The sequence below is a fragment of the Ruegeria sp. Alg231-54 genome (assembly GCF_900143525.1).
Lineage (GTDB): Bacteria > Pseudomonadota > Alphaproteobacteria > Rhodobacterales > Rhodobacteraceae > Ruegeria.
In genome coordinates this window covers 1-57414 of record NZ_FREZ01000005.1, presented here as the reverse complement: position 1 = coordinate 57414, position 57414 = coordinate 1, and the positions used below count along the sequence as shown (strand labels likewise).

The 57414-nt window shown below is 58.7% G+C and carries 54 protein-coding genes and 1 pseudogene (1 of these 55 only partly in view); 37 read left to right on the top strand and 18 right to left on the bottom strand.

Annotated features, from left to right (window positions below):
* From cbiE to mdoH, 13 genes are all read left to right on the top strand, one after another.
* On the top strand, positions 1–1013 hold the 3' portion of the coding sequence (gene cbiE, locus DHN12_RS10905) for a precorrin-6y C5,15-methyltransferase (decarboxylating) subunit CbiE (RefSeq protein WP_108860230.1). Its footprint begins 187 nt before the window's first position; the window shows 1013 of its 1200 coding nt (coding positions 188–1200); its start codon lies off the left edge, out of view; the stop codon is at positions 1011–1013.
* On the top strand, positions 1010–1378 hold the full coding sequence (locus tag DHN12_RS10900) for a cobalamin biosynthesis protein (RefSeq protein ID WP_058274181.1): 369 nt from the start codon (positions 1010–1012) through the stop codon (positions 1376–1378). Before cbiE ends, DHN12_RS10900 begins: the two co-directional genes overlap by 4 nt.
* The gene (gene cobM, locus DHN12_RS10895) at positions 1375–2169 is read left to right on the top strand and encodes a precorrin-4 C(11)-methyltransferase (RefSeq protein WP_108860229.1); all 795 of its coding nucleotides are present in this window, start codon (positions 1375–1377) and stop codon (positions 2167–2169) included. The genes DHN12_RS10900 and cobM overlap by 4 nt, the downstream gene beginning before the upstream one ends.
* Positions 2162–3490: a cobyrinate a,c-diamide synthase gene (locus DHN12_RS10890; protein ID WP_108860228.1), complete on the top strand. Its 1329-nt coding sequence runs from the start codon at positions 2162–2164 to the stop codon at positions 3488–3490. Before cobM ends, DHN12_RS10890 begins: the two co-directional genes overlap by 8 nt.
* Positions 3487–4215, top strand: coding sequence for a uroporphyrinogen-III C-methyltransferase (cobA, locus tag DHN12_RS10885; RefSeq protein ID WP_108860227.1), 729 nt, complete (start codon positions 3487–3489; stop codon positions 4213–4215). Before DHN12_RS10890 ends, cobA begins: the two co-directional genes overlap by 4 nt.
* Positions 4208–4951, top strand: coding sequence for a precorrin-6A synthase (deacetylating) (gene cobF, locus DHN12_RS10880; RefSeq protein WP_108860226.1), 744 nt, complete (start codon positions 4208–4210; stop codon positions 4949–4951). Before cobA ends, cobF begins: the two co-directional genes overlap by 8 nt.
* Before the next feature lie 100 nt (positions 4952–5051).
* A complete protein-coding gene (locus DHN12_RS10875; protein ID WP_108860225.1) occupies positions 5052–5510 on the top strand; it encodes a DUF302 domain-containing protein in 459 nt (152 codons plus the stop codon).
* Positions 5511–5588: 78 nt separating this feature from the next.
* Positions 5589–7208 (top strand): thiamine pyrophosphate-binding protein, encoded by a 1620-nt coding sequence (locus tag DHN12_RS10870; protein WP_108860224.1) that lies wholly within the window; start codon positions 5589–5591, stop codon positions 7206–7208.
* Positions 7195–8379: a CaiB/BaiF CoA-transferase family protein gene (locus tag DHN12_RS10865; protein WP_108860425.1), complete on the top strand. Its 1185-nt coding sequence runs from the start codon at positions 7195–7197 to the stop codon at positions 8377–8379. The genes DHN12_RS10870 and DHN12_RS10865 overlap by 14 nt, the downstream gene beginning before the upstream one ends.
* Positions 8380–8560: 181 nt before the next feature.
* Positions 8561–9931 carry a tetratricopeptide repeat protein gene (locus DHN12_RS10860; RefSeq protein WP_108860223.1) on the top strand — a complete coding sequence of 457 codons (1371 nt, stop codon included), beginning with the start codon at positions 8561–8563 and terminating at the stop codon, positions 9929–9931.
* Between the two features lie 31 nt (positions 9932–9962).
* Positions 9963–11180, top strand: a complete 1218-nt coding sequence (locus tag DHN12_RS10855; protein WP_108860222.1) for an OpgC family protein — start codon at positions 9963–9965, stop codon at positions 11178–11180.
* Entirely contained in the window at positions 11177–12676 is a 1500-nt protein-coding gene (locus tag DHN12_RS10850) for a glucan biosynthesis protein (RefSeq protein ID WP_108860221.1), read from the top strand. The genes DHN12_RS10855 and DHN12_RS10850 overlap by 4 nt, the downstream gene beginning before the upstream one ends.
* The gene (gene mdoH / locus DHN12_RS10845) at positions 12673–14541 is read left to right on the top strand and encodes a glucans biosynthesis glucosyltransferase MdoH (RefSeq protein ID WP_108860220.1); all 1869 of its coding nucleotides are present in this window, start codon (positions 12673–12675) and stop codon (positions 14539–14541) included. The genes DHN12_RS10850 and mdoH overlap by 4 nt, the downstream gene beginning before the upstream one ends.
* On the opposite strand, the gene DHN12_RS10840 is transcribed toward mdoH, so the two are convergent.
* Both DHN12_RS10840 and DHN12_RS10835 read right to left on the bottom strand, forming a co-directional pair.
* Positions 14542–15357, bottom strand: a complete 816-nt coding sequence (locus tag DHN12_RS10840) for a PHB depolymerase family esterase (RefSeq protein ID WP_108860219.1) — start codon at positions 15355–15357, stop codon at positions 14542–14544. It lies immediately after the preceding gene.
* Positions 15354–15827, bottom strand: a complete 474-nt coding sequence (locus DHN12_RS10835; protein WP_108860218.1) for a rhodanese-like domain-containing protein — start codon at positions 15825–15827, stop codon at positions 15354–15356. The genes DHN12_RS10840 and DHN12_RS10835 overlap by 4 nt, the downstream gene beginning before the upstream one ends.
* A 218-nt stretch (positions 15828–16045) precedes the next feature.
* On the opposite strand from DHN12_RS10835, the gene DHN12_RS10830 reads away from it, so the two are divergent.
* Genes DHN12_RS10830 through selD form a run of 7 tightly spaced genes read left to right on the top strand, consistent with a single transcriptional unit; the run spans position 16046 to position 24138 of the window.
* Positions 16046–18916, top strand: a complete 2871-nt coding sequence (locus DHN12_RS10830) for a monovalent cation/H+ antiporter subunit A (protein ID WP_108860217.1) — start codon at positions 16046–16048, stop codon at positions 18914–18916.
* Positions 18916–19275, top strand: a complete 360-nt coding sequence (locus DHN12_RS10825) for a Na+/H+ antiporter subunit C (RefSeq protein ID WP_108860216.1) — start codon at positions 18916–18918, stop codon at positions 19273–19275. Before DHN12_RS10830 ends, DHN12_RS10825 begins: the two co-directional genes overlap by 1 nt.
* Positions 19272–20816 carry a monovalent cation/H+ antiporter subunit D gene (locus tag DHN12_RS10820; RefSeq protein ID WP_108860215.1) on the top strand — a complete coding sequence of 515 codons (1545 nt, stop codon included), beginning with the start codon at positions 19272–19274 and terminating at the stop codon, positions 20814–20816. The genes DHN12_RS10825 and DHN12_RS10820 overlap by 4 nt, the downstream gene beginning before the upstream one ends.
* Positions 20813–21313: a Na+/H+ antiporter subunit E gene (locus DHN12_RS10815; RefSeq protein WP_370247519.1), complete on the top strand. Its 501-nt coding sequence runs from the start codon at positions 20813–20815 to the stop codon at positions 21311–21313. Before DHN12_RS10820 ends, DHN12_RS10815 begins: the two co-directional genes overlap by 4 nt.
* Positions 21310–21579 (top strand): K+/H+ antiporter subunit F, encoded by a 270-nt coding sequence (locus DHN12_RS10810; RefSeq protein WP_058274196.1) that lies wholly within the window; start codon positions 21310–21312, stop codon positions 21577–21579. The genes DHN12_RS10815 and DHN12_RS10810 overlap by 4 nt, the downstream gene beginning before the upstream one ends.
* A gap of 7 nt (positions 21580–21586) precedes the next feature.
* Positions 21587–21973 (top strand): Na+/H+ antiporter subunit G, encoded by a 387-nt coding sequence (locus DHN12_RS10805; protein ID WP_108860214.1) that lies wholly within the window; start codon positions 21587–21589, stop codon positions 21971–21973.
* Between the two features lie 5 nt (positions 21974–21978).
* Positions 21979–24138, top strand: a complete 2160-nt coding sequence (gene selD / locus DHN12_RS10800; RefSeq protein WP_108860213.1) for a selenide, water dikinase SelD — start codon at positions 21979–21981, stop codon at positions 24136–24138.
* Here the strand turns inward: selD and mnmH are convergent.
* The 3 genes from mnmH to DHN12_RS10785 form a co-directional block, all read right to left on the bottom strand.
* Complete coding sequence (gene mnmH, locus DHN12_RS10795; RefSeq protein WP_108860212.1) at positions 24129–25181, bottom strand: tRNA 2-selenouridine(34) synthase MnmH; 1053 nt, start codon at positions 25179–25181, stop codon at positions 24129–24131. The two genes, selD and mnmH, sit on opposite strands and share 10 nt — an antisense overlap.
* A gap of 42 nt (positions 25182–25223) precedes the next feature.
* The gene (locus tag DHN12_RS10790; protein ID WP_108860211.1) at positions 25224–25889 is read right to left on the bottom strand and encodes an SOS response-associated peptidase; all 666 of its coding nucleotides are present in this window, start codon (positions 25887–25889) and stop codon (positions 25224–25226) included.
* A gap of 140 nt (positions 25890–26029) precedes the next feature.
* Complete coding sequence (locus tag DHN12_RS10785) at positions 26030–27607, bottom strand: bifunctional UDP-sugar hydrolase/5'-nucleotidase (protein WP_108860210.1); 1578 nt, start codon at positions 27605–27607, stop codon at positions 26030–26032.
* 108 nt (positions 27608–27715) lie between these two features.
* Here DHN12_RS10785 and DHN12_RS10780 point away from each other — a divergent pair, with 108 nt between their 5' ends.
* Genes DHN12_RS10780 through arsC form a run of 4 tightly spaced genes read left to right on the top strand, consistent with a single transcriptional unit; the run spans position 27716 to position 29875 of the window.
* A complete protein-coding gene (locus DHN12_RS10780; protein WP_108860424.1) occupies positions 27716–28054 on the top strand; it encodes a DUF952 domain-containing protein in 339 nt (112 codons plus the stop codon).
* Positions 28051–28482, top strand: coding sequence for a DUF1330 domain-containing protein (locus tag DHN12_RS10775; protein ID WP_108860209.1), 432 nt, complete (start codon positions 28051–28053; stop codon positions 28480–28482). Before DHN12_RS10780 ends, DHN12_RS10775 begins: the two co-directional genes overlap by 4 nt.
* Entirely contained in the window at positions 28479–29537 is a 1059-nt protein-coding gene (locus DHN12_RS10770) for a quinone-dependent dihydroorotate dehydrogenase (protein ID WP_108860208.1), read from the top strand. The genes DHN12_RS10775 and DHN12_RS10770 overlap by 4 nt, the downstream gene beginning before the upstream one ends.
* Positions 29534–29875, top strand: a complete 342-nt coding sequence (gene arsC, locus DHN12_RS10765) for an arsenate reductase (glutaredoxin) (protein WP_108860207.1) — start codon at positions 29534–29536, stop codon at positions 29873–29875. Before DHN12_RS10770 ends, arsC begins: the two co-directional genes overlap by 4 nt.
* Here the strand turns inward: arsC and DHN12_RS10760 are convergent.
* Genes DHN12_RS10760 through DHN12_RS10750 form a run of 3 tightly spaced genes read right to left on the bottom strand, consistent with a single transcriptional unit; the run spans position 29872 to position 32132 of the window.
* Entirely contained in the window at positions 29872–31188 is a 1317-nt protein-coding gene (locus DHN12_RS10760; protein ID WP_108860206.1) for an MATE family efflux transporter, read from the bottom strand. The genes arsC and DHN12_RS10760 overlap by 4 nt on opposite strands.
* A 6-nt stretch (positions 31189–31194) precedes the next feature.
* Positions 31195–31713, bottom strand: a complete 519-nt coding sequence (locus tag DHN12_RS10755; protein ID WP_108860205.1) for a PaaI family thioesterase — start codon at positions 31711–31713, stop codon at positions 31195–31197.
* Positions 31713–32132, bottom strand: coding sequence for a PaaI family thioesterase (locus DHN12_RS10750; protein WP_108860423.1), 420 nt, complete (start codon positions 32130–32132; stop codon positions 31713–31715). The genes DHN12_RS10755 and DHN12_RS10750 overlap by 1 nt, the downstream gene beginning before the upstream one ends.
* Before the next feature lie 117 nt (positions 32133–32249).
* Here DHN12_RS10750 and DHN12_RS10745 point away from each other — a divergent pair, with 117 nt between their 5' ends.
* The 8 genes from DHN12_RS10745 (at position 32250) to DHN12_RS10710 (ending at position 40080) form a co-directional block, all read left to right on the top strand.
* Positions 32250–32618 carry a MerR family DNA-binding transcriptional regulator gene (locus DHN12_RS10745; RefSeq protein ID WP_058275812.1) on the top strand — a complete coding sequence of 123 codons (369 nt, stop codon included), beginning with the start codon at positions 32250–32252 and terminating at the stop codon, positions 32616–32618.
* A 283-nt stretch (positions 32619–32901) separates the two neighbouring features.
* Positions 32902–33303, top strand: a complete 402-nt coding sequence (locus DHN12_RS10740) for a MerR family DNA-binding transcriptional regulator (RefSeq protein ID WP_058274210.1) — start codon at positions 32902–32904, stop codon at positions 33301–33303.
* A gap of 49 nt (positions 33304–33352) precedes the next feature.
* Positions 33353–35134 carry an acyl-CoA dehydrogenase C-terminal domain-containing protein gene (locus DHN12_RS10735; RefSeq protein ID WP_108860204.1) on the top strand — a complete coding sequence of 594 codons (1782 nt, stop codon included), beginning with the start codon at positions 33353–33355 and terminating at the stop codon, positions 35132–35134.
* A 54-nt stretch (positions 35135–35188) separates the two neighbouring features.
* Complete coding sequence (locus tag DHN12_RS10730; protein WP_058274212.1) at positions 35189–35401, top strand: hypothetical protein; 213 nt, start codon at positions 35189–35191, stop codon at positions 35399–35401.
* 135 nt (positions 35402–35536) lie between these two features.
* Positions 35537–36175 carry a glutathione S-transferase family protein gene (locus DHN12_RS10725; protein ID WP_108860203.1) on the top strand — a complete coding sequence of 213 codons (639 nt, stop codon included), beginning with the start codon at positions 35537–35539 and terminating at the stop codon, positions 36173–36175.
* Between the two features lie 11 nt (positions 36176–36186).
* Positions 36187–37398: an acetyl-CoA C-acetyltransferase gene (locus DHN12_RS10720; RefSeq protein ID WP_108860202.1), complete on the top strand. Its 1212-nt coding sequence runs from the start codon at positions 36187–36189 to the stop codon at positions 37396–37398.
* Complete coding sequence (locus DHN12_RS10715; RefSeq protein WP_108860201.1) at positions 37398–37886, top strand: cupin domain-containing protein; 489 nt, start codon at positions 37398–37400, stop codon at positions 37884–37886. Before DHN12_RS10720 ends, DHN12_RS10715 begins: the two co-directional genes overlap by 1 nt.
* A complete protein-coding gene (locus tag DHN12_RS10710) occupies positions 37879–40080 on the top strand; it encodes a 3-hydroxyacyl-CoA dehydrogenase NAD-binding domain-containing protein (protein WP_108860200.1) in 2202 nt (733 codons plus the stop codon). The genes DHN12_RS10715 and DHN12_RS10710 overlap by 8 nt, the downstream gene beginning before the upstream one ends.
* A gap of 64 nt (positions 40081–40144) precedes the next feature.
* Here the strand turns inward: DHN12_RS10710 and DHN12_RS10705 are convergent, their stop codons facing one another.
* Positions 40145–40903 carry a Hint domain-containing protein gene (locus tag DHN12_RS10705; RefSeq protein ID WP_234416623.1) on the bottom strand — a complete coding sequence of 253 codons (759 nt, stop codon included), beginning with the start codon at positions 40901–40903 and terminating at the stop codon, positions 40145–40147.
* 322 nt (positions 40904–41225) lie between these two features.
* The gene (locus tag DHN12_RS10700) at positions 41226–42161 is read right to left on the bottom strand and encodes a DMT family transporter (protein ID WP_108860422.1); all 936 of its coding nucleotides are present in this window, start codon (positions 42159–42161) and stop codon (positions 41226–41228) included.
* A gap of 153 nt (positions 42162–42314) precedes the next feature.
* Between DHN12_RS10700 and DHN12_RS10695 the strand changes: the two genes are divergently transcribed.
* On the top strand, positions 42315–43328 hold the full coding sequence (locus tag DHN12_RS10695; RefSeq protein WP_108860198.1) for a hypothetical protein: 1014 nt from the start codon (positions 42315–42317) through the stop codon (positions 43326–43328).
* A gap of 5 nt (positions 43329–43333) precedes the next feature.
* Here DHN12_RS10695 and upp read toward each other — a convergent pair whose 3' ends face one another.
* From upp to DHN12_RS10660, 7 genes are all read right to left on the bottom strand, one after another.
* Positions 43334–43966, bottom strand: coding sequence for a uracil phosphoribosyltransferase (gene upp, locus DHN12_RS10690; RefSeq protein WP_058274218.1), 633 nt, complete (start codon positions 43964–43966; stop codon positions 43334–43336).
* Entirely contained in the window at positions 43963–44949 is a 987-nt protein-coding gene (locus tag DHN12_RS10685; protein WP_108860197.1) for an adenosine deaminase, read from the bottom strand. The genes upp and DHN12_RS10685 overlap by 4 nt, the downstream gene beginning before the upstream one ends.
* Positions 44946–46157, bottom strand: a complete 1212-nt coding sequence (locus DHN12_RS10680; RefSeq protein WP_108860196.1) for a phosphopentomutase — start codon at positions 46155–46157, stop codon at positions 44946–44948. Before DHN12_RS10680 ends, DHN12_RS10685 begins: the two co-directional genes overlap by 4 nt.
* Positions 46154–47461 (bottom strand): thymidine phosphorylase, encoded by a 1308-nt coding sequence (locus DHN12_RS10675; RefSeq protein WP_108860195.1) that lies wholly within the window; start codon positions 47459–47461, stop codon positions 46154–46156. Before DHN12_RS10675 ends, DHN12_RS10680 begins: the two co-directional genes overlap by 4 nt.
* 4 nt (positions 47462–47465) lie before the next feature.
* Entirely contained in the window at positions 47466–47858 is a 393-nt protein-coding gene (locus DHN12_RS10670) for a cytidine deaminase (RefSeq protein ID WP_108860194.1), read from the bottom strand.
* A 103-nt stretch (positions 47859–47961) separates the two neighbouring features.
* Positions 47962–49065, bottom strand: a complete 1104-nt coding sequence (locus tag DHN12_RS10665; protein WP_108860193.1) for a cupin domain-containing protein — start codon at positions 49063–49065, stop codon at positions 47962–47964.
* Positions 49028–49732, bottom strand: coding sequence for a hypothetical protein (locus DHN12_RS10660; protein WP_108860192.1), 705 nt, complete (start codon positions 49730–49732; stop codon positions 49028–49030). Before DHN12_RS10660 ends, DHN12_RS10665 begins: the two co-directional genes overlap by 38 nt.
* Positions 49733–49917: 185 nt before the next feature.
* Here DHN12_RS10660 and DHN12_RS10655 point away from each other — a divergent pair, with 185 nt between their 5' ends.
* The 3 genes from DHN12_RS10655 to DHN12_RS10645 all read left to right on the top strand — a co-directional run bounded on the left by DHN12_RS10655 (position 49918) and on the right by DHN12_RS10645 (position 55880).
* On the top strand, positions 49918–52191 hold the full coding sequence (locus DHN12_RS10655) for an NADP-dependent malic enzyme (protein WP_058274225.1): 2274 nt from the start codon (positions 49918–49920) through the stop codon (positions 52189–52191).
* A gap of 274 nt (positions 52192–52465) precedes the next feature.
* On the top strand, positions 52466–54355 hold the full coding sequence (prpE, locus tag DHN12_RS10650) for a propionate-CoA ligase PrpE (protein ID WP_108860191.1): 1890 nt from the start codon (positions 52466–52468) through the stop codon (positions 54353–54355).
* Positions 54356–54446: 91 nt separating this feature from the next.
* Complete coding sequence (locus DHN12_RS10645; RefSeq protein WP_108860190.1) at positions 54447–55880, top strand: amidase family protein; 1434 nt, start codon at positions 54447–54449, stop codon at positions 55878–55880.
* A 258-nt stretch (positions 55881–56138) separates the two neighbouring features.
* On the opposite strand, the gene DHN12_RS10640 is transcribed toward DHN12_RS10645, so the two are convergent.
* Positions 56139–56900, bottom strand: coding sequence for an NAD kinase (locus tag DHN12_RS10640; RefSeq protein ID WP_058274290.1), 762 nt, complete (start codon positions 56898–56900; stop codon positions 56139–56141).
* A 168-nt stretch (positions 56901–57068) separates the two neighbouring features.
* On the opposite strand from DHN12_RS10640, the pseudogene glyA reads away from it, so the two are divergent.
* A pseudogene (gene glyA / locus DHN12_RS10635) lies at positions 57069–57414 on the top strand (serine hydroxymethyltransferase); the annotation flags it as partial.

The following is a 57414-nucleotide window of genomic DNA, read 5'->3' as shown; positions in this document are numbered from 1 at the left end:
CGATCCTGACCGGGTTTCGCGGACGCCCAACGGTTGTTCTGGCCTCGGGCGATCCGTTCTGGTTCGGCGCGGGTTCGGTAATCGCGCGCAATTTCGACGCCGGAGAATGGACAGCCCATCCGGGTCAGTCCACGTTCTCGCTCGCCGCCGCGCGTCTGGGCTGGCCGTTGGAAAGCACGCAGACATTTGGTCTGCACGCCGCCCCGCTGACCCGTCTGCGCCCGCATCTTTCGCCTGGATTGCGCGCCATCCTGCTGCTGCGCAACGGCGCTGCGGTGGCCGAGCTTGCGACATATCTGAACGAAACTGGGTTTGCCGATACGCAATTGCATGTCATGGAAGCCCTTGGCGGCCCCCGCGAACGGTCGCGCAGCGTGTCGCTGACCGAAGCCCTGCTGGGCGGGTTCGACCATCCGGTCTGCGTTGGGCTTGAAGTTGCGGGTGAAGGACAGGCGCTGCCCAAGGCCTCGGGTAAGCCGGATGATATCTTCGAGAATGATGGCCAGATCACCAAACGCCCCGTGCGGGCGCTGACCCTGTCGGCGCTGGCCCCCAAGCGCGGCGAGCATCTGTGGGATATCGGCGGCGGCACCGGCTCGATCAGCATCGAGTGGCTGATGTGCGACCCGACTCTGACCGCAACCACGATCGAACCCCGCGAGGATCGCGCGGACCGCATTCGCCGAAATGCCGACACGTTAGGGCAAGACCGGCTGCAAGTTGTGCATGGCACAGCGCCAACCGCACTGGACGGCCTTGGGTTTCCGGATGTGGTATTCATCGGCGGCGGCCTGAGTACCGAATTGCTGAATTGGTTGCACACCGCCCTGCCCGCCGGCACCAGGTTGGTCGCCAATGCTGTGACGCTGGAAAGCGAAGCCTTACTGGCGCAATGGCACGAAAAACTAGGCGGAGAACTTTTGCGCATCGAACTGGCGCAGGCTTCGGCACTGGGACCTCGGCGCGGCTGGAAATCTGCATATCCGGTGGTGCAGTGGAGCGTAATCCTATGATCATCGCAGGTTTGGGGTTTTCATCAACTGCGACTGTGGACAGCCTGCGCGCTGTATTTGAGCGGGCCAGCGTTGGGCAAAACGTCGACGCGCTGGCCACTGTTGCCGACAAGGAAGGTCACGCCGCGCTGTCGGAGTTTGCTGCAGAGACCGCCCTGCCCTTGCATTTCATCGCTGCTGCCGATCTGGCGGGACAGCGCACTCTCACCTGCTCGAACCGCAGTCGAGCCATCTATGGCACCGGCAGCGTAGCTGAAGCATCCGCCCTTGCCGCCGCCGGAACAGGCGCGCGGCTGACCTCACCCAGACAGATTTCGGACGACCGGCTTGCAACCTGCGCCGTCGCCATCGGAGGACAAACATGACCGTTCATTTCATCGGCGCCGGACCCGGCGCTGCCGACCTTCTGACCCTGCGGGGGCGTGATATCATCGCGTCGTGCCCGGTGTGCCTGTATGCAGGATCGCTGGTGCCCGAAGAGATTCTGGTCCACTGCCCCGAGGGCGCAAAGATCATCAACACCGCGCCAATGGATCTGGATCAGATCATGGCCGAGATTGAGGCAGTGCATAAGGCTGGCCATGACATTGCACGTCTGCATTCCGGCGACCTGTCGGTTTGGTCGGCGATGGGCGAACAGATCCGGCGATTGAAAGAGATGGGCATTCCGGTCAGCGTGACCCCCGGTGTACCGTCGTTCGCCGCAGCGGCTGCTTCGCTGGGAACGGAACTGACCTTGCCCGGATTGGCGCAATCTGTGGTCCTGACCCGGACGCCCGGCCGCGCATCTTCAATGCCCGAAGGCGAAACTCTTGAGAACTTTGCCCGCACCGGCGCAACTCTGGCCATTCACCTGTCGATCGGAAATCTGGACAGTGTGATCGCGGACCTTACCCCGGCCTATGGAGCTGACTGCCCGGTGGCAGTGGTATATCGCGCCAGCTGGCCGGACGAACGGATCATTCGCGCCACGTTGGCGACCCTGAAAGACGCGCTGGGCGAGAGTATCTCTCGCACCGCTCTGATCATGGTTGGCCCAGCACTTGCGGGCGAAGGCTTTGACGAAAGCTGTCTCTATTCAAAAGATTACGACCGCAGGTATCGCCCGCAAAGCGCGGACAGCCCGTGGTCAAGCTGGAGCCCCGAGAATGAATGACGGGATGACCAACCCTCCGGGACTACTGATTTCTGCGCCGTCTTCCGGGACGGGCAAAACCACCGTCATGCTAGGTCTTCTGCGTGCGCTTGCCGAGGATGGCCTGACGGTGCAACCGTTCAAGAGCGGACCGGACTATATCGATCCAGCCTTTCACCGTGCGGCAGCGGGGCGGGCTTCGTTCAACCTGGACAGCTGGGCGATGGCCGATCCGTTGCTGAACGCGATTTCAGCGCAAGCCGAGGGCGCGGATATCGTCGTGGCCGAAGGGTCGATGGGCCTTTTCGACGGTGTTGCCAAGCCCGGAGAGATTGGGCATGGATCTAGCGCCGAAACCGCACAGCGTATGGGATGGCCTGTGGTCCTGGTGCTGGATGTGGGCGGTCAGGCCCAATCTGCGGCGGCCACTGCGCTGGGATTTCGGATGTACAATCCCGACCTGCCCTTTGCCGGTGTGATCCTGAACCGCTGCGCCAGCCCGCGTCACGAGCGCCTGACCCGTTTGGGAATGGAGCGCGCGGGCCTGCCGGTACTGGGCGTGTTGCCTCGGCGTGGAGATCTGACCCTGCCCGAGCGGCATCTTGGGTTGATTCAGGCGGTTGAGCACCCGGATCTGGAAAGCGCGATTGCCGGATACGCCACATTCTTGCGCGAGCATGTGGATCTTGAGGCGATCAAGGCGGCGGCTTCCTCAGGCCCCAATGGGCCATCGTCAGCCGCGCTGCCGCGCCCCCCGGCACAGCGGATCGCGCTGGCACGAGATGCGGCGTTTTCGTTCACCTACCCGCATTTGCTGGAAGGCTGGCGCGCAGCAGGGGCGGAAATTCTGCCGTTTTCACCGCTGGCCAACGAATCCCCGGCTACGGATGCCGATATGGTCTGGTTGCCCGGTGGCTATCCTGAATTGCACGCGGGCACTTTGGCTGCTGCCGACACATTCCTGAGCGGTCTGCGCAAACATGCAGAGACAAAACCCGTTCATGGTGAGTGCGGTGGGTATATGGCCTTAGGCGAAGCTCTGGTTGACAAGGAAGGGGTCCGACATCAAATGGCGGGTCTGCTTGGGCTCGTGACCTCCTATGAGAAGCGAAAGTTCAATCTTGGTTATCGCAAGGCGCAATTGTTGGCCCCAATGGCAGGTTTTGCCGCCGAAGCTACATTGCGTGGCCATGAGTTTCACTATTCTTCGATCCTCGAGCAACCCGACGCACCTTTGGCACGGGTGTTCGATGCTGAAGGTGTTGAGGGACCACAAACCGGATCAATTCGCGGCAACGTGACCGGAACATTCTTTCATCTGATCGCTGAGGCCCAGGCATGAGCGGTTTCGTTTCGTTCATTGGCTCTGGTCCCGGGGATCCGGAACTGCTGACGCTTAAAGCCGTGGATCGGATGCAAAAGGCAGACGCGGTGCTGTTCGATGACCTCAGCAGTGGCCCAATCCTGAGCCATGCGCATCAGGACGCAGACCTTGTTGGGGTCGGCAAACGCGCCGGTCGCCCGTCACCGAAACAAGACCACGTCAGCCGCCTGTTGGTGGACTACGCCAATAACGGTGCCCGCGTCGTGCGACTGAAATCAGGCGATGGCGGTCTGTTTGGACGTCTGGAAGAAGAACTGGTGGCGCTGCGCGAAGCAGGGATCGAATACGAGATTATCCCCGGCATCCCTTCGGCGGTTGCCGCAGCGGCGGCGGCTGGCATTCCCCTGACACGGCGGCTCACGGCGCGCCGCGTACAATTCGTCACCGGCCACGATGTCAGTGGCAAGCTGCCCGATGATCTGAATCTGACCGCCCTTGCCGACCCAGATGCCACAACCGTTGTATTCATGGGCAAGCGCACATTTCCTTTACTGGTCAAGGCACTGAATGAACATGGCTTGCCGCTGGAGACACCGGCGCTGATGGCCGAATCCGTTTCGACCCCGGATCAGGTGCTACACCGATCCACGGTTGGTGAGTTGGCGGACAAGCTGGGCGCTGAGATCGGCACGGCCCCTGCCCTGATCCTCTATGGCCCTCTGGCAGAGACCGACAATGTTTGACTTAACTCTGATCGGTATTGGCACCGGCAATCCGGACCACCTGACGTTTCAAGGCGCTAGTGCCATTCGGGACGCAGACCTGATCCTGATCCCGCGCAAGGGCGAGAACAAGGCCGATCTTGCCGGGCTGCGGGAAGAGATTATCGCTCAGGTTAGCGATACCCCTCCACAGATCGCATATTTTGATATTCCCAAACGACGCGCCGATGATGGGTATCTGCGTGGCGTGGATGAATGGCACGATGCAATCGCACTGCGGTGGCAGGAGGCAATCGCGGCACATCCTGATGCTAAACGGGTTGCTCTGTTGATCTGGGGTGATCCGTCGCTTTATGACAGTTCGCTGCGCATCGCCTCGCGGCTGCAACCCCAACCGGAGACGCGTGTAATCCCTGGTATCACCGCGCTTCAGGCACTGACCGCGGCGCATGCGATACCAATCAACGATCTGGGCGCCCCGTATGTCGTGACCACCGGTCGGCGCATTCGGGATGAAGGCTGGCCGCCTAACGCCTCGAAAGTGGCTGTTATGCTGGACGGCGAATGTTCGTTCCAAAGCCTTAAGATGGCAGGCTATGATATCTGGTGGGGCGCTTATGTGGGGATGAAGGAAGAAATCCTGATCCACGGTCCTTTGGCTGATATGGCGCCGCAGATAGTCGAAACGCGCGCAAAAGCGCGGGCGGATCACGGCTGGATCATGGACATCTATCTCCTGAAAAGGCGCGTGGAGTGATCCGAAGGCAACTTCTGCGGCTGCTACCCACGGGATTGTGACTGCGCGAAATACGAGTTTCTGGCATCAATTTCGTACCCATACCCATGAGGACAGCACGATGAAGGCTATTTCGACCGTACTGTATTTGCTGGCCCTTCCCGCGCTGGCGCAAGAACCGCTGTCGGGCTGGGCCGTTCATTCCACCGACAAAAGCTATGATGCGTTGGTCGCGGATACGAAGGCCGCTGTCAAAGAAAATGGTCTGATTGTTGTAACGCAGGCTGGGCCCACCAAGGCGGCGGCAGCCCGTGGCATCATCATTCCCGGAAACTTAGTGATCGGTGCCTTTAACAACGACTACGCGGTGCGGGTTCTGGAAACCTCGATCAACGCGATGATCGAAGCGCCCATCCGGTTCTACGTGACCGAAAATGCGGACGGCACGGCGACTTTGGCCTACAAAACCCCAAGCCACGTCTTTGCCCCCTATGCCCAGCAAGGCGGTGAGCCACTGCATAAAATTGCGACGGAACTGGATGAAAAGTTTCAGGCAGTAGCGGAATCCGCAGTCAATTAGTCACACTGCCGTGAACCTGCTTGCGTCCGGACGCGCCCTCAGCAATCTGCAAAGACGCATTATTTCGGAGCATAACTGATGCAGGACCTTTCGCGCCGCGCCGCGGACCTTTTGGCCCAAAGACTTTACGAGGCCGGATGCCGCCATGCCTTTGGTATGCCCGGTGGCGAAGTTCTGACGTTGGTGGACGCGCTGGAGCAGGCGGGGATCACCTTTCACCTGACCAAGCATGAAAACGCCGCCGGATTCATGGCCGAAGCCGTTCATCACCGCGACGGCGCACCTGCTATTCTGGTGGCGACGCTTGGCCCCGGTGCGATGAACGGGATCAACGTGGTCGCCAACGCCTTGCAAGACCGGGTGCCGATGATCGTGCTGACCGGTTGCGTCGATGCGGATGAGGCGCTGACCTATACCCATCAGGTCATGGATCACGCACAGGTCTATCGCTCGATCACCAAGGGGACATTTACCTTGACGGCGCAGGGCGCGGATATCGTGGCAGACAAAGCCGTATCGCTGGCCAACCAGCCCCGCCCCGGCCCGGTGCATATCGACGTTCCAATCTCGGTTGCGGATATGCGGGTGTCTGGCGTCAAGAAGCGGCGACTTGTCAAGGCTGCAGCCGTCGCGCCAGAGGGTAATTGCCTTGAGAAAGCGCGCCGTTGGGTGGCTGATGCGGAACGACCCATTGCGATTGTCGGGCTGGACGTTTTGTATGACGGGTCGCGCAATATCGTGCAGGCGTTTCTGGAACATTTCGGCATACCCTTTGTCACCACCTACAAAGCCAAGGGAGTTGTGCCCGAAGATCACCCTCTGTGTCTTGGCGGGGCCGGACTATCGCCACTGGCCGACAAACACCTTTTGCCGCTGGTTGAACAGGCCGATCTGGTCTTGTGCCTTGGTTACGACCCGATCGAGATGCGCCCCGGCTGGCGGGAGGTCTGGGACCCCGAAGAAAAGCGTGTCATCGACATCTCGGCCGTGGTAAACGACCACTATATGCATCAGGCCAGCCTGAATATGGTGGCCGATACCGGCGCCACGTTGGAGGCTATCGCAAAGGGCAATGCTGCCCGCAAGACGTGGCCGAGCGGCGAACCCTCACAGGCCAAAACCGCGCTGGCTCAGGCATTCCCGACCGATGAGGAATGGGGCCCCGCCGCCGTCATCGCCGAAGCCCGCGCAACCCTGCCTGCCGAAACACTGGCCACGGCTGACAGCGGCGCACATCGCATTCTGCTGAGTCAGATGTGGGAATGTTCTGAGGAACGCGGGCTGATCCAGTCCTCGGCGCTTTGTACCATGGGCTGCGCCGTTCCAATGGCGATTGGCCTGAAACTGGCAGAACCGGACCGCCCAGTCATCAGTTTTTCGGGCGACGCCGGGTTCCTGATGGTAGCCGGAGAGCTGTCGACTGCCGCCGAAATGGGCGGGAACCCGATCTTTCTGGTCTTTGTCGATGCCAGCCTCGCGCTGATCGAGCTGAAACAGCGTCAGCGCCAGATGGGCAACAGGGGCGTGGATTTCGACCACCACGACTTTGCAGCCATGGGCCGGGCGTTTGGCGGCAACGGTCACACCGTTCGCAACCGCGAGGAGCTGCGCACTGCCCTGAATGAGGCGATGAAGGCCAACTCTTTCACCGTGATTGCCGCAGAAATTGACCGTGGGGGCTATGATGGCCGGATCTGAAGGACCGCTGAAGGGCGTCAAAGTATTGGACCTCAGTCGCATTTTGGCCGGACCGACCTGCACGCAGTTGCTCGGCGATCTGGGGGCCAGCGTGATCAAGATCGAAAACCCCGCAACCGGCGGGGATGACACCCGCCAATGGGGCCCTCCTTACGTCGAAGATGCGCAAGGCAACCGGTCCGATCTAAGCGCTTATTTCATGTCGGCCAACCGCAACAAGAAATCCGTGGCTATCGACATCACCACGACCGAGGGACAATCTGAAATCAAACGGTTGGCCTCGCATGCGGACATTCTGATCGAGAACTTCAAACCCGGCGGATTGGCGAAATACGGTCTGGACTACGCCACGTTGTCGCAAGACTTTCCCAGCCTCGTCTATTGCTCGATCTCGGGTTACGGTCAGACCGGGCCGAACGCGTCCAAGCCGGGCTATGACCTGATGGCACAGGGGTACGGCGGGATCATGTCGCTGACAGGCGAACCCGATGGCGCGCCTATGAAGGTGGGCGTGGGCATCGCCGATGTAATGTGCGGAATGTACGCAAGTGTCGGCATTCTGGCCGCCCTGCGCCACCGCGATCAGACCGGCGAAGGCCAGCAGATTGATCTGGCGCTGGTAGATGCGCAGATCGCGTGGCTGATCAACGAAGGTGCGAACTATCTGACCTCGGGCACCGTACCCCAACGGCGCGGCAACGGGCATCCGAACATCGTGCCCTATGACGTTTATGAAACCGCCGATGGCCACGTCATTCTGGCCGTCGGAAATGACAGTCAGTTCCGCCGGTTCTGCGAATTCATCGATCACTCCGATCTGGCGGATGACCCGCGTTTCGCCACCAACCCAGCTAGGCTGGAAAATCGTGACGCGTTAAACGCCGTGCTGCGTCCGGTGGTGAAGACCCACGCTTCAGAGACCATGATTGCGCAGCTCGAAGCCCGCAAGGTTCCGGTTGGCCCGGTACAGACTTTGGATCAGGTTTTTGCAACCGATCAGGTCGAAGCCCGCCAGATGCAGATCGCGATGCAGGCCGCACCGGGCGACGTTCAACTGATCGGGAATCCGCTGAAACTGTCGCGCACACCTGTAACATATCGGGCTGCTCCGCCCGTCTTTGGGGCCGATACGCAGGCCGTTTTACGCGCTGAAAACCCCTTTGACGATTGAAACACTGTGCCCGTTTCGGCGGCATGGTGCTGAAACATGCCCTTGAATCGGCGGTTTTTTTCAATTTTTGTCCACACGGCATTTCACCAATTCGAGAGCAGGGCCGATACTGATACGACCCGCCCACAGTCTCTGATACATCAAGTGCTGTAGATATTCTCGATTGGATCGGAACATGAACATGAAGCAAGACGTTTTCGGACAGATGAACACCCTCAGCCACCCGGCAAGTGCCGAGGCCTGGGATGGTGTTCTGCTTGGGTTCATGGCCCATGCCGCCGTGACGCCGCAGCATCTTGGCAAAGTTCTGGAGCTTGAACCCGATTTTGCCCTAGGTCACGCAATCAAAGGCTTGTTCATGGTCCTGCTGGGCCGTCGCGAGATGATGCCGGTCGCCGTCGAAGCGATGGCAGCCGCCAACAGCGCCATGGAACGCCAGCCGGTTTCAGCGCGCGAGCGGCTGTATGTCGAAGCGCTGGGTCTGTATCTGGCTGACCTGCCCACGCAAGCCATTCAAAAATTCGAAGATATTCTACGCGACCACCCTCAAGACTCGCTGGCAATGAAACTCAGCCACGCGACGCGATTTGTGCTTGGCGACGCAGAAGGCATGCGCCGGTCGATCGAGCGGATTCTGCCGGCATACGAACCCGATCATGCAGGTCGTGGGTATTTGCTGGGCTGTCATTCCTTTGCGTTGGAAGAAACCGGTGCCTACGAAAAGGCCGAAATCGCAGGTCGGCAGGCGCTGTGGATGGTGTCGGACGATGCCTGGGGTCTGCACGCCGTTGCACACGTGCATGAGATGACAGGCAACGCGCAGCTGGGCCTTGATTGGTTGGCAGGACGCGAAGAGGCTTGGACCCACTGCAACAACTTCCGCTATCACGTCTGGTGGCACAAGGCGCTGATGCATCTGGATCTGGGTCAGGTCGATCAGGTGATGGAGCTGTATGACAACTACATCCGTCAGGATAAAACAGACGACTACCGCGATATCTCGAACGCCACGTCCCTGCTGTCACGGCTTGAGCTTGAGGGCGTCAATGTGGGCAACCGCTGGGAAGAACTGGCGGATCTTAGTGCGGCGCGGACCGAAGATGGCTGCCTGATTTTTGCCGATCTTCACTATCTTCTGGCTCTGACCGGCGATAACCGCCCAGAGGCAACCGGCAAGATGTTGCAGCGTATTCAAAAAGATGCGCAGCGTAATCAGGGGGACACCCCGATCCGCATGTCCGATCCGGGCATTGCAGCGGCCAAAGGGCTTGAGGCCTTTGGCGAAGGCCTTTACGGCGACGCCTTCGACTTTTTATCGAACGCCCGAGCAGGTATGCAACTGGCAGGTGGAAGCCACGCCCAACGTGATGTATTCGAGCGCATCACAATTGATTCCGGCCTGCGCGCCGGCCGTCTGGATGCTGTCGAGCGCATCCTGGATGACCGTCGCGCCAAAAGAGCCGGGGGCGAAGACAATTACGCTCTTGCGCGCCGCACATTGATCGATGCGGCACGCGACAACGGAGACGCACAAAGCGTCCCGGCTGAATAAAAAAACTAAGACCAAGAAGGACAGAATACGTATGGCGACAGTTTCGCCCGCTTCTGATTTTGCGCCAGTGTCTGCCTCTGCGGCGGCCCCTGCCCGCACGCGCGACCCGCGCCTGGATTTCTATCGCGGTATCGCGATGTTCATCATTCTGATCGCGCATATCCCGAACGATCCATGGGCCAAGTGGATTCCCGCGCGGTTTGGATTCTCGGACGCGACCGAGATTTTCGTGTTCTGCTCGGGCATGGCCTCGGCGATCGCTTTCGGCGGAGCGTTCCTGCGCAAAGGGTGGTGGCTGGGCACGGCCCGCGTGTCGTTCCGTATCTGGCAGGTCTACTGGGCGCATATCTGCCTGTTCTTTTTTGTCGCCATGTCGATGGCGGCGTTGGATCAATCGGGGTTGTTTGAAAAGACTTACGTTTCGTCTTTGAACCTACAGCATTTCTTCAACGATCCTGCGCCTCAGATCGTGGGTCTGTTCACGCTGACCTATGTTCCGAACTATTTCGACATCCTGCCGATGTATCTGGTGGTTCTGGCAATGATGCCCATGTTTATGGGCCTCTACCGGTTCGGTTTCTGGGCCGTCGCTGCGACATCCGTCGCGATCTGGCTGGTCGCACAGACCGACATTCTGGACCTCCCAGCCGAACCGTGGTCCGAACGTCAGTGGTTCTTCAATCCTTTCGGTTGGCAGCTGCTGTTTTTCACTGGTTTTGCCTTCATGCGCGGCTGGATACCTGCCCCCCCGGTATCGAAAACCTTGATCTGGGCGGCAGCACTGTTCCTGATCTTCTCGATGCCCTTTGGTTCGTGGAAGGTGTTCACATGGATCAACGCGGCGGCCCCCGATCTGGCTGACGAAATCCGCAAGGTCTGGCCGGTCACGAAAGAGTTCCGCGACAAAACCGATTTTGGCCTGTTCCGCTATCTGCATTTCCTGTCACTCGCGTATCTGGGCTGGGTTGTCGCCGGGGAACACGGGCATCGCCTGATTGCAACCGGTCAGGGCACAGCGGCCAAAGTCTGGCAGTTCCTGCTTACCGTCATCACCAAAGTTGGGCAGCAATCATTGGCAGTGTTCGTATTTTCGATGGCTGCAGCACGACTTATCGGCGTCGGTCTGGACCTGAGTGGGCGGGATGTTGCCAGTGTTTTCGTCGCCAACATGATTGGCTTTGCGATGATCATCGGCGTGGCATACATGGCCGCTTGGTTTAAGTCACAACCTTGGAAGTTTAAGAAATGAATTTTACACGCCGCGCATTTCTGGTCTCAACGTCGGCGCTTGCATTTGCGCCCGCGACCTTCGCCACCGGCGGTGAGGTCCCATTTGACCGCAATGTCGTCATTGAGATGGCCCGCGATCTGGCCAGCCGACCTTATTCGGAACGCGAGATGGTGCCGCAGGAATGGCAGGATCTGACGTATCAGCAATATCGCTCGATCCGGTTCCGGCAGGACCGTGCGCTTTGGTATGAAACGGAAACGCCCTTCAACGTCGACTTCTTCACACCAGGCCTATACTTCCCGCGCACTGTTAAAGTTGAAACCGTTGAAAGCGGAATGGCTACTCCGGTCGCGTTTGATCTGGAGATGTTCGACAAATCCGAGGACGTCCCGGAACTGCCAATCGACGACACGCTGGGTTTCTCCGGCCTGCGTCTGCGCACCGAAATGCACCGTCCCGGCCAAACCGACGAGTTCTGCGTCTGGCAAGGCGCCAGCTATTTCCGCGCTATCGGCCTGCGTGAGGTCTATGGCCTCTCGGCCCGTGGTCTGGCCCTGAAAACCGGCGACCCGGATGGAGAGGAATTCCCCGAATTCATCCGGTTTTGGCTGGAACGCCCAAAACCCGGCCAGCGCGACATGATCGTCCATGCGCTGATGGACAGCCCCAGCGTGACTGGTGCGTATCGGTTCAATGTCACCGCCGGTGCGGACTGTGTGATGGATATCGAAGCCACGCTGTTCCCACGCGAAGAGCTGACTCATGTGGGTATCGCCCCCGGCACGTCGATGTTCCTGTTCGATCAGACCAACCACAGCCGGTTCGACGACTTCCGCCCTGCCGTACACGACAGCGATGGTCTGTTGGTGCGCAACGGTGCTGGAGAGGTTCTGTGGCGGCCATTGGCGAACCCGACCCGCCTGCAGATTTCGTCGTTCGTCGACACCAACCCGCGCGGCTTTGGCCTGTTGCAGCGCAAGCGTGAATTCTCGGATTACGCAGATCTTGAGGCAAATTATCACAAACGCCCCAGCCTGTGGGTCGAACCCGGTGCGGATTGGGGCAAAGGTGCGGTCACGCTGGTTGAAATTCCGGCGGATCAGGAAATCTACGATAACATCGTTGCCTACTGGCGCCCTGCCGAACCCTATACGGCTGGCAGCCAGGTCGACCTGTCCTATCGCCTGATCTGGGGGGATGAGCCCCAGCGCACACCGATGGCGCGCGTGATCAACACCGCGATGGGCGACAACACGTTTGGTGAAGGGCGTCTGGCCGTCATCGATTTTGAAGAAAGCGAGCTGTTTGACGACCCCGAGGCGATGACCGTTTTCGTGGACTCGCCGCATGCCGAAACATCCGAAGGTGTGCTGCAACGCAACCCCGACACAGGCGGTTTGCGGCTGGCGTTTTCGTTCGAGCCCGGCGACCGCGACCATGTCGAATTGCGCGCGCAGTTGCTGAAAGACAAACAGCCAGCCTCTGAGGTCTGGCTTTACCGTTGGACCTCATGACCAGAGATCTTCATATCATGCCGCCCGAAACGCCTCTGGCCATGCCTGCGCAGGATTTCAGCGCAGGGTTTCGGGATGCACAGGTTCCTGATACCAAACGTCCCTCGGCCGGGTTCTGGCGTGCGCTGGCGTTTTCGCCCGCAATGGCGGCGACGCTGGGACTGTTATGGGTGATGACGGACTGGTTCGACGCCGAAGGCATCAACCTGATCGAGGCCATCCTTCTGGCACTGATTTCATTCAACTTCTTCTGGATCTCCTTCACGGTCTGCACTGTGTTGCTGGGCATGGTCTCCCTGTCCCGGCAGGAGCGTCCCGTACGTCAGGGTCGCGCCCAGCCGTTGCGTGTCGCCCTTTTGATGCCGGTCTATAACGAGGTTCCCTGGAACGTGCTGGGCAATGCCCGGACCATGCTTGAAGATTTGCAGGCGCGCGGTGGGCAGCATCACTATGCCATGTTCATCCTCTCGGACACGCGCGACCCCGAGATCGCGGCACAGGAGCAAGCCAGTGTCGAGGCGCTGCGTACCACCCTCGCCCCCGGGCTGGAATTATATTATCGCCGTCGCGAACAAAACACCGACCGCAAGGTTGGCAACATCGCCGACTGGGTCAGCCGCTGGGGTGCCGAGTGGGATGCGATGCTGGTTTTGGACGCAGACAGTCTGATGACCGGTCGCGCCATCGCCCGATTGACCGATGCGTTGGCGCGGGACCCGGGCGCTGGATTGATTCAGAGCTATCCTCAGCTGATCGGTGCACAATCGGTCTTTGCGCGGATGCAGCAATTCGCCAATGGCGTCTATGGGATTGCTTTTGCCGAAGGGCTTGCACGCTGGTGCGGGCAGGAAGGCAACTATTGGGGTCATAACGCCATTATCCGCACCCAAGCATTCGCCAATTGCGCGGGTTTGCCAAAACTGCGGGCATTGAACGGTCAGGAAAAACTGATCATGAGCCATGACTTCGTCGAGGCCGGTCTGTTGCGTCGGGCCGGTTGGGGTGTGCGGTTCCTGCCCCGCATTCGCGGGTCCTATGAAGAAACGCCGCCGACACTAATTGATCACGCCCTGCGCGATCGGCGCTGGTGTCAGGGCAATTTGCAGCACCTGAAACTGTTGGGCTCAGCCGGGTTCCAGTCGGTGTCACGGTTCCACATGTTCCACGGCGCAGTCGGATATCTGATGTCGCCGCTGTGGTTTGCGCTGCTGGTGATGTGGGCACTTATTGGTCAGGGTGAGGATGCCTCGGTCCTGCATTATTTCAGCCCAGACAATCCACTGTTCCCGCAATGGCCTGAGATGACGGAAACCCGCCATGTGCTGATCATTCTGGTCATGTATGCGATGCTGCTTGCGCCAAAGGTCTTGGGTGTTCTGGCCCTGCCACTCAGCGGAGTGCGCTATGCCGAATTCGGTGGCGGGCGCAAATTCCTGACCTCATTCCTGGCCGAGGTTGTTCTGTCGATCCTCTACGCCCCTATTCTGATGGTGCAACAGATGATCGCCGTCATTCGCACCACGTTTGGTATCCAAAAGGGCTGGTCCCCTCAGGCGCGGGATGGCGGCAGCTATGGTCTGCGCACGCTGATCCTTTGCCACACGGTCGAAACGATCAGCGGCGCGGCCCTTAGCGTGGGCATCCTGTCCGGTCTTGTATCAGTCTGGTTGGCCCCGATTGCGATCAGCCTTGCCTTTGCGATTCCTTTGTCCGCGCTCAGCGGCGTATCGGCCGGAGCAGCCCGCCGTATGGTTGGTATGAAAGAGGACTATAACGAGCCCGCAATCACACGTTCAGCCCGCCGCTACAGGGATGAGCTGAAGAATGTGATCGAGGGAAAGGGCGTAATGACCCCCGCCGAGTGATCACCCACCCGGCAAACCTTCGTACCAATCGATCATCATATCGGCCCAGCCTTTGGGAACCGTATGACCACCGGGAAACAGCGCAAATTCCAGCGCGCTGCCGTCGTCACACCCGCTCCAATATCGGCGCATGAAAGGGCCGGTGGTCGAGAACCCGCTGGGCTTGGTATCGACACATCCATTTGCAACGCGCCAAATCTCAAGTCCGGCAAAGATATCGCCCTGATGAAACCGGCCACCGCCCAGCAAGCGCCCTTCCAGCGGCACCACGTTATCCGTCCAGCCATGGGTGTGGAACATCCGAACCGGGCCATCGCAAGATTCAGGATCCGGACGCCAGAACCCTCCAGAGACGGGCACATAGGCCGAGAACGTATCGGGCGCGGCGCAGGCAAGGTAGTAGACCATGAACGCCCCTGCCGAGAATCCGCCCAGAACGACCCGGTCCGTATCCACGCCAAACCGATCCGCGGCATCCTCAACAGCCTCGGTCAAAAATGCGGTTTCATCGCGCCCTTCCCAGCCCGGAAAGAAGTTCCAGCTTTGCCGCCCGTTGCGCTCCGACCCTTCTGGCGCCATTACAGCGTAGCCGCGCTCCAGCAGCGGTTCCACCATTCCACGGTTTTTCAACGTACCGGTGGCGGTGCCACCATAGCCGTGCAGAAACACCACCAGCGGTGGATTCTCATCCTTTGGCAGTTCGATATGGTATCCGCCCGAGGCGGTTTCGCACATACCCTCCAGATCGGCACAGGCGGCCAGCCCCGACTGCCCGACCAGCGCCAAACCCGTTGCCAGTGTTAATTCCCGGATCATACTGCACTCCTGTCGTAGTCGCGAACCGGCAATCCGGTGCGCACCCATCCCGGCCCAGCGGCCGACCCCAACATGCCTTCGGGCACATCAATAACATTCGTAAATCCTGCCTCGGTCAGCCGGTTGCTCAACCGCGCCGAACGCACGCCCCGCGCACAGATCAACGCAATTGCCGCGCCCTTGTGACCTTTGACGAGCTGCGTCAGAGCGGGAATGAAATCATCACGGCGCATGTCCAAAGATTGGGCGCCCTCTCCGATCCCGGTGGACTGCCATTCCTTCGGGGTGCGAATGTCCAGCAACAACACATCTCCGGCCACGGCCTGCGTATGTGCATCCTGCACGCTAAGTTGCCGTCCCGAATAGTCAGGCGGAATAAGCCAGTATTCGCGTATCGCAAATCCCCCCGCCACTGCGGCACAGCCTCCAATCAAGATCCACCTGCGGGATCGGTTTAAGTTTCGGGCCACGTCGCACCCTCCTGACCTGACACCGGGTTTCTATCACAGCGCAGATTTGGAATCCGCGCCGAATTTATCCTGGCAGTTCAAGTTCACGTCATTTTTGCAGGCAAAAGCCGCAACCTCGCTGTGTTGGCGCGCGGCAAATGAGTTGTATTAGCTGGACAGTAAGAAAATTATCCTTACAAAATCAGTACTACTTGACCGCCCAGAACGGAGTATCGCACTTGTCCCTATTCCTCATCGCGGCCCTTCCTTTTCTCGGCGCTGTTTTTCCAGCTCTTCTGATCAGGGCAGGACGAAATGCAGCTGCTTCTGCTGCTGGGTTGACCACATTTCTGGCGCTGATGGGTCTGTTGATCCACATCCCGTCTGTGATGCGAGGCGATGTTGTGACCGCCCGGTTCGAGTGGATACCAGCGCTTGGATTGAACGCAAATTTCATGCTGGATGGCTTGGGGTTTTTGTTTGCCTTGCTGATACTTGGTATCGGGTTACTTATCATCCTCTACGCACGATTTTACCTCTCGCGCGAAGACCCGATGGGGCAGTTCTACACCTATCTTCTGCTGTTTCAGGGTGCGATGGTCGGGATTGTTCTGTCGGACAACATACTGCTTTTGCTTATCTTTTGGGAGCTTACATCGCTTAGCTCCTTCCTGTTGATCGGATATTGGAAACACCTGCCCGAAGGACGTCAAGGTGCGCGGATGGCGCTTGCAGTGACCGGCTCTGGCGGGTTGGCGATGATCGCCGGGATGCTGATCCTGGGCAATATCGTCGGGTCTTATGACCTAAGCGTAATTTTGCAGAACAAAGAGCTGATCCAGGCGTCACCCTATTACCTGCCCGCGTTGATCCTGATCCTGCTAGGTTGCTTTACCAAGTCGGCGCAATTCCCATTCCATTTCTGGCTGCCCCACGCCATGGCGGCCCCGACACCGGTTTCTGCCTACCTGCACTCGGCCACCATGGTGAAGGCCGGGTTGTTCCTGATGGCCCGGATGTGGCCCGTTTTGGCCGGCACCGACGCTTGGTTCTACATTGTTGCCACAACTGGACTTATCACCATGCTGATGGGCGCGGTGATTGCGCTTTTCAAGGATGATCTGAAGGCTTTGCTGGCATTTTCAACCGTGTCGCATCTGGGGCTGGTCACCATGTTGCTGGGCTTTGGCACAAAGATCGCCGCCGTGGCTGCAATCTTTCACATCATCAACCACGCCACGTTCAAGGCAGCGCTGTTCATGACCGCAGGGATCGTGGATCACGAAACCGGTACGCGGGATATCAAACGTCTGGGTGGCCTACGCCATCTGATGCCGATCACCTTTACGATTGGCACAATCGCTGCCCTGTCGATGGCGGGCATACCACCCCTGAACGGGTTTCTGTCCAAGGAAATGATGCTGGAAGAGACCGTTCACACCACATGGCTGCACTCTCATTATCTTGTGCCGGGTCTGGCATTGTTGGCGGCGCTGTTTTCAGCGGCCTATTCCTTCCGGTTTGTCAGCCACGTGTTCCTGGGTCCGGAGCGTCATGATTACCCGGCCCATCCGCATGATCCACCCGTCGGTCTGTGGCTGGCGCCTGCCTTCCTTGTCGTGCTGGTGGTACTGATCGGGCTGAACTCTGCCGCCATCGTGGGCCCATTGGTCGCTGTTGTGTCCAGCGCGGTCATTGGCGGTGAGAAGCTGCCGTATTATTCGCTGAAATTGTGGCACGGCTTTACGCCTGCCCTCTATATGTCCGTGGTCGCGACACTGGGCGGTTTGTTCCTGCTGAGCTTGCATCGGCATGAAGAGAAAATCTGGAATGCCCTGCCACGCCCCGAGGCCAAGGTGATCTTTGACACTGTGATCGGCGTGCTGACAAGACTCAGTCGGTTGATCACCGATACTTTGCATAACGGCGTCCTCAGCCGTTACGCGATCATTATGATCGGTTTCACCCTCGCGCTGGGTTATTATGCCTATACAACCGGCACGATTGGTCCCGAAACGCGAGAACCGTTGCCACCGCAGATCATTCCGATCATCGGATGGATCTGCCTTGTGGGTGCAACGCTGGCGATTATGTGGTTCCACCGCAATCGCCTGTTGTCGCTGGTGTTGATTGGTGTTGTCGGCCTGATCGTTTCGATGGCCTTCAATTATCTGTCTGCCCCGGATCTGGCGCTGACGCAGATCTCGGTCGAAGTGGTCACGATGATCCTGCTGCTGCTGTCACTGAACTTCCTGCCCACGGATACGCCGTGGGACAGCAGCGCCGCGCGCCGCTGGCGCGACGCTGCAATCTCAGTCGTGGCGGGCATTGGTTCGGGCGCGTTGATCTATGCGCTGCTGCTGCGGGATTTTGCCTTTCCGACGATTTCGGAATTCCATCTGGCGAATTCTTACAAAGGTGGTGGCGGCACCAATGTGGTCAACGTCATCCTCGTGGACTTCAGGGGCTTTGATACCTTTGGCGAAATCATCGTTCTGGGCATTGCCGCGCTTATCATCTTTGCCCTGACCGAGGCCGTTCTGGGCACCAATGTCCGCAGCTACCTGCTGAACCGGAAACCGCATTGGCCACAGTCGGGGGACTCGCATCCGTTGATGATGGTGGTCGTGACCCGAATGATGATGCCCATCGCGCTGATGGTCGGGGCTTATATCTTTTTCCGCGGCCACAATCAGCCGGGCGGAGGCTTCATCGCGGGCCTTGTCGTCGCGATCGCCTTCCTGATGCAATACATGGCCAGCGGTTATACTTGGGCCATCGAACGCCAGAGGTTCTACTACCATGGCTCCATCGGCTGGGGCGTGCTGATTGCCGCCGCTACTGGTCTGGGTGCGTGGTTTAACGATCGTCCGTTCCTGACCAGCGATTTTGGCTATATTCACTGGCCACCGCTGGAAGAGTTCGAATGGGCCACCGCCATCCTGTTCGACACTGGCGTTTTCCTGGCTGTTCTAGGGGCCGTGATGCTGGCGCTGGACAGCCTGTCCCGATTTGCGTGGCAACCGGGTATGGCGCAGGAATTCCCGATGGATATCAACCCATTGCGAGACAATCCGCCGCAAGAAGAAGAAAGCAAGGAGCAGGTCTGATGGAAGCGCTCGTAGCCTCTGCCGTTGGCGTCATGACTGCTGCCGGGATATTCCTGATCCTGCGCCGCCGGACCTTCCCTGTCATTCTGGGCCTGTCTCTGCTGACTTACGCCGTGAACGTGTTCCTGTTCGCAACGGGCCGATTGGCTTTGGACGCGCCTGCTGTTTTGAACAAATACAAAGAGGTGCCCTATACCGATCCGCTGCCGCAGGCTTTGGTGCTGACGGCCATCGTGATCTCGTTCGGAATGACCGCTGTGATCGTGATGATCGCACTCAGCGCCTACCTGTCCTCGAAGGATGACCATATCGACATGAACGCCCATGACAGCGTTGACGCGCCGGGAGAAGACGCATGAACCATTGGATCGTTGCGCCAATCGTCCTGCCCGCGATCCTGGCCCCGTTCATCATCATGGTCCTGCGCTTTCACCTGGACCTGCAACGCATCTTTTCGGTCGCTGGGGTGGTGGCCCTTATTGGTATTGCCCTGACCATCACCGCGCAGGCTGCGGGTGGCGACATTCAGGTCTATGAACTGGGTAACTGGCCTGCGCCCTTTGGCATCGTTCTGGTGTTGGACCGGCTATCGGCCATGATGGTGCTTCTGACAGCGCTGTTGGCTTTGCCGATCGTGCTGTATGCTATCGCCTCTGGCTGGGACGACCGGGGTAAACATTTTCACGCCCTGTTCCACTTTCAACTGATGGGTGTCTGTGGCGCATTCTTGACCGGTGATGCCTTTAACCTGTTCGTGTTCTTCGAAGTTCTGTTGATCGCGTCCTATGGCCTGATGACGCATGGGGGCGGTGCAGTACGGCTGAAAGCCGGGGTGCAATATGTGGCCTATAACCTGCTGGGGTCCACCCTGTTCCTGTTTGCTTTAGGCACGCTTTATGCTGTGACCGGAACGTTGAACATGGCCGACTTGGCGGTGCGGGTGGCTGAGTTGCCAGCGGATGACACCGCCCTGCTAAGGGTTGGTGCGGTTTTGCTGCTACTGGTGTTTTGCATCAAAGCCGCTGTCTTGCCGCTGCACTTCTGGCTACCGGCGAGCTACGCCAGCGCGCCCATGCCTGTGGCCGCCCTATTTGCGATCATGACCAAGGTCGGTGCCTACTCGATCCTGCGGATGTACACGCTGGGCTTCGGCCCAGAGGTTGAGGCTACGCAGGGGCTTGTTGGCGCTTGGTTGCAACCCGCCGCTTTGGTGACGCTGGCCGTTGGTGCCATCGGCATTCTGGGAACACAGCATATTGCGCGCATGGTAGCGTTCTGTGCTATCACCTCGATGGGAACGTTGCTGATTGCGATCTCGCTATTCACTGAGACGGCCACAGCAGCGGCACTGTATTACGTGTATCATTCGACCCTGGCCACAGCGCTTATGTTCCTGGTCGCCGATCTGGTGATGGAACGCCGGGGCGGCGCGATTGCCCCAACTGCACCAATGCCACAAACGGGTCTGATATCGGCTCTGTTTTTTGTGGGGGCCATTGCGCTGGCGGGCATGCCGCCGCTATCGGGTTTTGTCGGCAAACTGCTGGTGCTTGACGCCGCACGGGACGCACCAGATGCAAACGCCATCTGGGCCGTAATCCTGATCGGTTCCTTCGTCACCATTGTTGGCCTTGCCCGAGCGGGCTCGTTGATCTTCTGGAAAAGCCATGATGCCCAGCACAACACGGAAATGGACCCTGAAAACGAAAAAGAAACCCCGCCCGCGCCAGCGCCCGAGCCCAACCCCGGGCTGGCTTTCACCGCCGTATGCGCAATGGCGATCGGCCTTGTGCTGCTGACCCTGTTTGCGGGACCTACGCTGGAGTATACCAATAAAACGGCCGAGCAATTGTTCACACCTGAGAACTACATCGCAGCCGTATTGGGAGGCGACACATGATCAGACTTCTGCACCGAATATTTCCGCACCCGCATCTGACATTCCTGCTGACCATCGTGTGGGTCCTGCTGGCCAATAACTTGACGCTGAATTCGCTGGTCTTTGGCCTGATCCTGGGCATCATCATTCCCTTCATCACACAGCCCTACTGGCCTGATCGCCCAAAGCTGCGCAACTGGCCCATGGTCGTTGAATACATCCTGGTTGTGCTTTGGGACATCGTGATCGCGAACATCACCGTTGCCCGGATTATCCTGTTCAAACGCGACGCAGATCGACAGCCGGCCTGGATCTCGATCCCGCTGGAATTGCGCACACCTGAGGCTATCACAGTGTTGGCAGGTACGATCACCATGACCCCCGGCACCGTCAGCAGCGACCTGTCAGCGCAAGGTCACAATCTGTTGGTTCATTGCCTGGATGCCCCCGACCCCGATGCCGTGCGCGACCAGATCAAAAGCCGCTACGAACGTCGCCTGAAGGAGATTTTCGAATGATCGACATTGCAATCGCTTTTGCATTCGCCTGCTTCGGCGCGGCCATTATGATGTGCCTTTGGCGGATCATCACTGCGGACGGCGTCGGCACCCGCGTTCTTGCGCTGGATACGATGGTCATCAACACGATCGCGCTTTTGATCCTCTATGGTCTGACCCTAGGAACCGAGGTATTCTTCGAATCTGCCATGATCATTGCCATGCTGGGCTTTGTCTCAACGGTTGCCTACGCGCGCTTCATGCTGCGTGGCAATATCATCGAGTGAGGGTGGAATGGGATTCATCGTAGAACTTCTGATCGCCTTCTTCCTGGTCATCTCAGGCATCTTCGGCTTTGTCGGGTCCTACGGTATGATCAAGCTGAAAGATCCTATGTCGCGCCTGCACGCACCCACTAAGGCGACGACCCTGGGCGTGGGTGGCGTGTTGCTGGCATCGATCTGCCACTCGGTTCTGATCGAACAGCACTTGTCGCTGCACGAGCTTCTGATCACTCTGTTCCTGTTCCTGACCGCGCCGATCACGGCCCTGTTCATTGCCAAATGGCACATTCACCGTCATGAAAAGCCCAGCGATCTGCCGGATGCGGGCGAGGATGAACTTTGGGCCACGCACGCGGTTGAGCAAGTCGAAGACGTCCCTGATCACAGCAAGTCCTGAGTTTGATGCACCACCCACCGCTGCCCCTAACCCGCGATCTGGTTCTAATCGGCGGCGGTCACACCCATGCATTGTTGCTGCGCAAGTGGGGCATGAACCCCCTGCCCGGCGCACGGGTGACGGTGATCAACCCCGGCCCCACCGCGCCATATTCGGGAATGCTGCCGGGCTTTGTCGCCGGGCACTACGCACGTCAGGACCTGAACATAGATCTGGTCAAACTGGCCCGCTTTGCCGGCGCGCGGATCATTCTGGGCGCGGTTTCCGGCATCGACCCAGACCGGCGCGAGGTTCATGTGCCAGACCGTCCCCCGGTGGCGTTTGATGTAGCATCGGTCAATGTGGGGATTACATCGGACATGCCCGCCCTGCCCGGCTTTGACCAGCATGCGGTTCCGGCCAAACCGTTGGGCCCGTTTGCTGCCAGATGGGCAGAGTACCTGGAAGGATCAGGTGATGCTACGGTCGCGGTGATCGGCGGCGGGGTGGCCGGGGCCGAGCTTATCATGGCTATGGCCTTTGCCTTGCGCACCAAGGGGCGCAGCGCGCACCTGACCCTGATTGACAATGCACATGCCCTGACGGCGACAAATCCCAAGTCCGCGCAGACCATTCGCAAAGCGATGGCTGATCTGGGCATCGAAGTGATCGAACGGGCATCTGTTTCGCACATCGCTCAGGATCACGTCGCGCTAGAGGATGGTCGCCAAATCCCGGCCAGCTTTGTGACCGGCGCAGCCGGTGCAAAACCGTATGACTGGATAGCGAATACAGGGCTGGATCTTCAGGATGGCTTCATCCGCGTCAACGCGCAATTGCAGTCCAGCGACCCGGCCATTTTTGCGGCGGGTGATTGCGCACATCTGACCGAAAACCCCCGCCCCAAAGCCGGAGTTTACGCGGTGCGCGAAGCCCCCGTACTATTCCAAAACCTAAGGGCCGCCTTAGGGTCAGATGCCATGCGGCGGTATGAGCCGCAAAAAGATTACCTCAAGCTGATTTCATTAGGCAGCAAGTCTGCACTGGGAGAACGGCTGGGGACCTCGTTCAGCGGGCCGTTGATGTGGAAATGGAAAAACCACATCGATCAAAACTTTATGGACAAGTTTCGCAACCTGCCGCAGATGAAGCCTCCGTCCTTGCCCCGCCATCACGCGGCCGGTTTGACCGAAGCCTTGGGCGACAAACCCATGTGCGGGGGCTGTGGTGCCAAGGTCGGGCGCGGCGCGTTGCAATCCGCGCTTGCCGATCTGCCCACCCCTGTTCGTGCGGACGTGACACCACTGCCCGGCGATGATGCTGCCCTGTTGCAGACCGGGGGTGCCCGGCAGGTCATGACCTCGGACCATCTGCGCGGCTTCGTGGACGATCCCGCCTTGATGACGCGCATTGCAGCGGTTCATGCCCTTGGGGACATCTGGGCCATGGGTGCCCTCCCGCAGGCCGCCACGACGACGATCATCCTGCCCCGCATGTCGCCGACCCTTCAGCGTCGCACCATGGCCGAGATTATGACCACGGCCAGCGACGTCATCCGTACCGCCGGGGCCGAAATTGTCGGCGGGCACAGCTCGATGGGTGACGAGATGACGATCGGGTTCACCCTGACCGGTCTGTGCGACGCCGACCCGATCACACTGACCGGCGCCAGACCCGGTGATGCCCTGATCCTGACAAAACCGTTAGGCAGCGGCGTTCTGATGGCGGCAGAGATGGCGGGCGCAGCAAAGGGCGAATGGGTTGCGGCGGGCCTTGCAAATATGGTGCAGCCACAAGGCCGGGCTTCGGAAGTATTGGCAGATGCACATGCGATGACCGATGTAACGGGATTTGGTCTGGCGGGGCACCTGCTGGGCATGACCGAGGCCTCGGATTGCGGTGCCGCCCTGGATCTTGCGGCAGTTCCGGTAATGGATGGCGCGCGGGAACTGGCCGCGCAGGGTATCCGGTCAACCTTGTTCGAAGACAATCGAGCGATTACGCCCGAATTACCGACGGGCGGCAAAGCTGACCTGCTGTATGATCCTCAGACTGCCGGAGGCTTACTGGCCGCGGTACCAGCGGATCAAGGACAGATGATCTGCGAAGCTTTGTGCGAAGTGGGATATCCTGCCGTAATCATTGGGCACATGACCGATGCACCGGGGCTTCGGGTTCAAACCTGATCCAGGATGGCATCGATCTGCGCTGCTGTTGCAGACACGCCAGCATGATCCAGCGCCGACGCATGGATATTCGCGATAACCTCTGAACTGCGCACTCGGGCAGATTTGGCATATGCAGGATCATAGTGCTGCTCGATCAACGCCTGTGTCAGTGCGCGTTTGTTACCAGCCTCAATCATGTCCAGCCAACCGTCCACCACGTCATGCCCGCGGTGAAACCGCAGCGGGGAAAGGCGGTCGCGCAGGCGGTCAGAGTCCGACAGAACGTCATCATAGGCGGATACCAAGTAGTTCGAACGCGCCTGAATGGAGGCTGTGACCTGGATGCGCGGGGCTTGGCGCAAGGCCGCCCAAAGCGTCGGCGGCAGGATCAAAGACCCGATTTTGGACGACTCCGCCTCAACCACCACGGGGCGCGACATGTCCAGACGGCACAGCGCAGACGAAAGGGCAGACTCGAACGCCTTTTGGCTGGGTTGTCCACCGGGCATATCACCCAGCAAGGACCCACGGTGGTTGGCCAGCCCCTCTAGATCCAGAATCTGAACGCCGCGAGCCGCAAGATGCACTAATAGTTCGGTCTTCGCCGTGCCGGTATATCCGTCCAGCGCAATCAGGTGATGCGGCAGCGGGTCATCATAGAGATACCGTTTCACCAACCGGCGATAGCTGCGATAGCCACCCTCGACCACTTCGGCCCGCCAGCCGATCTGTTGCAGCATCCATGTGAACGAACCCGATCTTTGCCCGCCGCGCCAGCAGTAAACTAACGGCCGCCATCCGCCCTCATGATGGGACAGGTTGTTCTCGATGTGATTGGCCGCATTCCGAAACACCAGCGCAGCCCCCAGTTTACGGGCCAGAAACGGACTTTCCTGAACATAGATCGTGCCGACGCGGGCGCGTTCTTCGTTGTCGAGAACGGGCAGGCTGATAGCGCCAGGAAGGTGGTCTTCGTCAAATTCCGCCGGGCTGCGCACGTCGATCACTGTATCGAATTCATGCGCATAGAGATCGGGCAGGCTGTCGAATTTCAGAACCATGTCAGAGATCTATCCCGCAATGCCGTGAATGAAAAGGCAGGGCTAAACTTCGATCGGTTCAATCAATTCCGGCCCGCTGGCGCGGTTCGAATTCACGGCCGGGCTGACGCGATGATAGCTGAGGACATCTTCGTCCCCTGTCTGCATCAGACGCGCGGCCCCTTTTCCGGCCTCGCCCAGCCAAAAGGGCCAGTCATCAGGTTCCAAGATCAAAGGCATTCGGTGATGGATTGCGCTGAGGTGACGGTTGGCCTTCGTCGTGACAATCGCGCAGGTGCCCTGCCGCGCATCTTCAGGCCCCCAATCCTGCCAAACACCGGCAAAGGCAATCAGTGCGTTGTCCTGACGGAAAATGTACCGCGGTAACCGGTCGCCTTGTTTCGTCTTGGTCCATTCATAGAACCCCGTCGCGGCGATCAGGCAGCGGCGTTCCCGGCATGCAGCGCGAAAGGCGGGCTTTTCGGCAAGCGTTTCCGCCCGCGCGTTGATCAACAGAGGTCCTGCGTTTTCGGCCTTGTACCAATGGGGCAAAAACCCCCAGCGCAGCGGATCAAGCGTGCGCCCGTTTTCGCCCGCGCGCACCACATGCACCTGATTGGTCGGGCAGACGTTGAAATTCGGCACCGCTGGCAAAGTGTTAGCTGGGCGCGCCGAAAAAAGCTGTGCCATTGCATCGTTGGGAAGTGTTACGGCAAACCGTCCGCACATAGGCCTTGTCCCTTTTTCAGAAATTGTAGGTTAATGTCGCCCGCGCCGATACCGAGTGGAACACCATCAAGCCGTTTCTGTCCATAAGACTGAAAAGGCCGCGTCAAACGCGGCCTTTTAGTTTGTTTATCGAAGCAGATTTACTTCTGCTTGATCCGCCCATCCAGATAGGGCGTGTAAGGCGCGTTTTCGGCCAGGTATTCCGCCGTTACATCTGCCAGATCGGGGCCGAAGTCATAGGCGTTCTTGTCGTCGCCCGAGAACATCTTGTAGCCGTCACCGCCATTGCGGACGTAGTTGTTGGTGACCACCAGATAAGTCGCGGCCGGATCGATGGGAACAAACCCGTCTCCGTCGGCAACCATGACCTCAGCGATACGCCCTTCGTTCGGCGCAACGGCCGGGTCCCAGGTGAAGGTCAGGCCAGCAACCTGCGGAAAGCGGCCTTTGACCTCTTCCACCTGGCTGACGCCGTTTTCCAGCGCATCGATGACGCCTTGGCCGCTGATCTCAAAGGTCGACAGCGTGTTCTGGAACGGCAGCACGGTCAGCACTTCGCCCATGGTCACGTCGCCCGGATCGATCGAAGCCCGCAGACCGCCCGAGTTGGCAATCGCAATCTTAACGCCCTGATCCGCGACGCGTGCCAACATTGCGTCGGCCACAAGGTTGCCCATCTGGCATTCCTGGACGCGGCAAATAGCGCGGTCGCCTTCGATGGCATCGGCAGAGTTTGCAACCACCTTGTTGCGGATTTCATCCAATGGCACGGCCAGTTCGGCAATACGATCCAGAGCGGCCTGATCCTCGGTGACCGTGTTGTCCATGATCAGCGGCTCGCCAGCAGCCTCGACCACGTTGCCGTCATCGTCAAAGGTCACATTCAGCTCACCCAAGAATTTGCCGTAGGCATAGGCCTGAACGATCTGCACGCCGTTTACCACGGTCGGGTACGGGCCGGCGGCCTTGTCCGAGGTGTTCGACAGGTATGTGTTCGAGTGGCCACCTACGATCACGTCAACTCCGGTGGTTTCCTGCGCAACGCGCTGATCCACACCGTAGCCCGAGTGGCTGAGAACGATGATCTTGTTGACGCCTTCACCGGTCAGCTTATCCACCTCAGCCTGAACCGCAGGCACCGGGTCCGAGAACGAGATATTCGGACCGGGCGAGGCAAGCTCATCAGTGTCGATCGGTGTCAGGCCAATCAGGCCGATCTTTTCGCCACCCACTTCGATCACAGTGGATTTCTTGATCTTGTCGGTCAGCAACTCTTCGTCCGCAATATCCGCATTGGACATTAGAACAGGGAAATCGACCGAGTCGATAAAGCCGCGCAGAACCTCGGGGCCGTCGTCGAATTCGTGGTTACCCACGGTCATCGCGTTGTAGCCCAGCTTGTTCATGAACTCGGCCGCGACCTTGCCCTTGTAATAGGTATAGAACAGCGATCCCTGGAACTGGTCTCCGCCATCAACCAGAATCGAGTTTTCGGCACGGCCACGCGCCTCCTCGACCGCAGTGACCAAGCGCGCGGAACCGCCAAAGCACTTGCCCTCGGCGTTGTCTTCATCACCGCAACCGCTGTCGTATTTGTTGATCGGCTCAAAACGCGAGTGGAAATCGTTGGTGTGCAGAATCGTCAGCTTGTACTCGGCAAATGCCATGCCTGCGGTAAGGCTGAGCGCGGCGGCAGATGTCAAAAGACGGGTGAGCATAGTTTAACTCCCTATTGTTAATTGCGGAGATGTTGCGACGCGCAACGCCGAGAGTCAAAGGGGGAAATCCGGCTTGATTCTGCCCGTGGCCCGGTGCATCACGACCGCATGCTGATTTACAAAATTTTTCGGGCCGATGAATGGGCCACGCTACAGGCACAAGGTGCATCAGACGGGGCTCCGATAGATGTCTCTGACGGGTTTGTTCATTTCTCGACCGCCAAGCAGGCCGCAGAAACAGCCGCCAAACACTTTGCCGGTGTCGAAGGGCTGACCCTGCTGGCATGCGACGCTGATGCGATGGGCGACGATCTAAAATGGGAGGTTTCGCGCGGTGGCGCGCTTTTCCCGCATCTATACCGGCAGATCAAAATGACCGATATTGTCTGGTCGCGCGCCCTGCCCTTCGATGGAACCGCTCACCAGTTTCCGAAGGATATGGAATGACCAATTTTGTCGATCCGGACCGCGCCCAGTTTGAGGCCTTCAAGGACCTTGATCGGGACCACCCGATCGAGATGCTGAACTTGGTGAAGTTCCGCGACGCTGCTGAGTATCCCGCAGGGCACAAACTCGCAGATGTCGGGCTGACCGGCGCGCAGGCTTACGGCAAGTACGGCTCGGAAACCGCTCCGATCATAGCGCGCCTTGGCGCATCAATCTTGTGGCGTGGCGTGTTTCAGACGACACTGATCGGCCCGCAGGACGAAGACTGGGACGCAGTGTTCATCGTCCGCTATCCCAGTGCGAATGCGTTTCTGGAAATGGTGACGGACCCGGTTTACCAAAAAGCTGTGGTGCACCGCCAAGCCGCCGTCGAAACCTCGCGCCTTATACGATGCGCCCTTACGGGTGGCGGAGAGGCATTCGGATGAAACTGACTGAAAAACTGGGGCTGGCAGCCCTGCACCGCTTGGATCCTGAGACAGCCCACGGATTATCGATCAAGGCGCTAAAGGCCGGATTGGCCCCTGCGCCGGGTCCAGTGACCTCCAGTCGATTGCGCACCGAAGTGGCGGGATTGGACCTGCCGAATCCCGTTGGCCTGGCCGCAGGATTCGACAAGAATGGTGAGGTTCTTGCGCCTCTGTCCCGCGCAGGGTTCGGGTTTATCGAGGTCGGCGCCGTGACCCCACGTCCGCAGCCCGGCAACCCGAAACCGCGCCTGTTCCGCCTGACCCAGGACATGGCCGCCATCAACCGGTTCGGATTCAACAACGAAGGCATGGAGGTCATGGCCCGCCGTCTGGCTGACCGTCCAAAGGACGCGGTGATTGGCTTGAACCTGGGTGCCAACAAAGACAGCGACGACCGCCCCGGCGATTTCGCCAAGGTCCTGGCCCATTGCGCCGCGCATCTCAATTTTGCCACGGTCAACGTCTCATCCCCGAATACGGAAAAACTACGTGATCTTCAGGGCAAGGCGGCCCTGAGTGCTTTACTCAGCGGCGTGATTGAGACGCGCAACGCACTGCCCCGCCCCTTGCCAATCTTCCTGAAGATTGCCCCGGATCTGACCAAAGGCGAATTGCAAGACATCGCCGATGTGGCCCGCGAAACCGGCGTGGATGCGGTGATTGCCACCAACACGACCCTGTCACGCGAAGGTCTGCGCAGTGCCCATAAGGGTGAAGCAGGCGGTCTGTCCGGCGCACCGTTATTCCAGAAATCGACCCGCGTTCTGGCACGTCTTAGCCAGTTGACCGACGGGCAAATCCCATTGATTGGCGTTGGCGGGATCGGGACGGCAAAGCAGGCTTACGCCAAGATCTGCGCCGGGGCTTCGGCTGTGCAGTTCTATACGGCCATGGTCTATGGCGGCATTTCATTGGCCGCAGAAATTGCCGAAGGTCTGGATGAACTGCTGGCGCAAGACGGGTTCACTTCGGTCGCAGAGGCGGTTGGCAGCAAAAGAGAGGACTGGCTGTGATTGAATATTGGCATAACCCGCGCTGTTCAAAATCCCGCACAGGTCTGGCGTTGCTGGAAGAAAAAGGTGCGACCGTCAAGGTTCGGAAGTATCTGGAGGATGCGCCGTCGTCTGATGAGCTGCGCGCGGTGCTGTCCCAATTGGGAATTCCGGCCATCGAGATGATGCGAACAGGCGAAAAGCGGTTCAAGGAACTAGGCTTGACGAAAACGACACCCGATGATGACCTAATCCAGTCTATGGCGGAAAACCCCATCCTGATCGAGCGTCCTCTGGCCATTGCCGGTGACAAGGCCGCGATTGGTCGTCCGCCCGAAAACCTGCTGTCGCTGCTTTAAGCGATCTGCGCTTCCAGCTTAGGGTAACGCCAACCCAACGTGACCCCGCGCACGATGTTCAGGACCATCAGCGCGGCCCAAAGCCCATGGTTGCCGAACGTCGGCACCAGCAGGAACAGGGCCACCACATAGATCGCGACGGACTGGATCATCGCCTGTCGCATGGCGCAGGTCCAGGTCGCCCCGATATAGATACCGTCGAACATCCAGCTGGCTACGCCGATCACCGGTGCAAGGGCCGCCCAGAGCAGAAACTCGCGCGCGGCAACCCGTACTTCAGGTGAGGTTGACATCAGATCAATCAGGGATGGTCCGGTCAGAAAAAACACAAGACCCAGGGCAAACGCACCTCCGACGCCCCATTGCGAGGCCATGATCGACGCGCGCCGTACCTGGGCCCGATCACGCGCGCCGACCGCACTGCCCACCAGCGCCTCGGCAGAGAAGGCGAAACCGTCCAAGGCAAAAGCCGTGATCTCAAGAAATTGCAGCAGCACCTGATTTGCCGCCAGATTGACGTCCCCCAGATCGGAACCAACAAACAAAAAAGTGGTAAATGCGCCGGTCAAAAGCACCGAACGCACCATTATGTCGCCGTTCACCTGCATCATTCGGCGCAGACGCGCTGGGTCAAAGATCCTGGGCCAGTCGCGCCACTGATTTCCAGCGAAAGCGTCGTGGCACAACCAGAGACCAAGCGCCAACCCGGTCCATTCGGCGATCAGCGTCGCGATGGCGACACCTTCGACGCCCCAGCCAAGGCCAAGAACAAACCAGAGATCCAGAACGATGTTCAGCCCGTTCATCCAGATCTGCAAAACAAACACACCCTTGGTGCGCTCTACCGCGATCAGCCAACCTGTCACGGCAAAAAGCGCGATCGTCGCCGGGGCACCCCAGATACGGATCTCCAGATAGGCGCGGGTCAGCGACTCGACCTCGGGACTGGCTGGAGACAGGGCGAACGCCCCCCAGAACAACCAGACTTGTGTCAGGATAAAGAACAAACCTGCCGCGCCGCCCAACAATAGCCCGCGCATCAGCAAGGCTCCGGTTTCCGCCGTGTCCCCTGCACCACGTGCCTGGGCAGCAAGACCGGTTGTCCCCATACGCAAGAACCCGAACACCCAGTAGATGGTCGCTAGAATAACGGCTCCCATGCCGACCGCACCGATTGGGGCCGCCTGACCCAACTGCCCCACAACACCAGTATCCACCGCCCCCAGAATTGGCACCGTCGCATTGGACAATACGATCGGCGCTGCAATCCGGAGCACCCGCTTATGCGTAATGGGTGCCGAAGCGTCCTGCATAGCGTTCTATTTTCCGTCAGTAGTGGGCTGTGGCATCAGGAAATGCCCCGAAGCCTGTGCAAAAAGCTTCGCGTGATTGTCCTGCCAGGCCTCGACCCTGACAGAGGCATAGCGACGCCCGGCCCGACTGATAAACGCGCGCGCGTAAGCATCACGCGGCAGGCCTGACCGCAGATAGTCGACGGTGAAATCGACGGTCTTTGGAAAACGTACTTTTTCGTAGTCGGCGATATCACTGGCATTCAGTTCCCCGCTTTCAATCTTGGGCAGCAAGAACTCCCAACTCAGCGTGATGACGGCCGTGACTTCTAGAAACGCCGCCGTGACGCCGCCATGCAATGCGGGCAGTAACGGATTACCGATCAGTTTCTGATCAAAGTTCAAAACACCAGTCAGTTCATCACCGCGGCGATCAAAGCCGATGTCGAGGAACCGAATGTAGGGCACACCATCGACAATCGCGTTCAGCGCCGCATCCCGGCGTTGTTTTACGACCTGGACGGGTTCCGGGCGAGTACGCGCCATTACAGACCCTCCACCGTGAATGACCCTGCCGCTGTGGCCACCGGAAGACCATCGTCTTCGTCCATCGCCGTCGCGCGCACAAAGGCGACATTCCGTGTGATGTGGTAGCATGTCGCCTGGGTCGTTATCGTCTGTCCCGGTGTTGCCGCCCGCATATAGTCGATCCTCAGGTCAATTGTCGCCGTACCCCCTGGGGCCGACGGATGGCTCATGACGGCGGCACCACAACAGGTATCCAGTGCGGCGAAAACAGCGCCGCCATGAATCACCCCAGTGCGCGGATCGCCAACAAGCTCTTTGCTGTACGGCATTGTAATACCCGCTTCGCCATTTCCGATTGAGGTCAGCTTCAGACCCAACGCCCTTGCATGCGGGATCGCCTCGATGAACTGGCGCGCAATTGCGGCTTTGTCGACCATGTACTTGAATCCGTTCTTTTGGTTTATCCCTTTATGAGCCCGTGTCCGCCAAAAGAGCAAGCCCGCCGGTTGCGCTTGCCGCTGACAGAACATAGGCTGCGCCAGAGGAGATCAGGAATGTCCGACAACCGTTTGTCATTCAAAGAGATGTGCGCCGAGTACGATGTGACTCCACGTACCCTGCGCTACTATGAGTACATCGAATTGCTGCAACCCGATCGGGAAGGCAGATCGCGATATTATGGTCCGCGGGAATGCGCACGCATGACTTTGATCCTGCGCGGCCGCAAATATGGGTTTTCGCTGGAAGATATCCGGCAGTGGCTGCTGATCTATGAAAATGAAGGCAACGAGATCCAAATGCGTGCATTTGTCGACGTCGCGGATAAGCAGATCGTCGAACTGAACCAGCAAAAACAGCAATTGGACGAGGCAATTGATGCCCTGACCGAGATGCGCGACCAGACTGCCAAATCGCTCGAGTGATTCCGTTGGCGCACCATCGCGCACTCAAAAAATGAAGCGACTCTCGCACACTTCGGCCATGCCTTAAGGTGTGTTGGGTCGCTCTGCGGGAATTGGCACCCACAAATTCCGTTACGTTAATTCCGAAAAAGTCGGAAATCCGCGACTTGACGCGCGCGGAAGTTACGTAAACTTCTGTTGTGACGCAGCGTTCACATTACGTGAACGTCATCTACATGTTGTAACGTGCGCATCGACTGCGCAACTGACTTTCATTGACGCCAGTGACGAGAGTGCTGAAACCATGACCGAAGATCTGATGACCATCCGAGAAATGTGCGAGACATATGATGTCACGCCCCGCACGTTGCGGTTTTACGAGGCCAAAGAGCTTTTGTTTCCGATCCGTGAAGGTCAGAAACGGCTGTTCACCAAAAGTGATCGTGCCCGCCTGAAACTGATCCTGCGCGGTAAGCGCTTTGGGTTCAGCCTGGAAGAAATTCGCCAGCTTCTGGACCTTTACCATGTCGGCGACCAACAGATGACTCAGATATCACGCACCTATGAAATTGCGTGCGAGCGTCTGGAAGACATGGAAGCGCGCCGTGAGGAACTGACCCAGGCGATCGACGATCTGAAAGAACAGTTGCGCTGGGGCGAGAAAGTCATCGCCTCGGTCAAACAAGACAAAAAGGCTGCCGAGTAACCCCCTCGCCTGCCTATCACCCGGACATATGAATTAAAGGGAGCTTCACATGCCCGTCTACAACGCGCCAACCAAAGATACGCAGTTCATTCTGCACGACGTACTGAAAATCTCGGACTCCGACGTTCCGGGGTACAACGAGCTTGAAGCCGAATTCACAGGCGCCGTTCTGGAAGAAGCAGGCAAAGTAGCCACCAATGTTCTGCACCCGCTGAACGTGGTTGGGGACACCGAAGGATGCCGGTTGGAAAACGGTATCGTATACACGCCCACCGGGTTCAAAGACGCCTTTGAGCAGATGAAAGAAGGTGGCTGGACTGGCCTCGACATGCCGGAAGAGTATGGCGGTCAGAATATGCCATACGTCCTGGGCACCGCCGTTGGCGAGATGTTCTCGGCTGCGAACCAGGCATTCGTGATGTATCAGGGCCTGACGCACGGCGCGGCGTCAGCGATCCTGGCGCACGGAACCGACGAACAGAAAGACAAATACCTGCCCAATATGGTCAGCTGCGAATGGACCGGCACCATGAACCTGACGGAACCGCATTGCGGCACCGATCTGGGCCTGATGCGCACCAAAGCAGAACCGCAGAGCGATGGCAGCTATAAGATTTCGGGCCAAAAGATATTTATCTCGTCCGGCGATCACGACATGGCTGACAACATCATCCACCTGGTGTTGGCCAAGATCCCCGGCGGCCCCGAAGGCATCAAGGGCGTCTCCCTGTTCATCGTGCCTAAATTCATCGTCAATGAAGATGGCACGCCGGGCGAGCGTAACGGTGTCTCGGTCGGCAAGATCGAAGAGAAGATGGGTATCCACGGCAACTCGACCTGCGTCATGAATTATGACGAAGCCACCGGCTGGCTGCTGGGCGAAGAGCACAAAGGCATGCGTGCCATGTTCACCATGATGAACGAAGCGCGTCTGGGTGTGGGCATGCAGGGTCTGTCGCAGGCAGAGGCCGCGTACCAGAATGCGGTAGAATACGCCAAGGACCGCCTGCAGGGCCGTGACGTGACTGGTGTAAAGAACCCAGACGGCCCCGCCGATCCGCTGATCGTGCACCCGGACATCCGCCGCAATCTGATGGATCAGAAAAGCTTCACCGAAGGTGCGCGTGCGTTCATCCTGTGGGGCGCGACCATGATCGATAAGGCGCATCGGTCTGACGACAAAGATGCGGACGGACTGATCTCGCTGCTGACACCGGTCATCAAAGGCTTTTTGACCGATCAGGGCTATGACATGACCGTTCAGGCACAGCAGGTCTATGGCGGTCATGGCTACATCGAAGAATGGGGCATGTCGCAATACACCCGCGACGCACGCATCGCGATGATCTACGAAGGCGCCAACGGCGTTCAGGCGTTGGACCTTGTCGGTCGTAAGCTGGCGCAAGACGGCGGCAAGCACGTCATGGCGTTCTTCGACATGGTCAAGACATTCTGCAAAGACAACGCTGGTAAAGACGAAGCCTATGACAAGGCCTTCATCGAACCGCTGAAGGCTGCGTCCAAAGACCTGCAGGCCGCTGGCATGTACTTCATGCAGGAAGGCATGAAGAACCCCAACAATGCTCTGTCCGGTTCTTATGACTTCATGCACATGTTCGGACATGTTTGCCTGGGCTTGATGTGGGCGCAGATGGCCAAAGCCGCGCAAGATGCGCTGGATGGCGGCGCGTCGGACAAGGAGTTCTACGAGACCAAGATCAACACCGGGCGCTTCTACATGGCGCGCCGCCTGCCTGCTACAGGCATGCATCTGGCACGCATCCAGACGGGCGCGGACACGGTTATGGCACTGGACGCGGCGAACTTCTGATCTCAGTCTGGGTCCGGGCGATATTGCCCGGGCCCAGCTTACCGGAGGAACCACATGCCAAAGCGTTTTCGACTAACCCGCCGCTTTCCCGTTGCAATGACTGAAGACGGGTATCGCAAGCTCAAAGCGTTCGCGCGTGATGCTGGATTGGACGAAGGAGAGGCGCTGTCGTTTCTGTTCGAGAATTTCAACAGCGTGATCAACGAGGACAACCTGACCCATCGCCTGCGAATCTTCAATTCCGAGTTAGATGACCGCAAGCGTTAAACACTACAGCCACCTTCACTCAGGTGGGCGTGTTTTCAGCAAGACAATGCCCTTTGGCGCTCAGCCAAGCGGATCGTCTTTCTCGAAATACGCGAGTTTCGACTTCGCACCGTACGCCTTGGGAGGGGCGATCGCATGACAATCGAACTTCATTGCTTCGGAGAAAGCGGAAACAGCTACAAGGCTGCCTTGGCCCTGGAAATGTCCGGGCTGGACTGGGAACCGGTTTTTGTAGACTTCTTCAAAGGCGTGACACGTACTCCCGAATACCGCACCGAGGTCAATGAAATGGGCGAAGCGCCCGTGCTGGTCGATGGCGATTTCCGGACCAGTCAATCGGGCGCCATTCAGGCCTATGTGACTGAGAAATCCGGCAAGTTCGGCGGCAAGAACCGGGATGAGAAGTACGACGTTCTGCGCTGGGTGCTGTGGGACAATCACAAGCTCAGCTCAATGGCTGGCTTGACCCGTTTCTTGATCAACTTCCTACCGGAACAACACCGAAATCCTGATGTCATTGCCTTCAATCAAGGTCGCCTGAAAGCGGCTTATGACATTCTGAACAATCATCTCGCCGGTCGCGATTGGATTGTTGGTGATGACGTCACGAATGCCGATCTCAGCTGCTGCAGCTATCTGTACTATCCTGAACCATTCGGCTTTGACCGTGCCGACTGGCCCCATATCGACGCCTGGCTGACCCGCTTGTCGGAACAGCCAGGCTGGAAACACCCCTATGACCTGATGCCCGGCAAACCGTCGGATCGAGCTTAAGGAGAGACCCCATGACCGAAGCTTATATTTATGACGCCCTGCGCACCCCGCGCGGCAAGGGCCGCAAGGATGGCAGCCTGCACGAGGTAACCTCGGTACGCCTGTCCGCCCTGACCCTGAATGCGATGAAAGAACGCAACAATCTGGAAGGCCACGCCGTTGAGGACGTGATTTGGGGAAATGTCACGCAGGTGATGGAACAAGGCGGCTGTCTGGCACGTTCCGCGGTTCTGGCCTCGGACCTGGACCAGTCGATCCCCGGTCTGGCGATCAACCGTTTCTGTGCGTCCGGCATGGAAGCTGTGAACTTGGCGGCAAACCAGGTCAAGGGCGGCGCTGGCCAAGCCTACATCGCAGGTGGCGTGGAAATGATGGGACGCGTTGCCATGGGCAGCGACGGCGCAGCGATTGCCGTTGATCCCTCGCTGGCGATGGACACCTATTTCGTGCCGCAGGGTATCTCGGCCGATATCATCGCGACCGAATATGGCTTTAGCCGTGACGACGCTGATGCGTTGGCGATGGAATCGCAGCGCCGAGCCGCGGAAGCATGGGCAGACAACCGTTTTGATAAATCGGTTATCACAATCAAGGATCAGAACGGCCTGACCATTCTGGACCGCGACGAATACATGCGCCCCGGCACTGACATGCAAAGCCTTGGTGGCCTGAACCCAGCCTTCCAGATGATGGGCGAACAGATGCCCGGCTTCGACAAGGTGGCGATGCTGAAATACCCGCATCTGGAAAAGATCAACCACATCCACCACGCGGGCAACAGCTCGGGTATTGTGGATGGTGCTGCGGCGGTTCTCATCGGCAACAAGGAATTCGGCGAGAAATACGGCCTCAAGCCACGTGCCCGCATCAAAGCGACTGCCAAGATTGGCACCGACCCGACCATCATGCTGACTGGCCCGGTACCGGTGACCGAGAAGATTCTGGCGGACAACGGAATGAAAATCAGCGATCTGGACCTGTTCGAAGTGAACGAAGCTTTTGCCTCGGTCGTTCTGCGGTTCCAGCAGGCGTTTGATGTCGATCCCGGTTTGGTCAACGTCAACGGCGGCTCGATCGCTATGGGCCACCCACTGGGCGCAACCGGCGCGATGATCATCGGCACTCTGCTGGATGAGCTTGAGCGTCAGGACAAGGAATCCGGTCTGGCAACGCTCTGCATTGCATCCGGCATGGGTGCTGCAACAATCATCGAGCGCGTCTGATGCCCAAGCTGGATCTCTCTCAGATCCCGTTTCTGGGCGGCTCGTCCTATCCCGGCAAACTGGCTGAGGCGACCGCGGGTCGCTTCGTCCAGCGTGTGGGCGATGCGGGCGGTCTGAATCAGTACGGGGTCAACATCGTGCGGCTTGAGCCGCAAGGCATGTCCTCACTGCGCCACTACCACATGGAGCAGGACGAATTTGCCATCATGCTCAGCGGTACCTGCGTGTTGATCGATGACGATGGCGAGCATGAGATGCAGCCCGGAGATTGCGCTGCTTGGCCAGCAGGTGAGGCCAACGGCCATCACCTTGTGAACAAAACCGATGCGCCCGCGACCTTTCTGGTGGTGGGCACACGGACCCCGACCGAGACCGCGTATTACAGCGACTTAGACATGATGGTGAAGGATGATGAGAACGGATTCTCCTTTACCCGCAAAGATGGCAGCCCGCTGACGGCTGACCAGATTGGAGATGACAATGACTGATTTCACTCTGAGCAAAGACGCAGACGGCGTCGCCATTATTACCTGGGATGTGCCCGGGAAAACCATGAACGTGATGTCCTTTGACGGCCTGGCGCAACTGAGCGATCTGGTCGATCAGGCGCTGGCGGATGACGACGTCAAAGGGATCGTTATCACATCCGGTAAGGACGGGTCCTTTGCAGGCGGCATGGACCTGAACCTGTTGGCAGTGATGAAGGAACAGGCGGGCGACAACCCGGCAAAAGGCCTGTTCGAGGGCACGATGCAGATGCACGCCCTGCTGCGTAAAATCGAGATGGCAGGCATGGACCCCAAGACCAAGAAGGGCGGCAAGCCGATTGCCACCGTTCTGCCTGGCACCGCTGCGGGCATTGGCATGGAACTGCCCCTGTCCACGCACCGCATCTTTGCGGCCGAGAACCCCAAGGCAAAATACGGCCTGCCCGAGATCATGGTTGGCATCTTCCCAGGCGCTGGTGGCACCACCCGGATGGTCCGCAAGGTTGGCGCGATTGCGGCGGCACCGCTTTTGCTGGAAGGCAAGATGCTGGACGTTAAGAAAGCCAAGGGCGCGGGATATATCGACGAGATCGCAGCCGATCCGATGGCCGCAGCCAAGGAATGGGTGTTGAACGCCAAGGACTCGGATATCGTCAAACCCTGGGATGCGAAGGGCTATAAGATGCCCGGCGGTGCCCCCTACCACCCTGCCGGTTTCATGAACTTTGTCGGCGCATCGGCGATGGTGAACGGCAAAACCCAAGGCGCCTTCCCTGCGGCTAAGGCTCTGCTGAGCGCGGTTTACGAAGGCGCGTTGGTCGATTTCGACACCGCGCTGAAGATCGAAGCGCGCTGGTTTACGTCTGTTTTGATGAATCCGTCCTCGGGTGCGATGATCCGGTCGCTGTTCCTGAACAAGGAAGCGCTGGAAAAAGGTGCCGTTCGCCCCGCAGGCGTTCCGGATCAGCGGGTCAAAAAGATCGGCGTTCTGGGCGCGGGCATGATGGGTGCCGGTATCGCGCTGATCTCAGCTCAGGCCGGTATGGAAGTGGTTCTGATCGACCGTGACCAAGAGGCGGCGGATAAAGGCAAGGCCTACACCGAGAGCTACCTAGACAAGGGTATGAAGCGGGGCAAGGTCACCGCTGAGAAGAAAGAGGCCATGCTGGGTCGCATCACCGCGACGCCAGATCTGGACAACCTCAAAGGCTGTGACCTGATCATCGAAGCTGTCTTCGAAGATGTGGGCGTAAAGGCCGAGATGACCAAGAAGGTCGAGGCGATCATTCCCGAGGATTGCATTTTTGCCTCGAACACTTCAACCCTACCGATCAGCGATCTAGCCAAGGCGTCGGTGCGTCCGGATCAGTTCATCGGCATCCACTTCTTCTCGCCAGTCGAGAAGATGTTCCTGGTGGAGATCATCAAGGGCAAGGAAACCGGTGATCGCGCGGTGGCCAAGGCGCTGGACTATGTCCGCCAAATCCGCAAGACGCCGATCGTGGTCAACGACGCACGCTTCTTCTACGCCAACCGCTGCATCATCCCCTACATCAACGAAGGATTGCGCATGATCACCGAGGGCGTCAGCCCCGTGTTGATCGATAACGCCGCACGTCAGTTGGGCTTCCCGGTCGGACCGATCCAGCTGAACGATGAGACCTCGATAGATCTGGGTGCCAAGATTGCCCGGGCCACCAAAGCCGCCATGGGCGATGCTTATCCGGAAAACCCGGGCGACGATCTGATCTTCTGGATGGAGGAAGAGGGTCGCCTGGGACGCAAGGCAAACGCGGGCTTCTTTGACTATGACGAAAAGGGCAAGCGCACCAAGTACTGGAATGGTCTGCAGGAGAAATACCCGCATGCCGAGGACCAGCCTGACCTGATCGAAGTGCAGGAACGACTGATGTTCGCGCAGGTTCTGGAAGCGGTCCGCGCGCTGGAAGAAGGCGTTCTGGAGGACATCCGCGAAGGCGACGTTGGCGCAATCCTTGGCTGGGGCTTTGCACCTTGGTCGGGTGGTCCACTCAGCTGGCTGGACATCATCGGCACGCCCTACGCCGCCGAGCGTTGCGACCAGTTGACGGCACAGTATGGCGAACGCTTCGCCTGCCCGCCGCTGCTGCGTGAGATGGCTGAGAAAGGCCAGAGCTTCTATGGTCGCTTTGACCCCGAAGCAAAAGCTGCTTAAAAAAATTGACGCTGGTGCGGGTTACCGCGCCAGCGTCATACTTTAATCAATAGCTTTAAAAAAATTAGAATATCGGAGCAGGCCGCCCCGGCCGCCCAGGACGTCGCGCACCCATGACAGGCCGCGCCGGAAATATCGGGTTCTGCATGATCGGCGCCGGTAGCGCGCCCAGTGAGTTCGCAATCACTGCAATATCCCTGCTATGCGCGACCATGTCGATCAGATCTTCGGTCCGCTCGGCATCGACCACCTTGTATGAGGCGTTCGCGGGCCGGCTGTTCGACCCAAAGCGGCCCGCAGGACAAAAGGCCCGCAGGCCGCCCTCAATGTAGATCACTTCGTCTTGTTCAAAGAACAACGAACAAACCTTAAACAGCAATGATGGCGCGCTGGACGAAAATCGAAACGTTCCACTGAGAACCCGCGCAGGCACCACGGGCATGCTGATCGGCAGCGTGATCGGACCCTGGCTCAGCTTGGTGTTGTCCAACGCCACGCCCTGCTCTGGCATCAACCAGACCGGATCGCCGTTGTACAAAGTGTTCGACGGCACGCGGACAGGTAAGTTTTCCGACCTGGACTCGCTGGCGGCGATTGCTATGCAATCCGTCGCAACCCGCGAGACTTCTCTGAACCCGTTGTCCATCGTGCGGATCAGATCGCCTACTTGCAATCCTTCAACAGATTTCCATCCACGATCCGTCGCAATCTTAGTTCCGTGGACAAAACCACCCCGGCGCGCGTTTAGCGAAATCGCGGGATTGTCCTGCACTTCCTGGTTCGGAACGGCCTCATAACTCAAAACACTCTGTACATTTAACACGTGTCGCACCCATTTTTGACACAAAAACAACTACTCATAACGACTAGCACGACTTAACCATGGGCGACTTAGTTTCGACACATTGCCGCCCAATTTGGGTTCTTAAAGCCGTGAAAAATAACAATTCTTTGAACAACACTGCGCTATTGGTAAATATTGGCGGGTTTTTGGAAACTATAATTACCACCAGCGCTCATCCGTGCCGCCGAATCTGTCTGAGCCCGTCGGCTGAAATCGCCCGGGTCATGTGACACGCATCGGTATCAGGTCTGAATGATCCCCGCTTGCCCACCCAAAACATTAGGCTGACCTCAGGATACGGCTAAACCGGTTCTGGCCGGGCAGCCTCGCGCCCTGCACGCCATCCCAACAGGGCACCTGCGATTGCAATCAAGCCAATCCCGGCAATCTGCATCGGCCCGATCGCCTGCCCGAAAGCCGCAAAGGCAAAGAGCGGACCAAAGATCATGACCGAGTACTCAAAGACCGCGACATAGGACGGCTCGCCCACCTGATAGGCCTTGATCAACATGAAGACGGCAATCGTGGAACCAACCGCCTGTATTGCGATCCACGGCAATGCGGGTTGCATCTGCCAGACCCAACCCCGGGCGGCGAAACCATCGGGGCCATCCGGCGCGGCCACCGGAATCAAATCGAGAACCAGAAGACCGATCCCCCCGGCCGCCCCCAGCGTGATGATCATCGCGGCCAACAGAGCGACGGTGCTTTCATCCGAACAGTGGCTGCGCGTGATAACGGCACTCAACGCGTAGAACAGGCCCCCGGCGACCGGGAACAGGCTGCGGGTATCGAAATCGTAGGGGTCAAGCTGCAGCACGCACAGGATCCCTGCAAACCCCAGCAAAACCGCAACGATACGCCAAGGGCCAATCCGTTGTTTCATTGCCAGGGCCGAGATCAACAGGACAAAAATCGGCGATGTGAACAACCCGGCCAGCGCCTGCGCAATCGGCATGACCGCAAGCGACGCGAAATAGAACAACATGGCCAGGGTGATCAGTACGCTGCGCAGAATCACCGGGCCAAATCGTTTCGGGCGCATACTGCCCAGCCCCAATAGCGACAGACCAAAGATCAGCGGCAACATCAGCAACGCGCGGCTCAGGTGGAATTGCCACAGGCCAACCGTTTCCGCCAACAGGATCACTACGTTGTCTATCACCCCGATGATGGCCATCGCGCTGATCATCAGCACTGATGCCAGTATGGGTGACGTCTGAGTGTCCGCCTGCATCATTCACCTCGGCATAACAGTGGAGCACGACTGGCCGATCCTTGGCGCGCCGTTGTATCCAGCACATTTACCGCAGACGGCGCAACTGATTTGCGCCCTTTGAATTTACCATGTTAAGCTGGGGCAAAATAATAACGAGCAAACTTCACCTTGATGACGGCTCTGAAACAGTACGAACGGATCGAAGCCACCGGTCTGTGGCGCCCCTCGCCCGACGTGCAGCGGCGCGAGGTTGTGGTGTCGATTGGCGAAGCAACGCTGACGATTTCTGATTTCAACGATCGGGCATTGACCCATTGGTCATTGGCTGCGCTGGAACGACAGAACCCAGGACTTTATCCCGCAATCTTCAACCCGGACGGAGACCCCGACGAAACGCTGGAACTGGAGGAAACCGAGACGACGATGATCGCGGCGATCGACCGTTTGCAAAAGGCAATTGATCGGTCGCGCCCGCATCCCGGGCGGTTGCGTTGGCTTAGTGTTGCGGGTGTGGTTGCTGCAGTTGCCGCACTATTGCTGCTTTGGGTTCCGGCCGCACTGCAAAACCACGTCGTTTCTGTTGTCCCCGAGATCAAGCGATACGATATCGGGGATGCGATCCTGCACCGAATTGAACGGGTTTCAGGTGTCTCGTGCTCCTCAGAGGATGCACAGGCTGCGTTGGACCAACTGGCAGCCCGAACCGGAGTGCGAGAGGTCGTTATTCTTCCTGCGGGGGTGCAAACAAGCCTCGGCCTGCCTGGTGGGATCATTCTGTTGAACCGCTCATTGGTTGAAGATCACGAGGACCCATCCATCGCCGCCGGTTACATCATCGCCGAACGCGCGCGGGCCGCCGCACAGGATCCCTTGGACGAGGTACTGGACCGGACCGGTCCAACCACGGCATTCCGCCTGCTGACAACCGGAGAGCTGACGCCGGAAATCGTTGACGCCTATACCGAACAGGTCTTGTCAGAACCGCGCCCAACTTTGTCCGATCAAGCTTTGCTAGAGGTATTCGCCCAGGCGGCGCTGCCTTCAACGCCATATGCCTATGCTGTGGATGTCACGGGGGAAGACACTCTGGGCCTGATCGAGGCTGACCCGATGGCCGGGCGTCCCTTGCCGCAAGTGCTGCCGGACCGCGATTGGGTCCGGCTGCAGAATATCTGTGGCGAGTAAACCGATTACTTGGTGCCGAACATCCGGTCGCCAGCATCGCCCAACCCAGGCATGATATACCCTTTCGAGTTCAACTCGCGATCCAGCGACGCCGTGACGATGTTCACGTCAGGATGCGCCTCTTTCATGCGGGCGACGCCTTCGGGCGCGGCCAACAGGCAGAGGAAACGGATATCGGTCGCCCCGGCTTCTTTCAGCAAATCAATCGCTGCGGCCGAGCTGTTGCCGGTGGCCAGCATTGGGTCAACGGCAATGACAAGACGGTCTTTTAAGCCTTCGGGCGCTTTGAAGTAATACTGAACCGGTTTCAGCGTTTCTTCGTCGCGATACAACCCGACAAACCCGACACGGGCCGAGGGGACCAGTTCCAGCACCCCGTCCAGCATCCCATTTCCCGCCCGCAGGATCGACACCAAGGCCAGCTTTTTACCGGCCAGAATGGGGGCGTCCATTTCCTCCATTGGGGTTTCGATGTGCCGGGTGGTCAGCTTCAGTTCACGCGTGACCTCATAGGCCAGCAGCAACGTTATTTCGCGCAGCAGCTGTCGGAAAACAGCGGTCGAGGTGCCCTTGTCCCGCATGAGCGTCAGTTTGTGCTGCACCAGCGGGTGGTCAACGACGGTCAGGTGTTCGCTCATGTTCTCTCCAGTCTTTTCTTGACCCGTTCACGGGTGTCATCATCGCAGAAAGCCGCGTTCAGGGCTGTGTTGTTCAGGGCTGCAAAATCCTCGGCGTCCCAGCCAAAGGCCTGATGCAGCATCTCATATTCGCGCCGCATGGTGGTATGGAAAAACGGCGGATCGTCGGTGGAAACTGTGACGTTCACACCCTGATCGCGCAACCGGGCAATCGGATGTGCCGCAAAATCGGGAAACAGGCCCAGAACTACGTTGGAACCGGGGCAGACTTCAAGCGTGACTTCGCGGTCGACAAGTTCCCGGATCAGATCGTCGTCCTCGATAGCCCGCACGCCGTGGCCGACCCGTTCGACACCGAGGTCCCGTACAGCATCGCGTACGCTTTCGGGGCCGCCGAACTCTCCGGCATGGGTGGTCAGGCGCAGCCCAGCTTCGCGGGCGCATTCAAAGGCCCATTTGTAATCGCCCTGCGTCCCGACGCCCTCATTGCCGCCCATTCCGAACCCGGTGATCCAGTCACCGGCGGTTTCCGCTGCGCAATAGGCGCTTTGTTTCGCTTGTTCAGGTCCGAAATGCCGGACGCACGTGACAACGCCGCGCAGGGTGATATCGAACTTGCGCTCGGCCTCGTCTGCCGCTTCCTGAATGGCGTTCAGATAGTCACGCCAGGCGTGCACATCCCCGCCGCCGCAGAAATCAGGGCTGAGGAAGGTTTCCGAATAGACCACCCCATTCGCAGCGCTTTCCTCCAGAATGGCCAAGGTCAGGCGACGGAAATCCTCGGGCGATTTAAGCACTTCGCAGGCGGCCTCGTAGACACTGAGAAAGTGGGCGAAGTCGCGGAAGTCATAGCTTCCGTCTGATTTAAAGATACCGCTCAGGTCTATGCGCTTTTCATGCGCAAGCTGACGGATGAATTCAGGCGGCGCTGCCCCTTCATGGTGCAGGTGCAATTCGATTTTGGGTAGGTCTGCGACGGTCATAGAAAACTCTTCCCCGGCCCTTGGGCCGGAATGTTCAGATGGTGTGCGATACTTGCAGCGACATCGGCAAAATCGACTGCCCCGATTTGGCCCGTGCCCTGCCCCGCGATCAGAACGGGCACCTGTTCGCGCGTGTGGTCGGTTCCGATCCAACTGGGATCATTGCCGTGATCGGCGGTCAAAAGCATAAGATCGCCCGGTCGCAGCCTGTTCAGGATCACACCGATTTCGCGGTCGAACCATTCTAGCGCTCGGGCATAGCCGCTGATATCACGGCGGTGGCCATAGAGGCTGTCGAATTCGACAAAATTGGCAAAGGTCAGGCTGCCTTCGTCGGCCTGATCGACCAAATCGGACAAGTGGCCCATCAACTCGGCATCCGGCCCTTTGCGTAGCGTGTCGATCCCCTGCATCGAGAAGATGTCACCGATCTTGCCCACTGCATGGACACGGCGCCCGGCATCCTGCACCCAATTGGTCAAAACCGGCGCTGGTGGCAGGATGGCAAAATCCTTTCGGTTCGTGGTGCGGGTAAAGCCCTGATCAGGTGAGCCTGTGAAGGGTCGCGCGATGACCCGACCCACTTTCATCTCATGCAACCGCGGGGCAAGCGCCTTGCACATGTCCAGCAGGCGGTCGAGGCCAAAGCTCTCTTCATGTGCCGCGATCTGGAACACGCTGTCGGCGGAAGTGTAGCAGATCGGCCAACCGGTCCGCATATGCTCGGCCCCTAGTTTGGCGATAATGGTCGTGCCCGAGGCGTGGCAATCACCCAGAATTCCGTCTGTTCCAGCCGCCTGTGCCGCAGCACGGCTTAAATCGGCGGGGAAGGTTGGCGTGGTATCCGGGAAATAATGCCAATCCCACGGCACCGGCAGACCGGCCAGCTCCCAGTGGCCCGAAGGCGTATCCTTGCCAAGCGAATGCTCTCTCGCGCACCCCCAGCGCCCAGACGGATCGACCTCTAACCCCGGCGTTTCCGACCCCGATGCCAACCGCGTTGCGGCCCCCAGTCCCAGCGCATCTAAGTTTGGCAGGTACAGTGGGCCTGAGCGCCCGTCTTCAGCCCGCCCTTCGGCGCAGGCCTGTGAAATATGGGCCAGTGTGTTTGCACCCGTGTCCGGCACATCGCCATTAAAAAACCGATCAGCATCCGGCGCGCCGCCGATGCCAACCGAGTCCATCACCACAAGAAACGCGCGGGTCACGGCGAAATCCTTTCGTGGACAAGAGTGGGCTCTGCCGGGGCATCGGCACCTATCGTGATCGCGCTGAGAACGCTCTGGGCGGCTCGCCGCGCGGCATCTTCCCGCGAAGCGTGGATTACCGCCAATGGCGCGCCCTTCTCGACTTTGTCGCCCAGCCGGACGATGTCAGACAGACCCACGGCCGGGTCGATGACGTCGTCTTCAACCTGCCGTCCGCCGCCCAGTGCAACAACTGTCAGGCCCAGCACCTCACCGTTAATGGCAGTGATGTGTCCGTTGGTCGGTGCCGGAACTTCAAGGATCACGCTGGCCTCTGGCAAGTACCGGGACCAGTTTTCAACAAACTGCAGCGGCGCGCCTACGGCTGCCATCATACGCCCAAAGCGTTCCGCCGCGCGACCGTCGCGGATGACATCCGTGATCTTGTCGCGCCCTTCTTCGGCGGTTGCGAACATCCCGGCATCCGCCAGCAGAACCCCGCCCAACTCGGCCGAGATTTCCGCCAGCGGGGCATAGGGGTCTTGCGTCATGACCTTCATCACCTCGGCCACTTCCAAAGCATTGCCCAGCGCAGGCGCTAAAGGTTGGTGCATATCGGTGATGACCGCCGAGGTCCGGCAACCTGCTGCATTCGCAGTTTCCGACAAGGCCCGCGCCAGTTTGCGCGCATCATCCATCGTCTTCATGAACGCACCGCTACCCACCTTGACGTCCAGCACCAAAGCCTCGGGGCTGGCGGCCAGTTTCTTGGACAGGATCGACGCGGTGATCAGGTCCAGGCTTTCAACGGTCGCCGTCACATCACGGATCGCATAAAGGCGTTTGTCTGCCGGGGCGATCTGCCCCGTGGCCCCGACAATGGCCGCGCCGGTTTCGCGCAAAATCTGCGTCAGGCGGTCCTGACCGATCTGGGTGCTGACACCAGGAATGGCCTCAAGCTTGTCCAGGGTACCGCCAGTATGACCCAGACCCCGCCCCGAGATCATAGGGACATAAGCCCCCATCTCGGCCAGTGCAGGGGCGAGCACGAGGCTTACGCTGTCTCCCACTCCACCGGTCGAGTGTTTGTCAATTACCGGGCCATCGAAATCCCAGCTGAGCACATCACCACTGTCGCGCATTGCGATCGTCAGATCGGCGCGCCCTTTGGCACCCAATCCGCCCATGCAGACGGCCATGGCAAAAGCGCCCGCTTGGGCGTCGCTGACACCACCATCGGCCAAACCTTGCGCGAACCAGTTTAGCTCATCTCCAGTCGGCACCTCATTCCGGCGCAGTTTTGCAATGATCGAACGGGCGTCCATGGGGTCACACGTCCTCCATGTGCGAGGCGTCGAAAGCGCCCGGCAGCAATTGCCCAATCGTGGTTACAAACTCGGCGCCATCCACGGTCGCCAGCGTCACCTTTACGTCCCGCTTGCCAAATTCGGCTAGCTTTTGCCGGCAACCGCCACACGGCGGCACCGGTTGCGGACTTGAAGCGACGACATAGACCTCGGACAGTTCCTGTTCGCCCGCAGCGACCATCGCGGCAATAGCTCCGGCCTCGGCACAGGTGCCCTCGGGATACGCCACGTTTTCCACGTTGCAACCCGCGTGGACCTCGCCGGATGCGGACCGGATCGCCGCCCCAACCTTGAAGTTGGAATAAGGCGCATAGGCTTTTTCCCGGACAGACAGTGCTGCATCTTTCAAAGTCATGGCGATTCCCCATTTTTGATCAACTGGTCAGAAAATCACACCCTAAAGGAAACTGCCCGGGGAGTTGAACCCCCGAGTACAAGATTCCCAGGCAAATTCTCACCTAGCCCAGATCGGTATTGAAGACCCCCGGAAGGGTGACTTCAAGCAATTCGACATCATCAGAAGGTTCGGACAGTTTGGTGCGCATACCGGGCGGGATCACGAACGCATCCCCTTGTTCCAGACGGTAGGGGTCGCGCCCTTCACCTTCCAAAGTTACCTCGCCCGTCATGACGAAGGTAAAATGGATATCCGTGTCATGCGTCGCCCAGACCGGTTCACCCTGCCCTTTTCGTACGACCTGCACGCCAGCAACACCCTTGGTATTCTCGGCAATCGTCGTGTCGCGACAGATGTATCCTGGCAGGCGGAATGGTCCCCACTCTGAATTCTCGGCTTTGTTATAAACAAAACGCTGCCCTTGCCATTCGCGGCCCGGGCGGAAATTCGGCGTAGGCAGCTTCATCTCGTGGTCGATTTCGGTGACGTGTTCGGCAGGAACACCAATTTCGATCACCTGAACATTGTCCGATGCTTCAAGAACCCGGTGGCGAATTTCAGGGGGTTGGATAAAGCAATCCCCGGCTGTCAGGCGCAGTTTGTCACCCTGATCCTCGTAAACAACGTCGACCCAGCCATGAATGCAGAAGATCAGCTGAAACCCGACTTTGTGGAAATGCACCATATCCGGCACCGGGCCGCCATCGGGGATACGGATATGGCTGGCGATGATCGATCCACCCAGCCGATCTGGCACCAAATCGCGGTAATGCATCCCCGCCCGCCCGATGATCCAGGGCGCCTGATCCTTGAGCCTGCGAACCACAAAGGAATGCACCGTTTCTGGCATCACCAATGGGGGATTCAGCTCATCAATCTCAACCCGTGTACCATTGGGCGCGACCAAAGTCCGCTGTCCGCCCGCAAAACCGTCAGGATCGTCAGTCAGGATGCGGATCGTGCCTGCCGCCTCAGGCGCGTCCCTCTCAACCCGAAGGCGCAACCCGTGGCCTGAAAACACGGCAACACTCGGATCGTCGGCGGGATAGATCATATCCATCCTCATTCCGAGGGTCTTTGTGAAAAACGGGATGTCGTCGCGCAGTTCGCTGGTAGGCAGTCGGATTTCAGCGCGCGTCTGGCTGTTGTTTCTGGTCGAGGTCATTCAGCGTCTCTTCGGCATCGGATTTTGGCCATCCGATCAGAACAGAGGCCAAAATGCCAATCGAAAAGAACATCTCAAGCGTTTCTTCCAGCACAAAGAACCGCACCGTCATAAGTGTGGACAGATCTGCCTGGTAGATTCCGGAAACTTCCTCGAGCAGCTGAGCGGTTACCGCCAGCAATCCCGCCAGCACGAAAATTACGAAAAAAGGCGCCCGTCGCTTTACCGCCCGCCATGCCGTCGGGGCTCCATGCGATAGGGCACCTCCGATAACGATGACGGCCAGAACAACCCGGACCGACGTCATATCAAGCACACTGTCCAAACCGTTAAGGACCCAATATGGCAGGCTTTCGACTGGATAGATTTCCGCCTCAAGCTCTCTTTCCGCCAGCAACAGACAGACCAGCGCAATATAAAGACGGGTTATGCCGGGATAGCGCCAGAGCGCGGCTAGGCCCGCGGCAAAAAGCGCAGCGGCCGAGATCGTTTCGAACAATCCCCCCTCTTCGTTCAGAGCAAGGGCTTGAACCGGCCAGATACTGACGGCGGCAAGGACAAGGATGGCGATCAGCAAAACCGATACGTAAACGGCGCGATCCGGGCCAACAACGACCTGGTCCACCGGGAAGGCGGTCCCGGCCTGAATTTCATCTTTATAGCTCATTTATGGCTTTCAGTGCTCGACAGGTCTAAGTTGGCTCCAAAGTTGCCCGAATGTAAAAGCAATGCGACGCTTTTCAACGGGATGTCGGTGAACTTTAGCGAAACTGTTGCAAAATGACGTAGCGTAGCCAAAGCCGGGGAAATAGTTTAACACTAAATCAAATTTCCTGAGGAGTTGAGTCGCCGATGTCGGACACACCCAGCCTGCGGCAGGCCGCGCTAGAATATCACGCCCATCCAAAGCCCGGTAAGCTTGAAATCAAAGCGACAAAACCGATGGCGAACGGCCGCGATCTGGCGCGCGCCTATTCGCCCGGTGTGGCCGAAGCCAGCCTGGAAATCAAAGCGGATCCTGCAAATGCCGAGCTGTATACCGCACGCGGGAACTTGGTGGCGGTCGTCTCGAACGGAACGGCGGTACTGGGGCTGGGGAACATCGGCGCACTTGCATCCAAACCGGTGATGGAAGGCAAGGCCGTCTTGTTCAAGAAATTCGCCGGGATCGATTGCTTTGACATCGAGGTCGATCAACCCGACCCCGAGAAACTGGCGGATATCGTTTGCGCATTGGAACCGACCTTTGGCGCGATCAACCTTGAAGACATCAAGGCGCCGGACTGTTTTATTGTCGAAAAGCTGTGCCGGGAACGGATGAACATCCCGGTCTTTCACGACGACCAGCACGGCACCGCGATTGTCGTGGGTGCCGCGGCCAAGAATGCGCTGCACGTCGCCGGCAAAAATTTTGAAGACGTCAAAGTGGTCTCAACCGGTGGCGGCGCGGCGGGAATTGCCTGCCTGATGATGCTGGTCAAACTGGGCGTCAAACGCGAGAATATCTGGCTGTGCGACATTCACGGGCTTGTCTATGAAGGCCGTGAAGAGGACATGAACCCGCACAAGGATCAATTCGCACAAAAAACGGATTTGCGCACGCTGGACGATGTAATCGGCGATGCAGACCTGTTCCTTGGCCTTAGCGGGCCGAACGTCCTGAAGCCCGAGATGGTTGAGAAGATGGCCAAGCGCCCGATCATCTTCGCGCTGGCCAATCCAAGCCCGGAAATTTTGCCACAAGCCGCACGCGAAGTCGCGCCGGACGCGATCATTGCCACCGGCCGCAGCGACTTTCCCAATCAGGTCAACAACGTGCTGTGTTTCCCCTTCATCTTCCGGGGAGCGCTGGATGTGGGTGCGACCGAAATCAACGACGAAATGCAGATCGCCTGTGTGGACGGGATCGCCGAGATGGCACGCGCCACGACCAGCGCCGAGGCGGCTGCGGCCTACAAAGGTGAGCAACTGACATTTGGCCCCGATTATCTGATCCCCAAACCCTTTGACCCGCGCCTTGTCGGCGTCGTGTCCTCGGCCGTTGCCAAAGCCGCGATGGAAAGCGGTGTGGCCAAGCGCCCGATCGACGACTTCGAGGCATACAAAGAACGGTTGAATCAGTCTGTCTTCAAGTCTGCCCTGCTGATGCGCCCGGTCTTTGAGGCCGCGGCCGTGGCCTCGCGCCGGATCGTATTTGCCGAGGGCGAGGACGAGCGTGTTCTGCGCGCAGCTCAGGCTATTCTTGAGGAAACAACCGAAACCCCAATCCTGATCGGCCGCCCCGAAGTGATCAATGCACGATGCGAACGGTTGGGGCTGACGGTCCGTCCCGGCAAAGACTTCCAGATTGTAAACCCGCAAGACGACCCGCGATATTACGACTACTGGAACTCGTATCACGAGATCATGCAACGCCGCGGTGTCACGCCGGACCTGGCAAAGGCGATCATGCGGACGAACAACACCGCCATTGCGGCCATCATGGTGCAACGTGGTGAGGCAGACAGCATGATCTGCGGCACCTTTGGCGAGTATCGTTGGCACCTCAACTACGTCGAACAGGTTCTGGGCGATGTCGATCTGCACCCGCATGGCGCGCTGTCGCTGATGATCCTCGAGGACGGACCGCTGTTCATTGCCGATACCCATGTTCGGCAGCTACCAACCCCCGAAGAGCTGGCCGAGTCGACCATTGGCGCCGCGCGTCATGTTCGGCGTTTCGGGATCGAGCCTAAAATCGCCTTCTGTTCTCAGTCGCAGTTTGGCAATCAGGCTGAAGGATCGGGCAAAAGGTTGCGGGCGGCACTGGATATCCTCGACGCCGAGCCGCGCGATTTCACATATGAAGGTGAAATGAATCTGGATCTGGCCCTCGACCCTGAACTGCGTTCGCGGATCTTCCCGAACTCACGCCTGAAAGGAACAGCAAACGTTCTGATCTTTGCCCATGCGGATGCGGCGAGCGGAGTGCGCAATATCCTGAAAATGAAGGCCGATGGCCTGGAGGTCGGCCCGATCCTGATGGGCATGGGCAACAAGGCGCATATCGTGACGCCGTCAATCACAGCGCGCGGATTGCTGAATATGGCGGCGATCGCGGGTACACCCGTAGCGCATTACGGTTAATTAACCTGAAACAGTATTCAGGGCGCCAGTATAGGCGCCCTGTTTGATTCAAAGCAGGTGAAAATTTGCACACCAAATTATTCAACTTTGCAAAAGCGCAAAATTGATCGTGAAAAGTCAGCAAAAAGACGATGGTTTGCAAAAATTTGCAGACCAATCTGCGGACTCTTGCAAATTTTTTTGCGATAAAGTGACGCTCCGTCAAAGCGCTCGCTTGTGCGGTGCCCCCTAGCCACATAACACATTTCTCAAGGAGATTTAGGAGGAGTTCACCGTGGCATATCAGGACATTTACGAAGGCTGGGAATCGGACCCAGAGGCTTTTTGGATGAACGCCGCAAAGGCAATTGACTGGGTTCAACCGCCGACCAAAGCCCTGTTTGACGACAACGCCCCTTTGTATGAGTGGTTCAGCGATGCCAAGGTGAACACCTGCTGGAACTCGGTCGACCGGCATGTCGAAAATGGCCGCGGCGAGCAGACTGCCATCATCTATGACAGCCCGATTACCCACACCAAGCGCGAGATTTCATATGTCGAACTGCGCAACCGCGTGGCCAATCTGGCCGGGGCATTGCGCGCCAAGGGCGTCGAAAAGGGAGACCGTGTCATCATCTATATGCCAATGATCCCCGAAGCGCTGGAGGCCATGCTCGCCTGCGCCCGTCTGGGGGCCGTGCACTCGGTGGTGTTCGGCGGCTTTGCCAGCAATGAACTGGCTGTCCGGATCGACGACGCCAAGCCCAAGGCGATCATCGCTGCATCCTGCGGGATGGAACCGGGTCGCGTCGTGCATTATAAACCGCTGTTGGACGGGGCCATCGACATGGCCAACCACAAGCCCGAGTTCTGCGTGGTCTTCCAGCGCGAGCAGGAAGTGGCGCAATTAATTGAAGGGCGTGACTACAACTGGCATGGATTCCAATATGGTGTCGAACCGGCGGAATGCGTTCCAGTCGATGGCAATGATCCGGCGTACATCCTGTATACTTCCGGCACCACCGGCGCGCCCAAAGGTGTTGTACGCCCGACCGCAGGCCATTTGGTGGCGCTGAACTGGACAATGAAAAACATCTACGATGTCGATCCGGGCGATGTGTTCTGGGCGGCCTCGGACGTGGGCTGGGTTGTTGGACACTCTTACATTTGTTACGCCCCCCTCATACACGGAAACACGACGATTGTGTTTGAAGGCAAGCCCGTCGGCACGCCCGACGCGGGCACTTTCTGGCGGGTGATTTCCGAGCATAAGGTCAAAAGCTTCTTCACCGCCCCGACCGCCATCCGCGCCGTGAAACGTGAAGACCCCAAGGGGGAAATGCTGGCGAAGTATGACCTCTCCTGCTTGCGCGCGTTGTATCTGGCGGGCGAGCGCGCAGACCCCGATACGATCGAATGGGCGCAAGACGCGTTGAAGGTGCCGGTGATCGATCACTGGTGGCAGACCGAAACCGGCTGGACCATCGCCGGCAACCCACTGGGAATCGAGGAACTGCCGGTCAAGCTGGGTTCACCCGCGAAACCGATGCCTGGCTATGATGTGCAGATTTTGGACGAAGGCGGTCATCCGATGAAACCTGGTGAGCTGGGCGCAATTGCGATCAAACTCCCCCTGCCCCCGGGCACCTTGCCAACGCTGTGGAATGCCGAGGATCGGTTCAAAAGTTCATACCTGAACCAATTCCCCGGTTATTACGAGACTGGCGATGCAGGCATGGTGGACGAGGATGGCTACCTATACATCATGGCGCGCACCGATGACGTGATCAACGTCGCTGGCCACCGCTTGTCGACCGGTGGGATGGAAGAGGTTCTGGCCGCCCACCCCGACGTGGCCGAGTGTGCAGTGATCGGTGTGACGGACCAGTTGAAAGGTCAAATGCCAGTGGGGTTCCTTTGCCTGAATGCAGGCTGTGACCGCGACCATGGCGAGGTGGTTCAAGACGTCGTCAAACTGGTGCGCGAAAAGATCGGGCCGGTCGCTGCGTTCAAACTAGCCGTGGTGGTAGACCGCCTTCCTAAGACCCGCTCGGGCAAGATCCTGCGTGGAACGATGGTGTCGATTGCGGACAGCAAGGACTACAAGATGCCAGCCACCATCGATGACCCGGCTATTCTGGACGAGATCGCCGACGCGTTGAAAACCCTTGGCTACGCTCAGTAGCAGACATGCGGGCGACGATCCGTCGCCCGCATGTCTTTCTCTTGCAACCTGAAACAAGCCCCCTACTGTCATCCCAAGACAGCGAGGGCCCATGACACAAACCGATATCTGGCGTCTGAACGCCACCGACCTGACTGCCTTAACCCGCAGCGGTGAGTTGAGCGCATTTGAGGTCACCCAAAATGCCATCGACCGGATGCACCAGGCGAATCCAAATCTGAATGCGGTGGTTGAGGACCTGAGCACCGAAGCGCTGGAACGCGCACGTGATCTGGATGCGTCTGTGGCGGGCGGCGCCCCTGCCGGTCCGCTGCACGGTGTTCCCGTCACCATCAAGATTAACGTCGATCAAAAGGGGCACGCGACTTCAAACGGTGTGGTGGCCCTGAAAGATGTGATCGCACCCGAAGACGCGCCTGTTGTGCGCAATCTGCAGAATGCCGGGGCCATCGTGATTGGACGGACGAACACGCCGGAATTTTCATTCCGCGCCGATACAGACAACCCGCTGCATGGCCGGACACATAACCCGTGGGGCCGCCATATCTCGCCTGGTGGATCTTCGGGCGGGGCCGGTGCGGGCGTGATGGCAGGCATCGGTGCGCTGGCGCATGGCAACGACATTGGCGGCAGTCTGCGGTTTCCCGCGGCGGCCAATGGCGCGGTCACAGTCAAACCAGGGCTGGGGCGCGTCCCTGCGTGGAACCCCAGCCAACAGGTCGAACGCGGAATTCTAGCACAATCCATGTCGGTCCAGGGGCTGATCACCCGCTCGGCCGCCGACTTGCATCTGTCCATGCCCAGCCTGATCGCCGCCGACCCGCGCGATCCGTTTCACGTTTCAATGCCGTGGCGCGGGGAAGCCATGCATGATCCGATCAAAGTGGCCTTCACCAAAAACACCTTTGGCTATGCGCTGCACCCCGAGGTCGACAAGGCGCTGGACACGGCCCGCGATGCGCTGGTCGACGCCGGTTATATGGTGGAAGAGATCGACCCGCCGGATGTCTTTGAGTGCGGCCGGTCAGGCTATCGCGCCTTGATGGGCGAAGTCCTGACCCTGATGCAAAGCGACATCAAGGCCACGGGATCTGAAACCATCCGCGAGATCTTTGACGTCTATTTTCAGGAATTCCCTCCCATAGTTGAAACCGACCTGATCCGAATGTTGGCCAAGCGGAGCCACTATGCCCGTGAATGGTCGTTGTTTATGGAAGACTATGCTTTGGTCTTGTCGCCCTTCCTGCCGCAACCATTCTTCAAGCCGGATCGGGACACCGAAGGTGCCGAAGGGGTGCACGAGGTTCTTGGCTGCGCCGTTTATTCCTATGCGATGAACTTCCTTGGCCTGCCCGCCGCTTGCGTTCCGGCCCGGCTGGCGGATTTGTCCAGCGGCCCGCAGCCGATCAATGTCCAGATCGCTGCCCGCCGCTGGCGTGAAGATATGGCCGTGGATGCCGCCGCCGCAATTGAGGCGCGCGTCGGTCAAATGTGCTTCCCGTTGTGGGAGAAGATGGGCACGTAGTGCGACCCAAAACGAAAATAGACCCCGGGGTTTTGTGCCCGGGGTCAGCTTACTAAAATAAGCCCAGATATCATTAACGAGCGTAGCACCACCTACCCTCGCCAGCGCGTAAACTGCGCAATCGTTCGAAAACGTCGTTTGGTGGCCACTCACTCCCACCGAGACGTGTTCTCCGGGCAAGATCAGATTAGCGGAAAGTTAATGAAGCTCATGTGAACTGCTTCACACAAGTTCTAAAAAATTCGTAAGTCCCAAAATTTAGGTGAATTGCTCGGATATCAGGCGCTCTTCCAACCCATGCCCAGGGTCGAACAAAATGCGGTGCTGGATTGCAGGTTCAGAGCGGATCTCGACCCAGTCGATATCAGGGAATGAAACCGAATCTGCATCGGCCATGACTGGGCGTTTGTCCGCATCCAGCACATCGAAACGCACCTTGGCGATCTTGGGTAACAGCGCACCGCGCCACCGACGTGGCCTGAATGCAGCAATAGCCGTCAGGGCAAGAACATCTGATCCAATTGGCAGAATCGGGCCGTGAGCCGAGTAGTTATAGGCGGTCGATCCGGCAGGCGTGGACAACAACGCGCCATCACAGACCAGTTCATCCATGCGAACACGGCCATCGACACTTATCCTGAGGCGCGCGGCTTGTGGCCCTGCGCGCAGCAGCGACACCTCGTTGATCGCCAGCGCTTCGTGCATCTTACCTGACTGATCCATCGCACGCATGGCCAGTGGGTTGATGACTTCTTCCTCGGCTTCGCCCAGACGGGCCATAAGGTCGGCTTCGTGGAACTCGTTCATCAGAAAGCCGATTGTTCCTCGGTTCATGCCATAAACCGGCGTATCCAGGTGCTGCATGCTGTGCAGCGTATGGAGCATGAACCCGTCACCGCCCAGTGCAACGACCACATCGGCATCCCGCGGTGCCGCGTTTCCATAACGTTTCACCAGCACGTCGCGGGCTGTTTGGGCCACTTTGACGTCGCTGGCGAGGAAAGCGATTCTCTGGATCATTTGTTGCGGTTTCCGGTCTTGCACATTTGGTTCCGAAACAACCATACCTTTCCCCGATAAGCCAGACTTGACGCCGCAGCGGGCCAATTCGTCGCTTTAAAGCTTTTGCGCATGTACCGTTTCCGATAGGAAATCCGCAAGATTCTTACCCAGCCATGTGGAGCCCCCATGAACGCCAATCTCCGTGATACCGGATTTTTCACCCAGTCCCTTTCTGACCGTGATCCCGAGCTGTTCGGCTCGATCACATCCGAGCTGGGTCGTCAGCGCGACGAGATCGAGCTGATCGCATCTGAAAACATCGTCTCTGCCGCCGTGATGGAAGCACAAGGCTCGGTGATGACCAACAAATACGCCGAAGGCTATCCCGGTCGTCGCTATTATGGCGGTTGCCAGTACGTGGACATCGCCGAGAATCTGGCCATCGACCGCGCCAAAGAGCTGTTTGGGTGCGGCTTTGCCAACGTACAGCCGAACTCTGGCTCTCAGGCCAATCAGGGTGTGTTCCAAGCWC

What these genes read in the sequence shown, in the direction of transcription:
- DHN12_RS10900 (WP_058274181.1), top strand. Translation starts at nt 1,010, where the DNA reads ATGATCATCGCAGGTTTGGGGTTTTCATCAACTGCGACTGTGGACAGC.
- cobM (WP_108860229.1), top strand. Translation starts at nt 1,375, where the DNA reads ATGACCGTTCATTTCATCGGCGCCGGACCCGGCGCTGCCGACCTTCTG.
- DHN12_RS10890 (WP_108860228.1), top strand. Translation starts at nt 2,162, where the DNA reads ATGAATGACGGGATGACCAACCCTCCGGGACTACTGATTTCTGCGCCG.
- cobA (WP_108860227.1), top strand. Translation starts at nt 3,487, where the DNA reads ATGAGCGGTTTCGTTTCGTTCATTGGCTCTGGTCCCGGGGATCCGGAA.
- cobF (WP_108860226.1), top strand. Translation starts at nt 4,208, where the DNA reads ATGTTTGACTTAACTCTGATCGGTATTGGCACCGGCAATCCGGACCAC.
- DHN12_RS10875 (WP_108860225.1), top strand. Translation starts at nt 5,052, where the DNA reads ATGAAGGCTATTTCGACCGTACTGTATTTGCTGGCCCTTCCCGCGCTG.
- DHN12_RS10870 (WP_108860224.1), top strand. Translation starts at nt 5,589, where the DNA reads ATGCAGGACCTTTCGCGCCGCGCCGCGGACCTTTTGGCCCAAAGACTT.
- DHN12_RS10865 (WP_108860425.1), top strand. Translation starts at nt 7,195, where the DNA reads ATGGCCGGATCTGAAGGACCGCTGAAGGGCGTCAAAGTATTGGACCTC.
- DHN12_RS10860 (WP_108860223.1), top strand. Translation starts at nt 8,561, where the DNA reads ATGAAGCAAGACGTTTTCGGACAGATGAACACCCTCAGCCACCCGGCA.
- DHN12_RS10855 (WP_108860222.1), top strand. Translation starts at nt 9,963, where the DNA reads ATGGCGACAGTTTCGCCCGCTTCTGATTTTGCGCCAGTGTCTGCCTCT.
- DHN12_RS10850 (WP_108860221.1), top strand. Translation starts at nt 11,177, where the DNA reads ATGAATTTTACACGCCGCGCATTTCTGGTCTCAACGTCGGCGCTTGCA.
- mdoH (WP_108860220.1), top strand. Translation starts at nt 12,673, where the DNA reads ATGACCAGAGATCTTCATATCATGCCGCCCGAAACGCCTCTGGCCATG.
- DHN12_RS10840 (WP_108860219.1), bottom strand. Translation starts at nt 15,357, where the DNA reads ATGATCCGGGAATTAACACTGGCAACGGGTTTGGCGCTGGTCGGGCAG.
- DHN12_RS10825 (WP_108860216.1), top strand. Translation starts at nt 18,916, where the DNA reads ATGGAAGCGCTCGTAGCCTCTGCCGTTGGCGTCATGACTGCTGCCGGG.
- DHN12_RS10820 (WP_108860215.1), top strand. Translation starts at nt 19,272, where the DNA reads ATGAACCATTGGATCGTTGCGCCAATCGTCCTGCCCGCGATCCTGGCC.
- DHN12_RS10815 (WP_370247519.1), top strand. Translation starts at nt 20,813, where the DNA reads ATGATCAGACTTCTGCACCGAATATTTCCGCACCCGCATCTGACATTC.
- DHN12_RS10810 (WP_058274196.1), top strand. Translation starts at nt 21,310, where the DNA reads ATGATCGACATTGCAATCGCTTTTGCATTCGCCTGCTTCGGCGCGGCC.
- DHN12_RS10805 (WP_108860214.1), top strand. Translation starts at nt 21,587, where the DNA reads ATGGGATTCATCGTAGAACTTCTGATCGCCTTCTTCCTGGTCATCTCA.
- selD (WP_108860213.1), top strand. Translation starts at nt 21,979, where the DNA reads ATGCACCACCCACCGCTGCCCCTAACCCGCGATCTGGTTCTAATCGGC.
- mnmH (WP_108860212.1), bottom strand. Translation starts at nt 25,181, where the DNA reads ATGGTTCTGAAATTCGACAGCCTGCCCGATCTCTATGCGCATGAATTC.
- DHN12_RS10790 (WP_108860211.1), bottom strand. Translation starts at nt 25,889, where the DNA reads ATGTGCGGACGGTTTGCCGTAACACTTCCCAACGATGCAATGGCACAG.
- DHN12_RS10785 (WP_108860210.1), bottom strand. Translation starts at nt 27,607, where the DNA reads ATGCTCACCCGTCTTTTGACATCTGCCGCCGCGCTCAGCCTTACCGCA.
- DHN12_RS10780 (WP_108860424.1), top strand. Translation starts at nt 27,716, where the DNA reads ATGCTGATTTACAAAATTTTTCGGGCCGATGAATGGGCCACGCTACAG.
- DHN12_RS10775 (WP_108860209.1), top strand. Translation starts at nt 28,051, where the DNA reads ATGACCAATTTTGTCGATCCGGACCGCGCCCAGTTTGAGGCCTTCAAG.
- DHN12_RS10770 (WP_108860208.1), top strand. Translation starts at nt 28,479, where the DNA reads ATGAAACTGACTGAAAAACTGGGGCTGGCAGCCCTGCACCGCTTGGAT.
- DHN12_RS10760 (WP_108860206.1), bottom strand. Translation starts at nt 31,188, where the DNA reads ATGCAGGACGCTTCGGCACCCATTACGCATAAGCGGGTGCTCCGGATT.
- DHN12_RS10755 (WP_108860205.1), bottom strand. Translation starts at nt 31,713, where the DNA reads ATGGCGCGTACTCGCCCGGAACCCGTCCAGGTCGTAAAACAACGCCGG.
- DHN12_RS10750 (WP_108860423.1), bottom strand. Translation starts at nt 32,132, where the DNA reads ATGGTCGACAAAGCCGCAATTGCGCGCCAGTTCATCGAGGCGATCCCG.
- DHN12_RS10745 (WP_058275812.1), top strand. Translation starts at nt 32,250, where the DNA reads ATGTCCGACAACCGTTTGTCATTCAAAGAGATGTGCGCCGAGTACGAT.
- DHN12_RS10740 (WP_058274210.1), top strand. Translation starts at nt 32,902, where the DNA reads ATGACCGAAGATCTGATGACCATCCGAGAAATGTGCGAGACATATGAT.
- DHN12_RS10735 (WP_108860204.1), top strand. Translation starts at nt 33,353, where the DNA reads ATGCCCGTCTACAACGCGCCAACCAAAGATACGCAGTTCATTCTGCAC.
- DHN12_RS10730 (WP_058274212.1), top strand. Translation starts at nt 35,189, where the DNA reads ATGCCAAAGCGTTTTCGACTAACCCGCCGCTTTCCCGTTGCAATGACT.
- DHN12_RS10725 (WP_108860203.1), top strand. Translation starts at nt 35,537, where the DNA reads ATGACAATCGAACTTCATTGCTTCGGAGAAAGCGGAAACAGCTACAAG.
- DHN12_RS10720 (WP_108860202.1), top strand. Translation starts at nt 36,187, where the DNA reads ATGACCGAAGCTTATATTTATGACGCCCTGCGCACCCCGCGCGGCAAG.
- DHN12_RS10715 (WP_108860201.1), top strand. Translation starts at nt 37,398, where the DNA reads ATGCCCAAGCTGGATCTCTCTCAGATCCCGTTTCTGGGCGGCTCGTCC.
- DHN12_RS10710 (WP_108860200.1), top strand. Translation starts at nt 37,879, where the DNA reads ATGACTGATTTCACTCTGAGCAAAGACGCAGACGGCGTCGCCATTATT.
- DHN12_RS10700 (WP_108860422.1), bottom strand. Translation starts at nt 42,161, where the DNA reads ATGCAGGCGGACACTCAGACGTCACCCATACTGGCATCAGTGCTGATG.
- DHN12_RS10695 (WP_108860198.1), top strand. Translation starts at nt 42,315, where the DNA reads ATGACGGCTCTGAAACAGTACGAACGGATCGAAGCCACCGGTCTGTGG.
- upp (WP_058274218.1), bottom strand. Translation starts at nt 43,966, where the DNA reads ATGAGCGAACACCTGACCGTCGTTGACCACCCGCTGGTGCAGCACAAA.
- DHN12_RS10685 (WP_108860197.1), bottom strand. Translation starts at nt 44,949, where the DNA reads ATGACCGTCGCAGACCTACCCAAAATCGAATTGCACCTGCACCATGAA.
- DHN12_RS10675 (WP_108860195.1), bottom strand. Translation starts at nt 47,461, where the DNA reads ATGGACGCCCGTTCGATCATTGCAAAACTGCGCCGGAATGAGGTGCCG.
- DHN12_RS10670 (WP_108860194.1), bottom strand. Translation starts at nt 47,858, where the DNA reads ATGACTTTGAAAGATGCAGCACTGTCTGTCCGGGAAAAAGCCTATGCG.
- DHN12_RS10665 (WP_108860193.1), bottom strand. Translation starts at nt 49,065, where the DNA reads ATGACCTCGACCAGAAACAACAGCCAGACGCGCGCTGAAATCCGACTG.
- DHN12_RS10660 (WP_108860192.1), bottom strand. Translation starts at nt 49,732, where the DNA reads ATGAGCTATAAAGATGAAATTCAGGCCGGGACCGCCTTCCCGGTGGAC.
- DHN12_RS10655 (WP_058274225.1), top strand. Translation starts at nt 49,918, where the DNA reads ATGTCGGACACACCCAGCCTGCGGCAGGCCGCGCTAGAATATCACGCC.
- DHN12_RS10645 (WP_108860190.1), top strand. Translation starts at nt 54,447, where the DNA reads ATGACACAAACCGATATCTGGCGTCTGAACGCCACCGACCTGACTGCC.
- DHN12_RS10640 (WP_058274290.1), bottom strand. Translation starts at nt 56,900, where the DNA reads ATGATCCAGAGAATCGCTTTCCTCGCCAGCGACGTCAAAGTGGCCCAA.